We start from the raw sequence: 55877 nt of genomic DNA, 5'->3' as shown, positions 1-55877 counted from the left end.
CGGCGTCGCCGATGATGCCGCCGCCTGTTCGCGTTGGGGGCGCGGGACAGCCACAACCGCAGCGTGACACTTTCGGCCGGCGTTAGAGCCAATCGCCCGGGTAGCGCTTGCCTAGCGTCCGTGCCTCTGGATAGAAGTGGGCATGAGACTTCTCTTCCTCGGCGACATGGTGGGCAGATCGGGACGTACGGCGGTGTGGGAACAGCTGCCCGGCCTGATCTCCGATTTCAAACTCGATTTCGTCATCGTCAATGGTGAGAATGCCGCCGGCGGTTTCGGCATCACCGAAGATATTTTTCGCGACACCATTGCGGCCGGCGCCGATGTCGTCACCACCGGCAACCATGTCTGGGACCAGCGCGATGCGCTGATCTTCGCGCCGCGCGAGGAACGTTTCCTGCGTCCCTCCAATTTTCCCAAGGGCACGCCGGGGCGCGGCTCCGGCGTCTACATCGCCAAAAACGGCGCACGCGTGCTGGTCGCCAACATTATGGGCCGGGTGTTCATGCATCCCGAGCTCGACGATCCGTTCCAGGCCGGCGAGCGCGAGCTGGCCGCCTGTCCGCTGGGCGAGCAGGCCGATGCCGTGGTCATCGATTTTCATGCCGAGGCGACTTCGGAGAAAATGTGCTTCGCGCATTTCGTCGACGGCCGCGCCAGTCTCGTCATCGGCACCCACACGCACCAGCCCACGGCCGACCACCAGATACTCAATGGCGGCACCGGCTACATGTCCGACGCCGGCATGTGCGGCGACTATGATTCCTCGCTCGGCATGGACAAGGAAGAACCGCTCAACCGGTTCCTGTCGAAGGTGCCGAAAGGCCGGTTCGAGGCGGCGACCGGACCGGCGACATTGTGTGGCATCGGCGTCACTATTTCCGACCGCACCGGGCTGACCGAGAAGATCGCGCCGTTTCGTCGCGGGCCTCGGCTTGAAGAAACCGCACCATCCTTCTGGTCGTGACATTGATATGCTGGAATATAGTACCTAACTGGCGACGAAACTGCTCTAGATCGTAGAGGGGACGACCTCCATGCAGCTCGTTGAATTCGTGGCGCCGCATTTTCAATTTGTCTCTGACCCCACCGCCTGGGTCGCGTTGCTGACACTGATTGTGCTCGAGGTCGTGCTCGGCATCGACAATCTGATCTTCATCTCGATCCTGACCAACAAATTGCCGGAAGCGCAGCGCGCCCGCGCCCGCCGTCTCGGCATCTCGGCGGCGCTGGTCATGCGGCTGGTGCTGCTTGCCACCATTTCCATCATCGTCCAGCTGACGACCCCGGTGTTCACCGCTTTCGGCCACGGCTTTTCCTGGCGCGACCTGATCCTGATCGCCGGCGGCCTGTTCCTGGTGTGGAAGGCGACCAAGGAAATCCATCACACGGTCGACCCGGAAGACCACAAGGACACGATGATGGGCGAGACACTGCAGATCTCGCTTGCCGGCGCCATCTTTCAGATCCTGCTGCTCGACCTCGTCTTCTCGATCGATTCCATCATCACCGCCGTCGGCATGACCGACGAAATCGCCATCATGTATATCGCGGTCATTGTGGCGGTGAGCGTGATGATGCTGGCGGCCGGGCCGCTGGCCAATTTCATCGCCAAGAATCCGAGCATCGTCATGCTGGCCTTGGGCTTCCTGCTGATGATCGGCATGACGCTGATCGCCGACGGCATGGGCTACCATGTGCCCAAGGGGTACATCTACGCCGCCATGGGTTTCTCGGCGTTGGTCGAAGGACTCAACATGCTGGCGCGGCGGCGCAGGAAATCCGGCGGTGGGCATTGAAGCTGCTCGCCGGGGCGCTGTGAACGCCGTGTCTGGACGAATTGAGCCGATTTATCTATAAGCCGGCCATTCCGACAGAGAACGCCGTAAGCCTTCGCAGGCATGCGAGAGACGTTCTGAATTTAAATTCGAGCATTTGCGGGAAGGCCGGGTATCGTCGCCTCGCTTCGCGGTGCTCTAGCCGAAGACGACAGGGGTGCCATGGCTGGCCATTCACAGTTCAAGAACATCATGCACCGCAAGGGCCGCCAGGACGCGGTGCGGTCGAAAATGTTTTCCAAGCTGGCGCGCGAAATCACCGTCGCCGCCAAGAGCGGGACGCCGGATCCGTCGATGAACCCGCGCCTGCGCCTGGCCATCCAGAACGCCAAGGCGGTGTCGATGCCGAAGGACAACATCCAGCGCGCCATCAACAAGGCGTCGATGGGCGATGCCGAAAACTACGAAGCGGTGCGCTATGAAGGCTACGGGCCGGGTGGCGTGGCGCTGATCGTCGAGGCGCTGACCGACAACCGCAACCGTTCGGCCTCGAACGTACGCGCCGCCTTCACCAAGGCCGGCGGGGCGCTCGGCGAAACCGGCTCGGTGTCGTTCATGTGGAACCGCGCCGGCGAGATCTACTATCCGGCCTCCGCCGGCAGCGCCGACAAGGTGATGGACGCGGCGATCGAGGCCGGCGCCGATGACGTGGAATCGGACGAGGAAGGCCATACTATCTACTGTGCCTTCGAGAGCATGGGCGAAGTGTCGAAGGCGCTGGAAGCCTCGCTGGGCGAGGCCGAATCGGTGAAGCCGATCTGGCAGCCGCAGAACAATGTTCCGGTCGACGAAGAACGCGCCCAGTCGCTGATGAAGCTGGTCGCGACGCTCGAAGACGACGACGACGTGCAGAGCGTCTACGCCAATTTCGAGGTCGACGACGAGACGATGGCCAAGCTCAGCGCGGCGTGATCGAAACTCGGATATGAGCCAGCTGCCCACCATCCGCATCACCTATTGCACGCAGTGCCAGTGGCTGCTGCGGGCCGGCTGGATGGCGCAGGAGCTGCTCTCGACCTTCGGCACGGATCTGGGCGAAGTGACGCTGGTGCCGGGCACCGGCGGCATCTTCACCATTTCCTGCAACGAGGTGCTGGTCTGGGACCGCAAGCGCGACGGCGGTTTTCCCGATGCTGCCAAGCTCAAGCAGTTGGTGCGCGACGTGATCGATCCCGACCGGGATCTAGGCCACTCCGACCGCAAGGGTCACACGCAAAAAGACCCCGCCTGAGCGAGGTCTTTTGCATTTGCGAAGTGCCATCTTCACAGCAATGCGAAGATGAAGCAGACCATCGACACGATGGCGGTGATGGTGCGGACGTGGTTCCACATCACCCATTGGTTCAGATGGTTCGCCCACACGGCGGCGCCATTGGCGCTGGATGGGTCGACGGCGGCGAGCGCATCGTTGAGCGGCACATTGAAGACCATGGTCACGATCGGGTTGCCGATCAGATAGATCACCGCGCCGGCAAGCAACCAGTACGAGCCGGACTGGCTCCAGCCCATGATGGCGGCGGCGATAAGCACCAGGCAGAGCAGGCCGGTGCCGAACAGCGCCGTCATGAAGGTCGGGGTGATCACCGTGATGTTGATCGAATTCATCGCCGCGATGCCTTGAGGGACGGGCAGCCGGGCAAGCGCCGCCATGACGAAGTTGGAAAAGGCGAAGAACACGCCGCCGACGACGCCCGAACCGATTGCGGCAATGATGGTGAGGGTGGGAAGAAGCTTGATCATCTCAGTTGCTCCAGACGCCGGTTGCGGCGGTTTCATGTGCGTAAGCGGAAAAGTCTTTCGGCGCACGGCCGAGCACACGCTGGACGCCATCGGTCAGCGTCTCGTTGCGGCCGTCGAGCACTTCGGTGAACAGCTCGTTGAGCAGCCAGGCGAATTCGGGCGGCAAGTCATGCGCCGCGACAGAGGCGGTGAACTCGTCATGCGAGACCTTGACATAGCGGATGTCGCGACCGGCCGCCTTGGCGATCTCGGCGACCGCGTCGGCGAAGCTCAGCAGACGCGGCCCGGTCAGCTCATAGAGCTGCCCGACATGGCCCGGCTCTGTCAGTGCGACGAAGGCTGCGTCGGCAATGTCGTCGGCATCGATGAAGGGCTCGCCGACAGTGCCGACCGGCAGTGCAACTTCGCCCTCGAGCAAGGACTCGATGAGAAAGCCTTCGCTGAAGTTCTGCGAAAACCAGGCACAGCGCAGGATCGTCCAGTCGGCGCCCGATGCTTTGACCATCTCTTCGGCGCGCTGGGCTTCCGTCTCGCCGCGCCCGGAGAGCAGCACCAGCCGGATGACGCCATTGGCCACTGCAAGCCTGGCGAAGGCCTCGACGGTCTCGGCCGCGCCCGGCACGGCGATGTCGGGATAGTAGCTGATGTAGACGGCACGCACGCCTTGCAGGGCCGGCTCCCAGGTCGCCGGAACCTCCCAGTCGAAGCGTGGGCTGCCGGAGCGCGAGCCGATGCGCACGGGAACGCCCTGTGCGGCCAGCCGCTCGGCGAGGCGACGGCCGGTCTTGCCGGTGCCGCCGAGGATCAGGATTGGTTTGGTGTCAGTCATTGCGGTTTTTCCTCTGTTTGAAAATATGAGTAATCCTCACATTTGCAAAACGTGATAAACCCTCGTATTTTGCGAGTCAAGCCGTTGTTGGTAATTTCTCAAGACCGGAGACAGTCATGGAAGACACAGCAGCGCCCGCATCTGCCCAGGAGCAGGTCGCATCGCCGCGGCGGGCGCCGACGCAGCAACGCAGCCGCGAGCGGGTCGAACGGATGCTGGCCGCAGCCTCGGCGCTGATTGCCCAACAAGGCAGCGACGCCATGCGCATGGGTGAGGTGGCGGAACGGGCCGGGGTGTCGATCGGTTCGCTCTACCAGTTCTTTCCTGACAAGCGGGCGATCGTCTGGGCGCTGGCCGAGCGTTACACCGCCGAAAGCCAGGCCTGCATCTCCTCGGCACTCAAGAATGTCACCGACGCCGAAGGCCTGCGGCAGGCGTTTTCGGAGCTGGTCGATATCTACTACCGGCTGTTCCTGGCCGAGCCGGTGATGCGTGACATATGGTCGGGCACGCAGGCCGACAAGGCGCTGCGCCAGCTCGAACTCGCCGACAGCCGCGCCAATGCCGAATTCCTGACCGCGGTCCTCAAGCGGCTGCAACCCGGCGCCGATCCGGTCGCACTGGAGACGACGGCGTTTCTGGTCTGGCAGATGGGCGAGGCCGCGGTGCGGCTGGCGATCTCGGTCGACCGGCAGGAGGGCGACAGACTGGTGGCCGCCTACAAGCGCATGGCGCTACGGGAGCTATTGGAAGGGTAGTGACGACCCGAGCTTGGGCTTGTACGGCGGCGCTGGCGATTGGCGAAACCATAGGCGAGAGCGCCGCTCTCCTCGTCACTATACGGGGAGAGGATGCCGGCAGGCAGGTGAGGGGCAGCGCTGACCTATGATTTGACGTCGCTTCGTCGCAAACCGTCACTGAATTTCTCAGGCCGGCTATTTTGCTGATGATCAAACTTGCCAATGCTGGCGCTGCCCCTCATCCGCCTGCCGGCACCTTCTCCCCGTATAGTGACGGGGAGAAGGGAGCTGTCACGGCAACAAAAAAAACCCGCCACAAGGGCGGGTTCTTGATTCTGCGATGCAGATAAAACTTAGAGGCCGAAACCTTCAAAACGCTTCTTGAACTTCGACAGGCGGCCGCCGCGGTCGAGCAGGGTCTGCTGGCCGCCGGTCCAGGCCGGGTGCGTGGTCGGATCGATATCGAGGTTCATCGTATCGCCTTCCTTGCCCCAGGTCGAACGGGTCATGTATTCGGTGCCATCGGTCATGACGACCTTGATGGTGTGGTAGTCGGGATGGATGTCGGCCTTCATTGTCGTGCTTCCTGGCTTGTGGCGCTGCCGACGGGCCCGTGGCCTGCGTCGATGCGCCCCTTTTTAAAACTCGAAGCCGCAGCTATTGAAAGGCCACGGCTTCTAAAACGGTCGGCGAGCCTATACATCAGCCGGAATTGAATCACAAGGCCGCGGCGGGCGCATATTGAAAGCGCTCACCTGGGAGCGGCCAGAGGAAACGGTCATGGCGGACATCAGCGGCGAGCAAGACGGGCGCAGACGCTCGCTCGGACCGCTCAGGCGCCTCTCTCCCTACATCGCCCGCTACCGCAAACTGGTCATCGGCGCCGTCATCTCGCTGGCCATCGCGGCGGCGACGACACTGGCGCTGCCGCTCGCCGTGCGGCGCATGATCGACCACGGTTTCAGCGCGTCCGGCACTTCCTTCATCGCCGAGTATTTCGCCGCTTTGGTGGCGATGGCAGCCATTCTGGCGGCGGCATCGGCCGGCCGCTACTATTTCGTCATCACGCTCGGTGAACGGGTCGTTGCCGACATCCGCAGCGATGTGTTTTCGCATGTCACGACGCTGTCGCCGTCCTTTTTCGACACCGCGCAGTCGGGTGAGATCGTCTCGCGGCTCGCGGCCGATACGACGCAGGTGAAATCCGCCGTCGGCGCCACCGCCTCGGTGGCGCTGCGCAATGTCATCCTCGGCCTCGGCGCGGTGGCGATGATGGTCGTCACCAGCCCGAAACTGTCCGGCCTGGTCATCGCGGCCATTCCAGTGATCGTGCTGCCGCTGGTCGCCTTCGGCCGTTCGGTCCGGCGCCGGTCGCGGCAGGCGCAGGACACGCTGGCGCAAGCCACCGCCTATGCCAGCGAGCAGATCGGCGCGGTGCGCACGCTGCAGGCCTTCACCAACGAGACGCTGGTCACCGGGCGGTTCTCGGCCGCGGTGGAAGCCGCATTCCAGGCGGCGCGCTCGTCGATCTTCGCCCGCTCTTTCCTCACCTTCTTTGCCATCTTCATGATCTTTTCCTCGGTCGTGGCCGTGCTGTGGTTCGGTTCGCGCGACGTACTTGCCGGCACGATGTCACCCGGCACGCTCGGCCAGTTCCTGCTCTATTCGGTGTTTGCCGCCGGCGCGCTCGGCGCGCTGTCGGAAGTGTGGGGCGAGCTCTCCCAGGCGGCGGGTGCGGCCGAACGGCTGACCGAGATCCTGGACGAGACGCCGGCGATCCTGGCGCCTGCCAAGCCATTGCCGCTGCCGGCCAAGGCGAAAGGCGCGATCAGTTTCGACGACGTCTCCTTCTCCTATCCGGCGCGGCCCGACCGCGCCGCCGTCCACGGCTTGAGCTTCCAGGTGAAGCCGGGTGAGACGGTGGCGATCGTCGGCCCCTCGGGCGCCGGAAAAAGCACGGTCTTTTCGCTGATCCTGCGCTTCTACGATCCCGAGACCGGCCGCATCGCCATTGACGGTGTCGACGTGCGCGAGGCCGATCCGGCTGCTGTCCGGGAGCGCATCGCCATCGTGCCGCAGGACGTCACCATTTTTGCGGCGAGCGCGCGCGACAATATCGGCTTCGGTCGGCCGGGCGCCACGAATGCCGAGATCGAGACTGCCGCCAGGGACGCGCTGGCCGACGAATTCATCCTCAAACTCGACAAGGGCTATGATGCCCAAGTCGGCGAGCGCGGCGTGACCTTGTCCGGCGGCCAGCGCCAGCGCGTGGCGATCGCCCGGGCCATCCTGCGCGACGCGCCGATCCTGTTGCTCGACGAGGCGACCTCGGCGCTCGATGCCGAAAGCGAAACACTGGTGCAGACGGCTCTGGAACGGTTGATGCAGGGCCGCACCACCATCGTCATCGCGCACCGTCTGGCAACGGTGCTGAAGGCCGACCGCATCCTGGTCATGGATGGCGGCCGCATCGTCGAGGAAGGCACGCATCAGAGCCTAGTTGCCAAGGGCGGTATCTACGCGCGGCTGGCCAAGCTGCAGTTCGAAACCGGAGCCAGCGCGTTCAGGGGTGCCGCGGAGTAGCAATCTCGCAATCAGGCGACGCCATAGCGCTTGCGCAAGTGGCCGGTGAAATGCGCGGCGTTGAGCTTCTCGCCGGTGGCGCGTTCGAGCAGTTCGGGCGTCGACCAGTGTGAGCCCTGCGACCAGATCTTGTCGCGGCGCCAGCCGTTGATGGCCTCGAAGTTTCCCTTCGCAAGATCGTCGTCGGCGGAAGGATGCTTGCTTGTCAGGGCCGCCCACTGCTGCGCTGCCATCATGGCGCCCAGCGTATAGGACGGGAAATAGCCGAAGGCCGCACCTGGCCAATGCACGTCCTGCATCGGTCCGTCGGCCGGGTTGTCGATGGTCGACAGGCCAAGATACTCCCGCATCTTGGCGTCCCAGGCCTCGGGCAGGTCGGCAGCCTGCAGCCGCCCCGAGACAAGCTCCTGCTCCAACTCGTAGCGCAGGATGACATGCAGCGGGTAGGTGACCTCGTCGGCGTCGACGCGGATCAGGTCGCGCTCGACCCAGTGTACATGGGGCAGGATGTCGTCGAGCGACCAGGCTTCGCCGAGATGCTTTTCGACCACGGGCAGCGCCCAGCGCCAGAATTCGGGGTTGCGGCCGATCTGCTTCTCGACGAACAGGCTCTGGCTTTCATGCACCGCCATGCCGCGCGCCTTGCCCAGCGGCCAGTGCGCCCAGGCCTTCGGCAGGTTCTGTTCGTAGAGCGCGTGGCCGGTCTCGTGCAGCACGCCCATCAATGCCGACAGGAAATCCGAGGTCTTGTAGCGGGTGGTGATGCGCACGTCGCTCGGCACGCCGCCGCAGAAAGGATGATGCGACACCGACAGCGAGCCATGGGTGAGGTCGAAGCCGACCGCCGCCATCATGGCGAGGCCAAGCTCGCGCTGCCGGTCTATCGCATAGCTGCCCGAGAGCGGCTTAAGCGGATGGCTGGCCAGCCGCGCTTCCTGCACGGCCAGCGCCTCAGGCACGAAGCCTTTCAGGAACGTCTTCAACTCAGTGAAGACCGGCGTAATGTCCGCGGCGCGGTTGCCGGGATCGTATTGCTCCATCAGCGCGTCGTAGGGATCAAGGCCGAGCGCATCGGCGCGCAGTGCGGCCTCCTCGCGGACCAGCGCGATGACACCTTCGAGTGCCGGCAGGAAGCCGGCCCAGTCGTTCTTGGCGCGCAGGTCACGCCAGAGCTGCTCGGAGCGCATGCGCGCCACCGTCTGGCGCTCGACGAACTCGACCGGCAGGCAGGTCAGGTTGGTGTATTGCCGGCGCAATTCCCGGACCGCCGCCTGCTGCTCCTCGTTCAGCACCTCCTGTTCGGCGGCAGCGAGCCAGTCGGCGATTTCCGGCGCCGTTGCCCGGGCATGCAGCATGCCCGCCAGGGAAGACATGGCTTCGGCGCGCTTCTCACCGCCACCGACGGCCATGTGGGTCGCCTCGTCGGCGCCGAGGATGGCGAGCGCATGTTCCAGCGCTTCGAGCTTGTGGCCGAGATCATCGAGTTTCTGAAAGGACATGGCAGGTTCCGCGTTTTGGACGGCGGGAAGAGATACCAATGCGCCAGGCTTGGCAACCCTGCGCAAGTGTCGGTTAATGGGGGCAAGGCGGCGCAAGCTTGCACGCCGTTGCGGGCGTGCTCAATATGGCCCGACGGCGTGATGCCGCCTGGGGGGAGAACGACATGATCGCCAACATACTGGTTGGGCTGGTGGCGCTGATCCACTGCTACATCGTCTATCTGGAGATGGTGGCGTGGGACACGCCGCGCGGGCACAAGGCGTTCAACCTCAAGCCGGACTTCGCCAGCGCATCGAAAGTGCTTGCCGCCAATCAGGGGCTCTACAACGGCTTCCTTGCCGCCGGGCTGATCTGGGGCCTTTATCTCGGCGCGGACGGATTCCAGATCAAGGTGTTCTTCCTGCTTTGCGTCGCCACCGCCGGGCTCTATGGGGCGGCGACCGCCAGCAGGAAGATCCTGTATATCCAGACCGTGCCAGCGGTGGTTGCGCTCGTCGCGCTCTTGCTCGGCTGGTAAAAAGACGCCCCCGGACCAGATCCCGCGGGCGTCAGACTGTCCCGTCCTCATTCTTTGGATATCCGAGGATATCGCAGCGGGTTCTCAGCCGTTCGGATAATTGCCGCCGTCGGAACCGTCACCGATCATGAAGCCACTACCGGTATCGGACATCAGAGCTTGATCGACATTGTCGAGCCGGCGCAGCAGGTCGTGATATTGCGCGGCCGGGATCCGGCCATGATCCGAGCCAGCGACCCGTTCGGCGGCCTGGCTGATATGCGCCGCGCGCAGATGCAGCCGATGCGCTTCGGCCGACGTGATCGCGTTGGCCTGCCTGGCATCAGTGATGCCCTGGTCGACGCCCTGTATCTGCTCGATCAGGCCGGTCACGCGCGGGCCGGTCATGTCGGTCGGGTCGCTGGCGTCGAGGGCGCCCTTGTGATGATGTCCGGCGGCATAGGCGCCGGCGAGCGGAACGGCGATCAGAAGTGTCGTAAGGGCTGCAGTCCTGAGAGTCTTCAAAGAACGCATGATGTGCGTCTCCTCCTGCTTTGGAAGGGGTAAGCGCTTTCGCTCCGCCTTCCCGACGCGGGCCGTCGGGTTCCGTCGCGTCGCGATGGGAGGCATCGCCGGCGGTTCTCGGCCCTGCGCGACAAATTAGGAGCCCGGAAACGTGAAGTGTAATTAAAAAAAGATAATGTTTTCAGGCCTTGCCGACGTCGACCTGCGCCCTAGAGTTGAGCCGACAAACAAATTCGCGTGACCAACAATCACCGTTCGGTGAGCTTCAGTTCAATGCGGCGGTTCTTGTTGCGGGCCTCTTCGGTGTCGGCGGGGTCGAGCGGCTGAAATTCGCCGAAGCCGGCGGCGACCAGCCGATTGGCGGGCACGCCGTTCTCGATCAGGAACTTGACCACCGAGGTCGAGCGCGCCGTCGACAACTCCCAATTGTCGCGATAGCGGCCGGTGCCCGACAGCGGCTTGTTGTCGGTGTGGCCGTCGACGCGCAGCACCCAGTTGATCTCCGGCGGAATTTCCTTTTGCAGTTCGATGATGGCGTCGGCGAGCTTCTTCATCTCGACCTTGCCGGCATCGTTGATCACTTCGGAGCCGGTCGGAAACAGCACTTCCGACTGGAAGACGAAGCGGTCACCGACGATGCGGATGTTCTCGCGGTCGGCGAGGATTTCGCGCAACCGGCCGAAGAAGTCGGAGCGGTAGCGGTTCAGTTCCTGCACGCGCTGCGCCAGCGCGACATTCAGCCGACGGCCGAGATCGGCGATCTTGGTGTTGGAATCGCGGTCGCGGGTTTCAGAGACGTTGAGGGCGTCCTCGAGCGCGCCGATCTGCTTGCGCAACGCCGCGATCTGCTGGTTGAGGATCTCGACCTGGCTCAGCGCCTGCTGGCTGATCTGGCGCTGGTTGTCGAGTTCGCCGCCCAGTTGAGCCGCACGCTGGTTGGCGGCGTCGCCCGCTCCCGCACCTTGCGCCAGCAATTGCTCCAGCCGGCTCTTCTCGGCTTCCGCCGCCGACAGCGAGGCCTGCAGGTTGGCCAGCGAATCATCCTTGTCCTGCGCCGTCGAGCGCTCCAGCGCCAGCAACTGCGTCAGTTCGTTGATCTGCGAGTTGAGGCGCGAGAGCACGGTGTCCTTGCCGGAGAGCTCGCGGCCGAGCAGGAACTGCGCCAGCACGAAGACGGTGAGCAGGAACATGATGGCGAGCAGCAGCGTCGACAGTGCGTCGACGAAGCCCGGCCAATAATCGATGCGGCGGTCGGTGCGACGGCCCCTGGCGAGCGCCATGCTAGTGCACCCCTGGCTTCTTCAGGGCGTCGGCGATCTTTTCCAGCGTGTTGCGCATCGCCTTCTGCTCGTCCGACTGGGCTTCGACCCAGTCGCGCATGATCTGCTGCTCGGAGCGCATGTTCTTGACCAGGCCGGAAATGCCATCGGCGAGATTGGCCATGGCGGTGGCGACGCGCGGATTGGAGCCGCCGCCGTTTTCCTGCATGCTGCGCAGCCGCTCCGACAAAAGGCGGATCTCGTCGGAGGGCTCGTTCTTGGCCGGATCGGCAACGACGATGTCGGAGGAGAGATCGGTGACCGAGGACAGCCAGTTTTCAAGCTCGGTGTAGAAGCGGGTCTGGGCGCGGCCGGCCTGCAGGTCGAGGAAGCCGAGCACCAGCGAACCGGAAAGGCCGAACAGCGAGGACGAGAAGGCGGTGCCCATGCCGGCCAGCGGCGCCGACAGGCCCTGTTTCAGCGAATCGAGCACGGCGGCAGCGTCGCCGGTGCCGGGATCGAGCGATTCGATGGTTTCGCGGATCGAGCCGATGGTGTTGAGCAGGCCCCAGAAGGTGCCGAGCAGGCCGAGGAACACCAGCAGGCCGACGAGGTAGCGCGAGGTGTCGCGGCTTTCGTCGAGTCGGGTGGCGATCGAATCCAGCATGGTGCGCATCGAGGAGGTCGAGAAGGCGACCGTCGAGGAACGGCCGATCATCGCCTTCATCGGCGCCAGCAGCACCGGTTCGGTGGTTTCGGAGCCGGCGCGGAAGGAATTGACCCAGCGCACTTCGCGAAACAGCCGTCCGACCTGGGCGAAGGCCAGCAGGATGCCGACCGCCAGCACACCGATGATAAGGCCGTTGAGGCCCGGATTGGTGGTGAAGGCGCTGGAGATCTGGCGGGTGAGGATGGCGGCGATGAAGGCGACGATGAACAGGAAGATGACCATGGTCAGGAGGAAGACCTGTGGGCTCGACAGCTTGTGCGGATCGTACATCAGGACATCAGAGCGCCTGCCCACGCCGAAAGATCTGAGAAAAGCCATCCGTGCCCCGTTTCCGATGCTCTTTATTTGCCTTGACGCAATTCCGAACGGGAAACCGCTCACACTTTCCCGGAATTACTCCAGTGCCGCCGATCACGTAATTCGCGACTCTAAACGGAATTGTGACCAAATTGAATGGCGCTTGGCAATATTGCCCGACAGATCGAGCCGCGCTCCGCCTTTCAGAGGCGGTTGATAACCAGGCAGTCGACCATGGCGGCAAGATGCAGTCCGGCACCGGTGATGACGAAGCCATGCCAGACGGCATTGTGGAAGCGCAGCCCCTTCCAGGCGAAGAAGATGACGCCGCAGGAATAGACGATGCCGCCGGCGACGATCAGCGCGATCGACGTTGTCGGCAATGTCGCGACCAGCGGCTTGACCAGAACGATGCCGCTCCAGCCGATGGCGAGATAGAAGACTATGGCCAGGCGGTCGAAGCGGCCGGGCAGAAATACTTTTATGGCGATACCGGTCACAGCCGCGGTCCAGACTAGGACAATCATCGGCAGCGCCAGCGGCGAGCCATCCAGCTGGGCCAGAAAGGGCGTGTAGGTAGCGGCGATCAGTAGGTAGATCGCTGCATGGTCGAAGCGCCGCAAGATCCATTTTGCCGGCGATGTCACCGGCCACAGATTATAGGTGAGCGATACCGACAGCACGGTCAGCAGCGATACCACATAGAAGGCGACGGCAATGTATTCGCCCGGACCAGCATGGAACGCGGCTAGCGCCAGTAAGGCCGAGCCCGCCGCTATCGCCAGCACGATGCCGACCGCATGGACGATGCCGTCGGCGATCATCTCCCCACGCGAATACTGCCAGCGCCCGACAAAGGGGATATCGATTGGCGATTCTGGCGGGGATAGTGACGGCATGCGCGCAGGTCCTTCGTCCCCCTTTATCTGGGCGGTCGCCGGGCAGTATTTCAAGCTTTGGTTGCGGTTTTGCGACTGCGGCGCTTCAGCGCGCCGAGATCGGCTTCTTCACCGCCTTGAGCAGCGCGCGCTGGATCACTTCGTTGCCGGCAACGACCGAGCCGGCGTTGAGCATGTCCTGGCCGCCATCCATGTCGGAGACGAAGCCGCCGGCTTCGCGGACCAAGAGCAGACCGGCGGCGATGTCCCAGGCCGACAGGCCGGTTTCCCAGAAGCCGTCCATGCGGCCAGCGGCGACATAGGCGAGATCGAGCGCGGCCGAACCCAGGCGGCGCACGCCGGAGACCTCGGCCATCACATTGCGCAGCTCGACCAGGAAATTGCCGTGCTGGCCGTGGCCGAGATGCGGGATGCCGCAGCCGATCACGCAGTCGGTGAGCTTGATACGGCCGGCAACGCGCAGCCGGCGATCGTTCATGTAAGCGCCGCCGCCGCGCTCGGCGGTGTAGAGCTCATCCATCGCCGGATTGTAGATGACGGCGGCGACGAGCTGACCCTGGCGCTCGAGCGCGATCGAGATGGAAAAGATCGGAATGCCATGCAGGAAATTGGTGGTGCCGTCGAGCGGGTCGACGATCCAGCGGTGCTGGTCGTCGTCGCCTTCGACCGCGCCGCGCTCTTCCATCAGGAAGGCATAGCCCGGCCGCGCCTTCGACAGTTCGGCAAACAGGATGTCCTCAGCCTTGCGGTCGGCTTGGCTGACATAGTCGCCCGGCCCCTTCATCGACACCTGCAGGTTCTGCACCTCGCCGAAGTCGCGCGACAGCGAGCGGCCGGCCTTCATGGCGGCCTGGACCATGACGTTGAGAAGTGCTGAGCGTGCCATCGTGTTTCTTCCTGCTGCTGCGCCTTAAGATCAGTCTGCGCGGCGCATGTAGGTGAGCTCGTTGGTGTCGACGACGATGCGTTCGCCGGCGCCGATGAATGGCGGCACCAGCACGCGAATGCCGTTTTCCAGCACCGCCGGCTTGTAGGAAGACGCCGCCGTCTGGCCCTTCACCACCGGGTCGGCTTCGGTGATGGTCAGCGTCACCTGGTCGGGCAGCGAAATGCCGATCGGCCTGTCCTCATAAAGCTGGACTGTCACCATCATGCCGTCCTGCAGGAAAGCGGCGCGATCGCCGACGAAGTCCTTCGCCAGTTCGAGCTGCTCGTAGCTCTGCGTGTCCATGAACACCAGCGCGTCGTCCTGTGCGTAGAGGAAGGAAAAATCCTTCAGGTCGAGCCGGATCTGCTCGACGGTCTCAGCCGAACGGAAGCGCTCGTTGAGCTTGGTGCCGTTGATCAGGTTCTTCAGTTCGACCTGGTTGTAGGCGCCGCCCTTGCCGGGCTTGACGGTGTTGGTCTTGACCGCCACCCAGAGGCCGCCATCGTGCTCGATGACATAGCCGGGACGGATTTCGTTGCCATTGATCTTGGCCATGATGATGTTGATCCGGGAATGAGATGGTCGCTGGACAAGCGATTTCGGGCTCCCAAGACCACAAAACACCCAAAGAGGCAAGGGAGCGGGGGATGCAAGGCACGCTCAGGGCAGGCGGTTGGCCTTCTGCAAGGCCTGCTTGGTCTGGTCGTCGGTCAGCCCTTGCAGGAAATCGTCCATCTCCGGATCGATAAGGCCGGCGCGGCGGGCGACCACGTACCAGGCCCCGGCGAGGATCAGGTCGGGATCGGTGCCGATACCGCCCATGTAAAGCTTTGCCAGACGGTTCTGGGCGGCGACGTTGCCGCCTTCCGCTGCCTGCTTCATCCAGTTGAAGCCAGATTTCAGGTCGCGAACACCACCGCGGCCTTCGATCATCCAGGCGGCAAGATCGATCTGCGCGGTGTCGTAGTTCTGCCTTGCGGCCTGCGCCAGCAGGCGGCGTGCCTGGGCATCGTCGTGCGGCTTGCCGCCGACGCCATTGGCATAGACCTGCGCCATCGCATACTGGGCGTCGGCAAGGCCGGTCGCCGCAGCGCGCTCATAATAGGGCACGGCCCTGGCGATGCCGGCATCGCCCGGATCCTGCTGCACAAGCAGCTGCGCGAAGTTGAACTGCGCCAGGCGATTGCCGGCTTCGGCGGCGGCCTGCATCAGGGCGTAGGCTCCCTTCTCGTCCTTCTTGACGTAGCGGCCGTCGAGCAGCATCAGTGCGTACTGGAACTGCGATTCCGGGATTCCCTGTTCGGCGGCCTGCGCATACCATTTGGCGGCCTCCGCCGGGTTGAGCGGCATACCCAGCCCGCGCGACAGGATCTCGGCAACCAGCGTTTGCGCCGCCGGGTCGCCATTCTGGGCCCGTACCAACGCCAGATTGTAGGCGGTCTTGTAGAGGCCGCGCTGGAAAGCGCCATAGGCCGGGTCCGCCGGCTTGGCGCCGAAACGCTCGGGATTGATGGCGTCGGCCGAGGGCAGCGGCGCGGTCGTCGCGGGCTGCGGCAGCGGGGTGTCGATCGGCTTGTCGACATGAACGCCAGAACCCGTGGTGCCGGTGTTTGGGGCGCCGGCCTTTGCGGCAGCCGCATCGGGGGCCTTCGCGTCCGGCGCGCTGATGTCGGGTGTGCCGGTATCGGGTCCGCTCGTATCGGGCCTGGGCTGCGGCAGCGGAATGGGTTCCGCCGCCATCGCCGCCCCGCTCATCAAGGCCGCAACGAAAACCGCGATAGCAAGTTCTGGCCGGCGCACGTCAGTCCTCGAAGCGCGGCGCGGTTTCGTCGAGCAGCGCATTGGCGGCAGCAATCGCCGCTTTCGGATCCGCGCCGTCGGCGAAGACAGCGCTGGACAATGCCACGAATTCGGCGCCGGTGTCCGCCACCGCCTCAACCGAGGCCAGGTCCGACCCGGCCATGACGATGCAAGGGATCTGGATCATGTCGGCCCACCAGCGGCCGAGTGACAGATTGCGCGGATGCGGCTCCGGCTTGTTGTCGTAGCCGAAGCGGCCGAAGAAGATGTAGTCGGGCCTGGTCTCGCCGAGTTCCAGCGCGTCGTCGCGGGTCTTGGCGCCGCCGGCGCCGACCATCATCTTTCCCTCGAAGTGCTCGATGGTCTCGGCGAGTGCGTCCTTGGAGACCTCGACATGAATGCCGTCGGCCTGGACGCGGCCGGCAATGCGGGTGTCGCCAGCGATGATGACGGCGATACCGGCCGCCTGCGCCACAGGCACGATCTGTTCGGCAAAGGCCTGGAAGGCAGCCTCGTCCATGCCGTTTTCAGGCAGGATCAGCGAAGCGACGTCGCCGCCCTCAAAGGCCGCCGCAATGCGCTCGGCCGGCGCGTCCTTGGGCGCGATCAGCACGATGCGGCAGCGGTTGGGGGGTGTTGCGTCGTTCATTGGCTTTCGATCCGGGATTTCGCCTATGCCGGGCGAAGATGGTTGCAATGCGGCATAGAGCAAAGCGCCCGCCTTGAACAGGCGGGCGAGGATCGATGCGATGGCTTGGTTTACGATCGCCGGCGAGCGGCCGGTCTGCGTCTCATTTGACGGCTTGCGGGCTTTCGACCGGCGGTTTGGCTTTCCACAATGTCCAGCCGAGGTTCATGCCGGCTGCCGCGATCAGGATGGCGGCGGCGCCGACGAGCTGGGCCGGATGCAGCCGGTGGCCGAACGCAATGACATCGACCAGGATCGCCACGACAGGATAGATGAAGGACAGCGATCCCTGCAGGTGTGTCGGCAGTTTCTGGATGGCGCCATACATCAATATGTACACCAGGCCGGTGTGGACGACGCCGAGCGTCACCAGCATGGCCCAGCTCCACGTGTCGGCGGGCAAATGGGAGAGGTTGGCAAAGGGCGCCAGCATGACGACGCCGACGCAGACCTGGATCAGCGCGATCAGATGCGGTGGGGTCCCCTTCAGCTTTTTGGCGACGATGGCCGCGACGGCCCAGAAGAATGCCGCGCCAAGCGCCATGACGATTCCGGTGACATAATCGGTGCCGACGATGCCGGAACCGGCATCGGGCCCTGTCTGCACGATCAACAGCATGCCGGCGAAGGCGATGCCGAGCCAGGTCAGCTTGGTCAGGGTCAGCCGCTCGCCGAAGAACAGCGCCCCGAAGCCGACCAGCATGAAGGGCTGGGTGTTGTAGACTGCCGTGGCGATCGAGATCGACGCGCGGGAAAACGCGCTGAACAGCAACAGCCAATTGATGACGATGGCCGCCCCGCCGATAGCGGCGATGGCAAGAATGCGCAATGTCAGCCTGCCGCGCAGCAACCCAAGTGCTGCACAGGTGATGAGCAGCGCCACCGCACCGAAGGCGCAGCGCCAGAACACCACGTCCATGACGGGCTGGCCCGACATGACGACGAACCAGCCGATCGTGCCGATGATTGTCATCGCCGCCGTCATCTCGATCGTGCCGCGCACCGTGCTGTCCATGACAATACCTCCGATATCTGTTTGGGGCTGGATAATCTCATGCGATCCTGAGGGTTTATATGCCTCATGAAAGGTGATATGCGTGAATGACCTAATTTAATAAGGCGATCTTCGCCTTTTGCGAGAGAATGAAAATGCTGGACGATCTGGACAGAAAGCTTCTCGACATCCTGGTCAAGGATTCCCGGACATCATTGAAGGAACTGGCGCAGCAGATCGGGCTGTCGTCGCCCAGCGTGTCCGAGCGGCTGCGGCGGCTCGAGGAGCGCGGCGTCATCCGCGCCTTCACTGTCGAGATCGACCCGGAGGCGCTGGGCTATCCGCTGCAGGCGATCGTGCGTATCCGGCCATTGCCGGGCAAGTTGCATATCGTGCAGCAGCTGATCGAGGAGATCCCCGAGTTCGGCGAATGCGACAAGGTCACCGGCGACGATTGTTTCGTGGCGCGACTTTATGTGCGTTCGATGAGCGAGCTCGACAAGCTGCTCGACCGCATCGCCGACAAGGCCGAAACCAGCACCGCCATCATCAAGGCGCAGCCGATCCGGCGCCGACCGCCTCCACTCGGGTAAGCTTCGTTTTAGCTAAAGATCCAGCTTGTAGCCGATGTGGCTGGCCTTGAAGCCGAGCCGGTCATAGAAGCGGTGCGCGTCGTGGCGGCTCTTGTTGGTGGTCAGCTGGACAATTTTGCAGCCGCGTGCGCGGCATTGTTCGACCGCCCATTCCAGCAGGCGCTGTCCCAGCCTTTCACCGCGCCGGTCGGCGGCGACGCGGACAGCCTCGATCTGGCCGCGCCAGGCGCCCTGCAGCGACAGGCCGGCAAGATAGCTGATCTGCAGCGTGCCGATGACGCGGCCGCCGTCCGTCATCACGGCCAGAAACTGGTTGGGGTCGGCGTTCACAGCCGCAAAGGCGTCGCGATAGGCTTTGGCCAGCGGTTCGCTTGCGTCTTCGCGGCTGCGGCCGAGCGGATCGTCGGCAAGCATGGCGACGATGGCCGGCAGGTCAATTTCCTCGGCGCGGCGGATCTGGACTTCGCTCATTCTCGAAACCTCATGCGGGGACGGTGCCTTATGCATCGACGGCAATCGTGCCGCAAATCCGACGCCGGGTGCCTTACGCACAATTGATCGCCACAGCCGGCATTTTCATGGTCGCGGTGCACGGGTTTCTGGGCTATTGCAGGGCCAGTCTTCCCTCCAGCCTCCCCCATTTCATGTCAGGTCTGCTCGCCGATCCGTGGTTCTATGCCGCCGCCATTCCGGCGGTGATCCTTGTCGGCCTGTCGAAAGGCGGCTTTGGCGGCGCTGTCGGCTTTGTCGGCGTGCCTTTGATGGCGCTGGCCATGCCGCCGGTGCAGGCGGCCGCTATCCTGCTGCCGATCCTGTGCCTGATGGACATCGTTTCGGTGTGGACGTGGTGGGGTGTCTATGACCGCAAGATGCTGGTCGACATGATGCCGGGCGCGGTGATCGGCATCGGGCTGGGCTGGCTGACGGCAGCCCTGGTTACCGAAGAAATGGTGCGGCTGATCGTCGGTGCCGTCGCGCTCATCTTCGTGCTGCGCTGGCTCTATCTGCAGTTCCGCCACGGTTCCGACCATGCGGCGGCGCCAAACCGCATCGCAGCCGCCTTCTGGGGCACCGTCGCCGGCTTCACCAGCTTCGTCGCCCATGTCGGCGGCCCGCCCTTCCAGGTCTATGCGCTGCCGATCCGGCTCGATCCGAAAGTGCTGTCGGGGACATCGGCGATTTTCTTTGCCGCCACCAACGCGCTGAAACTGATCCCCTATTTCGCGCTCGGCCAGTTCGACACCGCCAATCTGACGGCGTCCGCCGTGCTGATGCCGCTGGCACCGCTGGCCACCATTGCCGGCGCCTGGCTGGTACGGCGCATGCGGCCGGAGATCTTTTATCCCTTCACATACGCGACCGTGGCCGTGGTCGCGGTCAAGCTGCTGTGGGACGGGATCGCCGGCCTGCTGTAAAGCAGCGCGAGGCGGCCGCACGGTCGCCTACATATTCTCGGTGTTAGACAGCGCTCGGCACGAGGGGGCGACTGCCGCCAAAGGCCAGTGCGGCGCCGGCGATGACGACCAAGATCATGCCGGCGAGAATGCCGATGTCGTGCTCGGTCGGTTTGAGCACCATGTCCGCGACCACGACCAGCATCACTGCATAGTCGAAGCGTGCCACGCTCATCATGCGCTGGCCCATAGCAAGGACGGCAGGTGACATTCCCTCCTTGGCGATCATCGCTCCCATGCGCTCGCCGATTGGTTTGAAGACGAACATGCCGATCGAAAAGGTCGTGGCATAGCCGACGAGACCGATGACAATCCACAAATCTGCGAATCCCACCCAGAAGCTGCACATGATCAGGCCGAAGATCAGCGTCAGCATCGACATCGGTGCGAAAAACCTGCCGCCCAGTTGTCCGCTGGCACGGATCGCCTGCAGCTTTTCCTCGATGTTGCCGGCGCGCTCGGCAAGCATGCCGAGCAGGAACAGCACGAACCCACCTCCGACCCACAAAATGGCTGTGGCGACGTGGAGGAATTTGACGATCGAATACCAGTCCATAGGTTGCTCCTGGGCAGTTCCGGTGGGTTGCGGCGGCACGGATTTGTGCGCGACGGTGTGAGGAGCGGGCGTTTAGCGCAACGCGTGTTTCGGAACGATGTCGCGTCGGCGCGCCAGTCTGTTACCGCGGTTTGATGGAGCAAGCTGACGATCCGGTTCTTAGGCCGTTGTGCTGATACGGCACAGAACGGCAGCGGTCGATCAAGAAATATCCGCTGCGTTAAGGGTTCATTAAGCTTTACAGGTGTTTACTATGTCCATCCAGTTATCTGGATTCTTACCGAGTGGTTGGAGCCACTTCGTTTGACGCCTCCCTGTTAAACTCCTGAGAGCCGCCTTATCCGCGGCTCTTTTTTTGTCCGCATTTTGGGCTGCCTCGCGCCCATCCGCCGGCGTTAACCGTTTGTTAAACATGTGCTTGCCTTCAACGGCGGCGAAGCGCATTTTCAAGCTTCAGTCATCTAGGGTGCCGGCGTGACGGCGAAGAAGCCGAATCAGCCGACGGGGTAGTGCAGGGGCGTATCGATGAACGAGCCTTCGAAGGGCATCGCCAAAACCATCAAACTGGCGGAACGCCGGGTTTTCTCCCAATCCTTCAAACCGCTTTACCAGGAAGGTATGGGCCTGGTTGAGCAAGCAGCCGAATATCTCGACGGCAAGGGCCGGGCCGAGGCCAAAAAGTTGTCCAGGCTGGCGGCGACGCTCTATGCGGCCGAATCGATGCGGCTGACCACCAGGCTGATGCAGGTTGCCTCCTGGCTGCTTTTGCAGCGGGCGGCAAACTCCGGCGAGATGACCCGCGACCAGGTTGCTTCGGAAAAATCCAAGGTTCGCCTCGACACCGCGTCGGCGCATGACGAGGCGGCCGGCTGGAACGAACTGCCGAAGGATTTCCTCGATCTCGTCACACGCTCGCTGCGCCTCCAGGCTCTGGTGCGCCGCATGGACGAGGAGATCTATGGCGGCGCGTTTACCGAGACGCCGTCCGCCGTCCGCCGTGTCAATCCGGTTTCCGACCAGATCACGCTGCTCAACACGGCTTTCGCCCGGGGTTAAAACGCCTCCCGTTTCCGGTTTGTTCACATTTCGCTGGCATCGCTGTCCGCCGGAGGTAAACTTGGCGGATGGGGGAAGCGATTCGCATCATCGGTATCGACCCGGGGCTGAGGCGCACCGGCTGGGGCATCGTCGAAAGCCTCGGCAATTCGCTGCGCTTCGTCGGCTCCGGCACCGTGCGATCCGACGACAAGGCGGCGCTTGCGACACGGCTTTGTCAGTTGCATGACGGGCTGGCCGAGATCCTACACGCTGCCATGCCGCAGGAGGCGGCCGTCGAGCAAACCTTCGTCAACAAGGATGCGGTAGCGACGCTGAAGCTCGGTCAGGCGCGCGGCATCGCCATGCTGGTGCCGGCGCGCGCCGGCCTTGTCGTCGCCGAATATGCCCCCAATGCCGTCAAAAAGGCGGTGATCGGCGTTGGCCATGGCGACAAGAAGCAGATCCACATGATGGTCAAGGTGCTGTTGCCGAAAGCCACTTTCGACACCGAACATGCCGCCGACGCACTGGCCATCGCCATTTGCCACGCGCATCACCGGCAAAGCGTCGCCTACAGGATGGCGGCGTTGGCATCATGAAAGGCTATTGAGCATGATAGGCAAGCTCAAGGGCACGCTAGACGAGATCGACGAGGATTTCTGCCTCGTCGACGTGCATGGCGTTGGCTATGTCGCTTATTGCTCTGCGCGCACTCTGGCCTCGCTGCCGTCGCCGGGCGAAGCGGTCGTGCTGTTCATCGAGACCTATGTGCGCGAGGACATGATCCGGCTTTACGGGTTTCAGTCGATACTGGAGCGTGAATGGTTCCGGCTCTTGATGACCAATGTGCAGGGCGTCGGCGCCAAGGTGGCGCTGGCGATCCTGTCGACATTGGCGCCGGCCGACCTCGCCAACGCGATCGCACTGCGCGACATCGCCATGGTCAGCCGCGCGCCCGGCGTTGGCAAGAAGGTGGCCGAGCGCATCGTCACCGAATTGAAGAACAAGGCGCCGGCCTATGCTGGAACCGCCTCCGGCACGATCGGCCTGAAGCAGGAACTCGGCGAGGGTGTCGCGCCGGCGCCGATCACCGACGCCGTCTCGGCGCTGGTCAATCTCGGCTATTCGCGCGACACGGCGGCCAATGCGGTAGCAGCGGCGCTGAAGACGGCGGGCGAGGAGGCGGATGCCTCGAAGCTCATTCGCTTCGGGTTGAAGGAACTGGCGCGGTGAGCGGTTGCTTGCCCCCTCCTTTACCCTGTGCGAGGAAGGCGGCATGAGCCTTTCCCCTCGCCTCATTGCCCCGGAAAAGCGCGGCGAGGATGCCGAGCAGACTTTGCGGCCGCAGACGCTCGCCGATTTCGTCGGCCAGGCGGCGGTCAGGGCCAATCTCAAAGTCTTCATTGAGGCCGCCAAGGGCCGCAGCGAAGCGCTCGACCATGTGCTGTTCGTCGGGCCGCCGGGGCTTGGCAAGACGACGCTGGCGCAGATCATGGCGCGCGAGCTCGGCGTCAATTTCCGTTCGACCTCGGGCCCGGTCATCGCCAAGGCCGGCGATCTCGCCGCGCTGCTCACCAATCTCGAAGACCGTGACGTGCTGTTCATCGACGAGATCCACCGGCTCAATCCGGCGGTGGAGGAAATCCTCTATCCGGCGATGGAGGATTTCCAGCTCGACCTGATCATCGGCGAAGGCCCGGCGGCGCGCTCGGTCAAGATCGATCTCGCCCGCTTCACCCTGGTTGCCGCTACCACCCGGCTCGGCCTTTTGACCAACCCGCTGCGCGACCGTTTCGGCATTCCGGTCAGGCTCAATTTCTATTCGGTCGAGGAGCTGGAGCAGATCGTGCGACGCGGCGCCCGCATACTGCAAATGCCGCTCGGCGACGACGGTGCGCTGGAGATCGCGCGCCGCGCCCGCGGCACGCCGCGCATCGCCGGCCGGCTGCTGCGCCGGGTGCGCGATTTCGCTTCCGTCGCCGGCGACGGTCATGTCGACAGGCAGATTGCCGACGAAGCCCTGACGCGGCTGGAGGTCGACGGGCTCGGCCTCGACGCGCTCGACCGCCGCTATCTCTCGATGATCGCCCGCAATTTCGGCGGCGGGCCGGTCGGCATCGAGACCATCGCCGCCGGCCTGTCCGAGCCGCGCGATGCCATCGAGGACATTATCGAGCCCTATCTGATCCAGCAGGGTTTCATCCAGCGCACGCCGCGCGGCCGCGTGCTGACCGCCAACGCCTGGCGCCATCTCGGCCTCGATGCGCCGAAGGACCTGGCCCAGCAGCAGATCAACCTGTTCCAGGAAGAGTAACGGAGATTTGTCCTCCGGAACGGATTGTCTGCGCAGAATCTCCTCAAGCCCGCCAGCGTGAAGGCGCATTCCTGGATTTTATCGGGCGTCTAATGTCGGCGCGGACCGCTCCGATCAAGCATCGGAGCCAGGAAAGTGATCACCAGACGCGGGTTCCTGAAATTCGTCGGGGGTTCGTTCCTTTCGCTGGCTTCGCTCAGCGCCTATGCGGTTGGCATCGAGCCGATGCTGTTGACGCATGTGAAGCGCTATCAGCTGACGCCGCCGCATTGGCCGACAGGGCTGAAGCTGCGCGCCGTCGTGCTCTCCGACATCCATGCCTGCCACCCCTGGATGACGCCGGAGCGGATCGCTTCGCTTGCGGCTGAGGCGAACGCGCTCAAGCCGGATGTGATCCTCATGCTTGGCGATTATCCGGCCGGCACGCGCATGGTGACGGGCTGGGTGGATGCGTCGGAATGGGCGCCGGCACTTTCCGGTCTCAAGGCGCCGCTCGGCGTCTGGTCGATCCTCGGCAACCATGACTGGTGGGAAGACCGTACTGCCCAAAAGGCTGGCGCCGGGCCGACGATTTCACGCAAGGCGCTGGAGGCCGTCGGCATTCCGGTGCTGGAAAACGATGTCGTACGCCTGGAAAAGGACGGGCACGGCTTCTGGCTCGCCGGTCTTGCCGATCAGTTGGCATTGCTCCCCGGCCAGGCCTGGGGCCGGAGCCGTGGCAAGGGCCTGGACGATCTCGACGGCACGCTGGCCAAAGTGAGCGACCAGGCGCCCATCATCCTGCTTGCCCACGAGCCCGACATTTTTCCGAAAGTGCCGGGCCGGGTTTCGCTGACGCTGTCAGGCCACACCCATGGCGGGCAGGTCCGGCTGTTCGGCTATTCGCCGGTGGTGCCGTCCCGCTTCGGCAACCGTTTCGCCTATGGCCATGTCGTCGAGAATGACCGCAACCTGATTGTGTCGGGTGGACTCGGCTTCAGCATCGCACCGGTGCGGTTCGGCATGCGCCCGGAGATCCTGCAGATCGATCTTGGTTCCGCTTAGGCCTCGCCCCTGACTAGGGCGTGGACTCATTAGCACGCAGCCAAATTCGGATTGATGCGAGTTTGACGAACGCCAGATAGTTAGCTGCGAGTTTGTCATTTCGGGTTGCGACGGAGGACCCAGAAGATGCCATTGAGCACGCGACGGTCGTTTACACGCCGAACCCCACGCGGCTTGTTCGGCAGCATCGGTTCGATAGCGGTCCATTCGTAGTCGCTGAGTTCGTCGCGCATGATTCGGGGCTCCGGTTTCGGAGCTTGAATCACATCTAGGACAGTGCCACCAACCCGCAATGGTTGGTCGCGGTCCTACTAATGCTCTGAATTTACTTCCGCTTCCCTTCAGCATAACGGACATCGCCGGACTTGCTGCTGGTCCGGCCCTGTCGCGTATGACCCAAAGCGGCCCTGGCGCGGATTCCAGACCCCGACCCTTCGTCCGGGTGACGATGGCGGATTGGAGTGCTGCGGCGGTGGTGGATTATTGTCGGGGTTCCAAGTCTCCCGCCGGAGGTTCATCCTGCTATATTCAGTCCAAACTAGCAGGGGGTGGCGGTGGTTACGGCGCGCGTTGAGAGACGGTTAGCGGCGGTGTTGGTAGCGGATGTTGCCGGTTATTCGCGGTTAATGGGCGCTGACGAAGTCGGCACGCTCGAAGCCCTTAAAGCCATCCGCCGCGAAATCGTTGATCCAGCCATTGCGGAGCACAAGGGCAGGATCGTTAAGACAACTGGCGATGGCCTCTTGGTCGAATTCGCTAGCGCTGTCGACGCGGTGACTTGCGCCATGGCTGTTCAAGAGAAGATGGCCGGGCGGGAAGGACAGATTGCCTTTCGCATTGGCATCAACATCGGCGACATTATCAGGGACGAAAACGACATCTTTGGTGACGGCGTGAATGTGGCCGCGCGCGTTGAGAACGAGTGCGCGCCGGGCGGCGTGTGTTTGTCGGGAAGTGCGTTCGAACAAGTCAGGGGAAAAACGAAATTCGAGTTCGATGATCTAGGCGAACGATCGCTGAAGAACATTGATAGAGTGGTTCGACTATATGGCGTCAAACTTGGTAACGCGCCACAGGCAACGACTTCGGATAGCAATCGACCGCTGCCATTACCCGACAAACCTTCAATCGCGGTTCTGCCGTTTCAGAACATGTCCGGTGACCCGGAGCAAGAGTACTTCGCTGATGGCATGGTGGAAGACATCATCACTGCGCTGTGCCGTTTCAAATGGCTGTTCGTGATCGCCCGCAATTCGACCTTCACGTATAAGGGGCGGTCCGTTGACATCAGGCAGGTTGGACGGGAACTAGGTGTTCGTTACGTGTTGGAAGGCAGCGTGCGAAGGGCAACCGACCGAGTACGGATCACAGCCCAGCTCATTGACGCGGAGACCAGGGCCCATATTTGGGCAGATCGCTACGACCGCGCTGTCGACGACATCTTTGCTTTGCAGGATGAAATTACTTTGAGCACTGTCGCCGCGATCGAGCCCAGCCTGCGCCAAGCCGAAATTGAACGGGCGAAGCGCAAACGGCCTGAAAATCTCGACGCCTACGACCTCGTGCTACGTGCGACGCCTCTGGTGGATACTGGGATGCCGGAGGGCGCGTCGCAGGCAGTGCCACTCCTTGAGCGCGCACTTTTACTTGAGCCGAACTACGCGCTCGCGCACGGCCAGACGGCGTTTTGCAATGAAATCCTATATCTCCGAGCGGGAAGGCGTGAAGACAATCGCACAGCTGCGATACAGCACGCACATACTGCAGTGGCGCTTGGCCCCGACGATGCCCCAGCACTTGTCTATGCCGCAATCGCTATCGGTCTTGTCGAACATAACCGTATCTTGGCTCAGGAAACGTTCGAGGCCGCTCTTGCAATCTCCCCATCGGCAGCGTGGGCATATTCGTGGGGCGCGTTGATTTTGGGCTGGGGAGGGGAAGCCGAGCGTGCCATCGAATGGGGCGAGCGGGGTATCCGCCTTAGTCCACTCGATCCGTGGATTACGGCGGCGCTGCATGGCATATGCATGGGTCATTTTCTTCGCGGGCGCTATGAAGATGCTGCGGCGGCAGCGCAACGGGCCATTCGTAGCAAACCAGGTTTCAGCGTCTCGCACATGTTTCTGGCCGCGGCGCTTGCTAAACTCGGACGAATGGAAGATGCGAACGCGGCTGCCGAGCGCGTGATACAACTTCAACCCAACTTCAGCAGCAATGGCCAGTGCTCCGCCATCGGTTGCGTGCCGGTACTCGCAGCACCTCTTATCGAAGCAATGCGCGCTTCAGGTCTTCCCGAATAATCAGGATTCGCCAACCTCGCTGCCGATGTGGCCGGCCATGCCGGCATCCCATCGCATCATTTCGCTGCGATGCCGAATTTGATCGCTACCAAGGTATAGGGGACCCTCGCGAGCCGTCAGCGCGGCCGATTTATGGGTTCACGGCCTAAGGCAGCGACCGGATCGCATCCATCACGGCAGGCTCGGCCTTTTCGCCGTTGAAAGCGTCGACGATACCGAAGGCGCCACCAAAACTCCACACCGACCATGAGAAGCCATGCGCCTCGGCGCGCGCGATCATGTCCTTGACGTAAGCCGCGCGGTATTGCGGCGGCATGACATAGGGGTTGCCATATTCCTGGCGGATCATGCCGAACTCGCCCAGCGTGATGTTTTCCGGCTTGATGCTGTTGGCCTTGGCCCAGGCCTCGACCTTTTCGAACGGCGCATCCATGACGCCGAGCAGCTTTTCGTCCGTGTCTATGCTGGCCACCTGCTCGTCGAGATAGGCGAGCAGGCCGCTTCGCCTGGTCCACGGCGCCTCAGCCTTCATCTTGGCGCGGACCGCGTCCAGTTTTGCATCGAGCTCGGCGCGCGGCACCGCGGTCAGCGGGTAGGGCAGGCCGGTGACATAGGGGATGAAATCGCCGGCCCAGGTCGCGCCCTGATGTGTCAGCAGGAACGGATCGTAGGAGTGGAAGGTCCAGATGATGTTGTCGTCGGGGATCGTCTTCGGGTCGATCCTGACCAGTGACGCCGCATTGGAATAGCAGGCGCCGGTCAGGATCAGCGTCAGCCTGGTGGCGGAGGCGCGCGCGGCCGCGAACAATTTCTGCTGGCGCTCGGGCCACAGGCTGGTGCCGTCGCTGTCGCAATCGACGATCGGCTCGTTCATCGGCTCGAAAGCGACCTGCGTCGGGTCCTCGGTGGCGAGCGTGCGCGCCATTTTGCGGATGACCTCGACATAGGCGTCGAAGGTGGCCGGATCGTCCATCACCTGGCCCATGCCGATCTCGCGGCCGCCTCCGGCGGGGATCAGGTGCATGTCGACGATCACTTTCAGGCCGGCGCGGTTGATCATGCGGGCCGAGTCCCGCACGCTGGCATAAAGGTCGTCGCGCAGCGCCAGCGTCTGGTCCGACATAAACGGCGAGGGGTCGACCGGCATGCGCAGGAAGTCGAAGCCGGCGGCCTTCAGCGCCTTGAGGTCTTCCTCGTTGAGGAACTTGCGCCATTCCGGATACGGCAGGATGGCCTTGGGATCGTTCCATTTGTCTTCCCCGACCCAGGTCGTCCACTGGTCGAGGTTGAGGCCGCGCTTCATCGAAAAGCTCGCGGCGTGGCCGGGCAGCACGGATGTCGCAAGCACCAGCAGCGCCGCCATCAAGGTCTTGATCATCGCCTTCAACAGTGCCATCCGATTTGCTGCGCTGGTGATTTTGGCAGGACAGGTGCCCCGCTTGGGGCAAAAAGGAAAGCGCGATGGACGATCATGGTGAATCGGCGGCACTCACAGCCGGGCTTTCCGGCGCGCTGACGGAGTTCGGCCATCGGCTGATGGCTCGGGTCTATTATGCCGACACCGATTTCTCCGGCGTCGTCTATCATGCGCGCTATCTCGAATTCTTCGAGCGCGGCCGCTCGGACTATCTAAGGCTCGCCGGCGTCCATCACACCGAACTTCACGAAGGCAAGCATGGCGAACGCATCGTCTGGGTGGTGCGGCGCATGGAGATCGATTTTCGTTCGCCCGCCCGCATGGACGATATCCTGACCATCGACACTCGCACCGAAGACATTTCCGGCGCCCGCATCGTCATGGCACAGCAATTGAAGCGCCGCGCCGAGGTGTTAGTCGAGGCGAAGGTCCAGGCGGCGATCATCGGTGAGAACGGCCGGCCGAAACGCTTTCCCAAGGAATGGATCGCGGCCTTCCTACCGAGAGCAAGCTGATATCCAGGGCCTGCCAGCCTGCAACGAGCGGCCTGATTGGCAGCGTTTTCGATCGTTTGTGAACAGCCTGCCTGCGTGCCGGGGCGCGGCAATGCGCCGCGCCATATTTCCTAACCCATCCTTAACCATAACGGTTCATGAAGAGATTGGTGAAGATTGGAAGAATCCGCGCGCCTTCCTTTCACCAATATTTGCCCTGAAAAGGCCGCTAACGGTGCATTTTGGGGTAATCCGCAAGCCTAGCGCGAACGGACCACAAGGGATGCCCATGGGCCAGCCGCCAGCGATGCCCGGAAAATCTTAAGGACTTGAACGATGGAAAATATCGCACTCGCCGACCCGGCAGCGCATTTGTCGATTTGGGCGCTGTTCATGCAGGCCGGCTGGGTGGTCAAGCTGGTCATGATCGGTCTGCTCTGCGCTTCGATCTGGACCTGGGCGATCATCGTCGACAAGCTGGTCAGCTATGCCCGCATGCGGCTGTCGCTCAACCGCTTCGAACAGGTGTTCTGGTCGGGGCAGTCGCTGGAGGAGCTCTACCGCACGCTGGCGGACCGCAAGACCACCGGCATGGGCGCGATCTTCGTCGCAGCCATGCGCGAATGGAAGAAAAGCTTCGAGAAGGGCGCCAAGTCGCCGCTCGGCCTGCAGACCCGCATCGACAAGGCGATGGATTTGGCGCTGACGCGCGAGATGGAGCGGCTGGAAGGACGGCTCGGCTTTCTCGCCACCACCGGTTCGGCCGCACCCTTCATCGGCCTGTTCGGCACCGTCATCGGCATCATGACCTCTTTCCAGGCCATTGCCGCTTCCAAGAACACCAGTCTTTCGGTGGTGGCGCCCGGCATCGCCGAGGCGCTGCTGGCAACGGCCATCGGCCTGCTCGCCGCTATCCCGGCCGTCATCGCCTACAACAAGCTGTCATCGGACGCGAACAAGATCGCGGTGCGCATGGAAGGGTTCTCGGACGAGTTCTCCGCCATACTCTCGCGCCAAATCGATGAAAAAGTCGCACCGAAGGCCTGAGGAGCAGCAAGATGGGTATGTCGGTAGGCATCTCGGGACGCGGCGGGCGCGGTCACAGGCGGCGTGGCCGTCATCACGCGCTGATATCAGAAATCAACGTCACGCCGATGGTCGACGTGATGCTGGTGCTGTTGATCATCTTCATGGTCGCGGCACCCTTGCTGACGGTCGGCGTGCCGATCGACCTGCCGGACACGCAGGCCAAGGCGATGAACGTCGATACCCAGCCGATCACCGTTTCGATCGACGCGGCCGGCAAGATCTTCCTGCAGGAGACTGAAATTTCGATCGACGAACTGGTCGCCAAGCTGCAGGCGATCTCCAAGACCGGCTATGACGAACGCATCTTCATCCGCGGCGACAAGTCGACCGACTATGGCACCGCCATGAAGGTGATGGCCCGCATTTCGGCCGCTGGTTACAAGAACATCGGCCTGGTTTCACTGCAGGAACAGGAACAGTAGCACCAAGATGCGGACCGGCCTCACCACATCGGTGATCTTGCACACGGTAGCGTTAGCCTTCGGGCTGTTCACGCTGTCGTCGCCGCCTGCCATGCCTGCGTCCGATGCTGAATCGGTCTCGGTCGCAATCGTGCCGGTGGAGGCCGTCGCGCAGACGCTGCAGGGCGACAAGAAAGCAGTGATGCGCGAAAAGCCGGCGCCGACCCCGACCAAGCGGCCCGATATCGTGCCAGAGGCACAGAAGATTGGTGAGAACAGCGTCGATACCGACAAACCGGTGACGGACGAGGCCAAGCCGAAGCCGGTGGAGCTGGCGTCGGCCCCGCCGCCGGCGCCGACACCGAAAGAGAAGCCTAAGACCGAGGACGCGCCGAAGCCGAAGGAAGAGCCGAAGCCGACTCCAGCGACGGAAGTGGCGCCGGTGCCGCAGCCGAAGGAAGAGGTCAAGCCCGAGCCGGTCAAGCAGACGGAGCCGAAGCCCACCCCGGCGAAGGCGCCGGCGCCAGCGCCACAACCGGACACGACCGCCGCCATCGAGCCGAAGCCTGAGGTCAAGCCCGACGCGGTCGCCGAGGCCATATCGGAACAGCAGCCTCCGGAGGAGGCGCAGCTGCCGAATTCCGCACCCGCGCCCGAAGCGCGGCCGAAGCCGCAGCCGGCGCAGGCTGAAAGCGCCAAAGCGCCGGATCGCAAGGATGCCGACAAGCCGGTCAAGGAAGCCTCGTCCAAGCCGAAGTCCGAGGACAAGCAGTTCAACGCTGACGAGATTTCAGCTCTCCTCGACAAGCAGAAGCCATCCGGCGGCGGCGCCAAGCGCTCGACGCAGCAGGCGTCGCTCGGCGCCGACAAGACCCAGGGCCAGAAGCTGTCGCAAAGCGAAATGGGCGCTTTGTCGGATCAGCTCGGCGGTTGCTGGACCCTTCCCGTGGGGCTCGAGGGTTCGGAAAACTTCGTCGCCGTGGTCCTGTTCAACCTCGACGCCTCCGGCAAGCTCGATGGCCGGCCGACCGTCGAGAAATCGAGCGGAAACCAGCAGTTCGACGAGAGTGCGGTGCGTGCCGTCCAGAAATGCAACATGGCCGGCCTGCAGGTTCCTGCCGGCAAGCAGGATATCTGGGCCCAGGTTCGGGTCACTTTCGATCCCAGAGAGATGCTTGGGCTTTAAGTCTGGCGTCCACAAAATCAGTTAAGAGAAGCGAGACGACATGAAATCCATCCTCAAGCCGCTCCTGACGATTGCAGCCATGGCGCTGGGCATGACTGCCGTTGCCACCTTGCCGGCGCGAGCACTCGTCGAGATCAACGTCAACAAGGGAAATGTCGAGCCGTTGCCGATCGCGATCACCGATTTTCAAGGTGAGATTGGCGCCCAGATCTCCGATATCGTCAGCGCCGATCTGAAACGCTCCGGCCTGTTCGCACCGATAGACAAGACAGCCTTCATCGAGAAGATCGCCAATCCGGATGCGCAGCCGCGCTTCGACGACTGGAAGGTGATCAACGCGCAGGCGCTGGTAACCGGCAGCGTCGGCAAGGAGGCGGACGGCCGCATCCGCGCCCAGTACCGGTTGTGGGACACTTTTGCCGGCCAGCAGATGTCCGGCGAGCAGTTCTTCGCCAACGATGCCAACACCAGGCGCGTCGCCCACATCATCGCCGACGCGATCTATGAGAGGCTGACCGGAGAGAAAGGCTATTTCGATACCCGCGTCGTCTTCATCGACGAATCCGGCGCCAAGAATGCGCGCAAGAAACGGCTCGCCATCATGGACCAGGACGGGGCCAACGTCCGCTATCTCTCGGACGGCAAATCGATCGTGCTGACGCCGCGTTTCTCGCCGAATCGGCAGGAAATCACTTACATGTCGTACGAAAGCGGTCAGCCGCGGGTCTATTTGCTGCAGATCGAGACCGGGCAGCGCGAACTTGTCGGCAACTTTCCCGGCATGACCTTTGCTCCGCGCTTCTCGCCCGACGGCCAGAAGGTGATCATGAGCCTGCTGCGCGACGACGGCAATTCCAACATCTTCGCCATGGATCTGCGCAGCCGCTCAACGACGCGGCTGACCAACTCGACCGCCATCGACACCTCGCCGTCTTATTCGCCCGACGGCAGCAAGGTTGTGTTCACCTCCGACCGTGGCGGCCGCGCGCAGATTTATGTGATGGGCGCCGACGGTTCGGGCCAGACCCGCATTTCGTTCGGCGACGGCGTCTATTCGACGCCGGTGTGGTCGCCGCGCTTCGACCTCGTCGCCTTCACCAAACAGACGGGCGGCGAATTCCAGATCGGCGTCATGAAGACCGACGGCTCTGGCGAGCGCATCCTGTCGTCCGGCTTCCAGCAGGAAGGGCCGACCTGGGCGCCCAACGGCCGCGTGCTGATGTTCTTCCGCGACTCCGCCGGCGGCCCAAAACTGGTTTCCGTCGATCTCACCGGCCGCAACGAACAGTCGATCCCGACGGCGAATTTTGCGTCTGACCCGGCGTGGTCGCCGTTGCTGGAATAAACCAAGTTTTGGGCGAGCCTCCGCTCGCTTGTTGCAACTTGGCAACAGTGCCTCAAAAGCCCCGTTTCGGGGCTTTTTTCACGCCGAAGTCGCCTTTTGGCCGCATTTCCGCCTACGGTCCGCGACCATTGTGGCATGAGGTTATTCGGCTGCGGACGGGCGGCTGAAACCAAATTTTAACCGTGTTTCTTGAATGCTGGTTAACCCAAACGTGGTTACTGGGTGATCAACGAAATCACTCGAATACGAAGGAGAGGCGGCATGGGCCGTATCGCAGCACTTACCAGAAACCCGGCGATGATTGCGCTGATCGCGATGCTCGCCATCACCGGTTGCGCCTCGAAGAAGACCCCGAACAGCGCCGCCGACCTCGGTCTCAATGGCGCGGGCGCCGCAACGCCTGGTTCGGCGCAGGACTTCACGGTCAACATTGGCGACCGCATCTTCTTCGATACGGATTCGTCTTCGATCCGCGCCGACGCGCAGACGACGCTGTCGCGCCAGGCGCAGTGGCTGAACCAGTACAAGCAGTATGCCATCGTCGTCGAAGGCCACGCCGACGAGCGCGGCACGCGTGAATACAATCTTGCGCTTGGCGCCCGCCGCGCTGCCGCCACCCGCGACTTCCTGGTCGCCAGGGGCGTTTCGGCAAGCCGCCTGAAGACGATTTCCTACGGCAAGGAACGTCCGGTCGCGGTTTGCGACGACATCTCCTGCTGGTCGCAGAATCGCCGCGCGGTCACCACGCTCTCCGGCGCCGGTTCCTGATGGGCAAGACAGCGGCGCGCCTATCCTGACGCAATTCCGGACGGAAAACCGTTTCACACTTTTCCTGGAATTGCTTGTGTCGCAAAATTGCAACACCTCCATGCGAAAGGCGGCCAATGGCCGCCTTTTTCAGTTCCAGTCCCGGAAACAAAATTGGGAAACAAAATTTGGCCGAAGTCTCGCCTCCTGCTAAGAGCCGAGGGCGCCTGGCTGGTTCCACTGTGATTGGAAGGCGCGAACAGACTCACGAATTACACCGCGAGAGGCACATGCATTTCAGATCGATCTTGAGCGGCACGCTTGCGCTGCTGCTCGTATCAGGCTTCGCCGCTGCGGCAAGCGGCACCGGACAACCCGCGGATAGCGGCTTTTCCTTCCATCTGCCGACGCTCGGCATTTTCGGCAAGAAGGAGAAGCCGGAGCAGCAACAGATCGCGCAGCAGCAGGACGGCACCACCGCCGCCAGCCTCGAAGAACAGCTGCGGCAGATGAACGGCAAGATTGAGGAACTCAACTTCCAGGTCCTGCAGATGCAGGAGCAGATGCGCAAGCAGCAGGAAGACAACGAGTTCCGCTTCCAGCAGTTGGAAGGCGGCTCCAGCGGGCAACCGCCGGCGCAGAAGAAATCGGAGGCGGCGCCGCCGGATGGCGATACCGGCAACAGCGTCGCCGAGGCCCCGGGAAGCCAAGCGCCGACCGATTCGGGTGCACAATCGGATGGCGGCCAGAGCGTCGGCGAAGTCATCGTCGAATCGCAGACCGGCGATCCCGGCAAGGTGATCACCGGCACTCCGCCGAAGACGTTCGGCACCATCACTGTCGACAAGAACGGCAATGTGGTCGACGCCGGCGGCAACACGCAGGCGACCGCGCCGGCCGAAGGTGCGGCTCCGCCCGCCGAGGCGCCGGCGACCGGTCCCAAGACCGGCAAATCCGACGGCACGGTGGTGGCGGCGCTGCCTGCCACGAACAACCCGGAAGAGATCTACCGCAACTCCTACCAGTTCATCCTGTCGGGCGATTACAGCACCGCCGAGCAGGGTTTTCGCGACCATATCGCCCGCTTCCCCAAGGACGCCAAGGCAGCAGACGCGCATTACTGGCTGGGCGAATCCCTGCTTGGCCAGCAGAAGTATCATGACGCGGCCGAGGTTTTCCTCGCCGCCAGCAAGGACTATCCGAAGGCCAAGAAGGCGCCCGACATGCTTTTGAAACTCGGCGTGTCGCTGGTCGGCCTCAAGCAGAAGGATGTCGCCTGCGCCACCTTCGGCGAGATCGGCAAGCGCTATCCCGATATTTCGGCCGCGCTCAAGGAACGCGTCAAACAGGAAAGGGCGCTGGCGGCGTGCTAGTCTTCCCCTCGCATGTCGGCGTCCGGGGACCAGTTTTGGGCGACATGCATTGATGCTCGATACCGAGCCTGACCTTTCGAACGTTTCAACGATCGACTTTTCCAAGGGCGCTGTTGCGGCCGTGTCCGGCGGCAGCGACTCGACCGCCCTCCTTCTTCTCCTCAAAGCTCACCTCGACCGCAGTGCCCCGACAGCCAGGCTGCTGGCGGTAACGATCGACCACGGTTTGCGTCCGGAAGCAGCGGCGGAAGCACGCGCCGTTGCCAAGCTCTGTGCCGAGCGCGGTATCGCGCACCGCGTACTTAGCTGGTCCGGCGACAAGCCGTCGACCGGCCTGCCCGCGGCGGCGCGCGAGGCACGCTACCGGCTGCTGGCCGAGGCCGCGCAGGCGCAGGGCATCGGTGTGATCGCGACCGGCCACACCGCCGACGACCAGGCCGAGACCGTGCTGATGCGAGCCGCGCGGAATGATGGCCACGAGCTTGGCGAAACGGCAGGCCGCGGCCTCGCCGGCATGGCGCCAGCCACCCTCTATGATTGGCAGATCTGGATCGCGCGGCCGCTGCTCGGCGTACGGCGCGCGGCATTGCGGGCCTTCCTGCGGCGCGAAAATGTCGGCTGGACGGAGGACCCGACCAACACGGATGCCCATTTCGAACGGCCGCGCATTCGCGCCGTGCTCGACGAAGACAGGGGCGGGCAGCGTTTTGCCGAGGCGATCGGCCTGGCCAGGCGTGCCGCTGCCGAGCGCGAGCAACTCGGCCGCCGCGCCGCCGCGTTGATCGGTGAATTTGCCAGCCAGCCGGCACCGGGTCTCATCCGGCTCGAACCCGGTTTCGCCAACGCAGACGACACGCAAGCCGCGGTCTATGGGCTGCGTGTCCTGCTGGCGGCGACCGGCGGCGTCGCCCTGTTGCCGGACCAGGCGCGTAGTGAAGCGCTGTTTGAGCACATGCAGGCCGGGCCGCTTTGCGCCACATTGTCGCGGACGGTCGTCGATACGAGGCGCACCGGCATCTTCCTGTACCGTGAATCGCGCGACCTGCCTGCTGCCGCACCGTTGGCGGCCGGACTCTGGGACGGTCGCAGGCGGGTCACCGAAGCAGAGGCGATCACATTGGGCGACAGTTCTGGTGCATTGTTGATCGCGCCGCTCGGCGCGGCCGCCGCCGCCGAGCGGACTGCCGGGAATGGCGCGCCAGCAAGCCTTGTCCGTGCCGCTTTGGCTGCGGAACCGGCGCTGTGGCGCGGCGGCGAATGCCTTGGTGTTGCAGGGGATGTAACGACGGCGCCGGCAATCGCCCTCAGCTCGGCCGTCGCGCCTTTTGCACGCTTCCTGCCCAGCTTCGATCTGGCGCTGGCAGGGGCCGTCGCCGAACTGACCGGCGCGCCGGCGGTCCCGACCTTGCCTTCCAGCCGCCACAGTGCCGGTTGATGGTGGCGCGAAAGCTTAACCCAGACGTGCTGTTATGCTTGGCAAGGGGAGGCGCTCTCCCTATGTTAGGCCCAAGTTTCCTCTCATATGCGTGCCCCACAGGGTACCAACGGGACAATTGATGAATCCGAATTATCGCAACCTCGCGCTCTGGGCGATCATAGCGGTCCTGCTCATCGCTCTCTTCAATCTGTTCCAGACGCCGCAGACGCGCGGAGCCTCGCAAGACGTTCCCTACTCGCAGTTCCTGCAAGAGGTTGCGGCCGGCCGGGTCAAGACGGTGACCATCGCCGGCGACCGCATCATGGGCACCTACACCGACAACGCGAATGGCTTTCAGACCTATTCGCCCGGCGATCCGCAGCTGGTCTCGCGGCTTCAGGACAAGAACGTCGTCATCAATGCGCGTCCTGAATCGGACGGTTCCACCTCGCTGTTCAGCTATCTCATCTCCTACCTGCCGATGATCCTGATCCTCGGCGTGTGGATATTCTTCATGCGCCAGATGCAGTCCGGCTCCGGGCGCGCCATGGGCTTCGGCAAGTCGAAGGCCAAGCTTCTGACCGAGGCGCACGGCCGCGTCACCTTCCAGGATGTCGCCGGCGTCGACGAGGCCAAGGAAGATCTGGAAGAGATCGTCGAGTTCCTGCGCGATCCGCAGAAGTTCCAGCGCCTGGGCGGCAAGATTCCGCGCGGCGTGCTGCTCGTCGGTCCTCCCGGCACCGGCAAGACGCTGCTCGCCCGTTCGGTTGCCGGTGAAGCCAATGTGCCCTTCTTCACCATTTCGGGTTCGGACTTCGTCGAGATGTTCGTCGGCGTCGGCGCGTCCCGTGTCCGCGATATGTTCGACCAGGCCAAGAAGAACGCGCCCTGCATCATCTTCATCGACGAAATCGACGCCGTCGGCCGCCATCGCGGCGCCGGCCTCGGCGGCGGCAATGACGAGCGCGAGCAGACGCTGAACCAGCTGCTGGTCGAGATGGACGGTTTCGAGTCCAACGAGAGCATCATCCTGATCGCCGCCACCAACAGGCCCGACGTGCTCGATCCGGCGCTGTTGCGTCCGGGCCGCTTCGACCGCCAGGTGGTGGTGCCGAACCCCGACATCGTCGGCCGCGAGAAGATCCTCAAGGTGCATGTGCGCAACGTGCCGCTGGCGCCCAATGTCGACCTCAAGGTGGTCGCGCGTGGCACGCCGGGCTTTTCCGGCGCCGATCTGATGAACCTGGTCAACGAATCCGCTCTGATGGCGGCGCGTCGCAACAAGCGCCTCGTCACCATGGCCGAATTCGAGGACGCCAAGGACAAGATCATGATGGGCGCCGAGCGCCGCTCGTCGGCCATGACCCAGGCCGAGAAGGAGCTCACCGCTTACCACGAGGCCGGCCACGCCATCCTGGCGCTCAACGTGCCGTCCGCCGACCCGCTGCACAAGGCGACCATCATCCCGCGCGGCCGTGCGCTCGGCATGGTCATGCAGCTGCCGGAAGGCGACCGCTATTCGATGAGCTACAAGTACATGGTCTCGCGGCTTGCCATTATGATGGGTGGCCGCGTCGCCGAGGAGTTCAAGTTCGGCAAGGAGAACATCACTTCGGGCGCTTCCTCCGACATCGAGCAGGCGACCAAGCTGGCGCGCGCCATGGTTACGCGCTGGGGCTTTTCGGACAAGCTCGGCCATGTCGCCTATGGCGACAACCAGGAAGAGGTTTTCCTCGGCCATTCGGTAGCGCGCACGCAGAACATCTCGGAAGAGACCGCGCAGATCATCGACGCCGAAGTGCGCCGGCTGATCGACGAGGCCTATGTCTCGGCCAAGTCCATCCTGACCAAGAAGAAGAAGGAATGGATTGCGCTGGCGCAAGGCCTGCTCGAATACGAGACGCTTTCGGGCGAGGAGATCAAGCAGCTGATCGCCGGGCAGAAGCCCGCACGCGACCTCGGCGACGACACACCGCCAAGCCGTGGTTCAGCGGTGCCGAAGTCCGGCCGCCGCAAGAAGGGCCCAGAGCCCGAAGGCGGCATGGAGCCTCAGCCGTCTAGCTGAGCTGAAATCACTCGATCCAAGAAAACGCCGCGGCTTCAATCCGCGGCGTTTTGCAGGCTGATGCCTATGTCAATCTGATCGACGCCGGCAGGTCGGCTGATGTCAGCGCCGAACTCGTCCTGCCGATGCAAAGCCTGATGAAGCGCGGGGTGGCTGCCGGCCAGGCCAATGCCGATCTTTCAAGCCTAGTCGCGCTCCTGCGGCTCTCGAAACAAGGCGCTTGAGGCTGGCAAGACCTCAACAAAAGCCCGCCAACCATGAGGTTGGCGGGCTTTTCGATCTTCAAACGCTGCTGGCCGATCAGCTCTTCAGCTTGGCGTTGCAGAGGCTGTAATAGCCGCCGCCCTTCTGGATCCAGCGAAGGCCTTTCAATGTACCTGCGTCCTTGTTGCCGTGGTAACCCTGCAGGCAGGTCTTCATCCGCGCCTTCGCGGGCTTTTCGGTCTTGAACTCGGCGGCGAGGGTGGTCGGGAATGTCACGCCCGCCGGCGCTACAGTGGGGGCGACCGCCGCGCTGGTTTCCTTCTTCGGCTGCGGCTCGGTTTTGACCGTATCCGCGCTGGCACTCTCCGCAGCGGACGTCGCGCATTTCTCCGTGCGGAAAGCGGTCCAATCCATGCCGTTCAGAGTGCCGCCTTCCTTGGCTGTGCGATAGGCCTCGCCGCATTCTTTCATCGTCAGCGCGGTTGCAGGGGCCACGCTCCAAGCAACCAATGCCGCCGTCGCAGCCAATCCCACCAATTTCAATCTGGACATAAGACCCTCCTGGTTGACAAAAATCTTGATGTCTTTTTGTATACCGTTTGTTCCGTATATGTTCAATCGGAATCTTTGCGAACCATCGATAACTCTGCTGGCGGGCAGTGTGGGCGAATTGACGATTCCGACAGCTCCCGCGATATGCACATGCGAACAAAGCCAGGCGTCTTCGCGCGCAACAAAAAAGACCCGCGAACCTTTCGGCTCGCGGGTCTGTCGGTTTCGGCAGCTGCCGTCGATCAGCTCTTCAGCTTGGCATTGCAGAGGCTGTAGAAGCCGCCGCCCTTCTGGATCCAGCGCAGGCCATTCAGCGTGTTGGCATCCTTGTTGGCGTAGTAGAGCTCGAGGCAGGTGTGCATGCGGCCCTTGGCCGGGGTCTCGCTGGCGTATTTCTTCGAGATCGCGGTCGGGAACTTCACACCTTTGGGAGCGGCGACCGAGGGCTTCTCGGGCTCGCTGGTATAAGTCGCCTCGCTCGGAGCCGGGACGGTGTCGTCGTCATCGGCGCCGGCGCCGCATTCGGCCTTGCGGAAGTCGTTCCACTTCTTGCCGCCCAGCGTGTTGGCAGACTTGGCCGCCTGATACTTGGCGCTGCAATCGGCCATGCTCAGGCCCTTGCCGCTGCTATCGGCAGCTGCCTTGGTGGTTGCCTTGGCCGGTTGTACCGCCGCGGATGCGCCGGCGGCGCATTCGGTCTTGCGGAAGTCGTTCCATTTCGCACCGTTGAGCGTGCCGGCAGCTTTGGCGGCCTGGTACTTGGCGCTGCATTCCTTGGCCGTCAGGCCCTTGGCGCTATCGTCGGCTGCGGCTGCTGCCTTGGTGGTGGCCTTGGCGGGTTCTGCCGTGGCGCTGGCGCCGGCGGCGCATTCGGTTTTGCGGAAATCGTTCCACTTCACGCCGTTGAGCGTGCCGGCAGCCCTCGCAGCCTGGTATTTGGCGCTGCATTCCTTGGCCGTCAGGCCCGTGGCGCCGTCGTCGGCGGCAGCAGCGGCCTTGGTCGTGTCCGCCTTGGCCGCGGCGGCCTTCTTGGCCGGCTTGGCGGTCTCGGTGGTGGCGGCCGCGTCGGTGCCGCATTCGGCCTTACGGAACTGGTTCCAGGTCTGTCCGTTCAGCGTGCCGCCGTTTTTGGCGGCATTATACTTGGTACTGCACTCGGCCATGGTAAGCGCGTTGGCGGGCGCCGCCATGAACAAGGTTGCGACGGCAAGACCCGTCAAAGTTGCAAGTCGATGGATGAGCATGGCGTTTCTCCCGTTGCTGCGCCGATGGTGTCCCTTTGGTGGATCAATAGCTCTCAACGCTAGGCTGCGCCAGATGCTAACTCGCGCCGATACCCTCGCAAAGCGCGTCCTCCCGACAAGGTGATGAAATCATTGCGATCTGCGGCCTCGAAAAGAAGGGTTACCGGACCAACCTGCGCCGAGCGGCTTAGTGTGACTGCTATATTGCGGCAAGACCGTGTCACCGTTTTAGGCTGTGGAAACACTTGAACAGATCGCTACAATGATTTTCTAAGGATTGGTAACATACGATCATACATTGTGATGATTTGTGCTGCCCAATTTTGTGGCATTACGGGCAGCTGAAAAACCGACGGGGATTCTGGCTAGCATGGCAGGGCACTATTTCGGCACCGACGGAATTCGCGGGCGCGCCAACAAATTTCCGATGACGGCTGAGATCGCGATGCGGGTCGGCATGGCCGCCGGCCTGTCGTTCCAGCGCGGCAGCCACCGCCACCGCGTCGTGCTCGGCAAGGACACGCGGCTGTCCGGCTACATGATCGAGAATGCGATGGTGGCCGGCCTTTGTGCCGCCGGCATGGATGTCTTCCTGCTCGGCCCGATTCCGACGCCGGCGGTGGCCATGCTGGTGCGCTCGCTGCGCGCCGATATCGGCGTCATGATCTCGGCCTCGCACAATCCCTACTTCGATAACGGCATCAAGCTGTTTGGGCCTGATGGCTACAAGCTCTCCGACGAGATCGAGGAGCGGATCGAGAGCATGCTCGACAAGGACATCGAGCTGGCGCTCGCCGATTCCGACGGGCTCGGGCGCGCCAAGCGCGTCGACGGCGTGCATGACCGCTACATCGAATTCGCCAAGCGCACGCTACCGCGCTCGATGTCGCTGTCGGGTCTCAGGATCGTCGTCGACTGCGCCAATGGCGCCGCCTACAAGGTGGCGCCGGCCGCCCTTTGGGAATTGGGCGCCGAGGTCATTGCCATCAATGTCGAGCCGAACGGCTTCAACATCAACAAGGAATGCGGCTCGACCCATCCGGCCGGCCTGCAGAAGAAGGTGCATGAAGTGCGCGCCGATATCGGCATCGCGCTCGACGGCGATGCCGACCGCGTCGTCATCGTCGACGAGAACGGCACGATCGTCGACGGCGACCAGATCATGGCGCTGATCGCCGAATCCTGGCATCAGAACGGGCGGCTCGCCGGCGGCGGCGTCGTCTCGACGGTGATGTCCAATCTCGGCCTCGAACGCTTTCTCGGCGACATGAAGCTGCAGCTGCACCGCACCAAGGTCGGCGACCGCTATGTCGTCGAACATATGCGCGCGCATGGGTTGAATGTCGGCGGCGAGCAATCGGGCCACATCGTGCTGTCCGATTTCTCGACCACCGGCGACGGGCTCGTCTCGGCGCTGCAGGTTCTCGCCTGCATCAAGCGGCAGAACCGCCCGGTGAGCGAATTGTCGAAGAAGTTCGAGCCGGTGCCGCAGCTGTTGAAGAATGTCCGCATCGCCGGCGGCAAGCCGCTAGAGGAAGCCCCGGTCAAGGCGGCGATCGAAGATGCGCGCAACCGTCTCGGCAAGGCCGGGCGACTGGTCATCCGGCCCTCCGGCACCGAGCCGCTGATCCGCGTCATGGCCGAGGGCGATGACCCGCAACTGGTCGAAGCCGTGGTCAACGACATTGTCGACATCATCTCGGAAACGCGCAGCGCCGCCTGATCGCGCCGCCTCCAGCGGCAGGCGCGAACTGCCGCTCAAAGATCTCAAGGCCCGCCTCCAGGCGGGCTTTTTGTTTCGGGCAGGGTGGCCCCACCGTGATGCCGGCAGAGACTGTTTGCTAAAATATCGAGAATTCGTGGTTAATCGACAGGGTTAAACGCGTTTTAACTTTTGCAATTCATTATCCACAACTGAGGTCAATCATATTCGGGCGGGTTGGATTTTCCCGACGGTTCTCAGGGGTGACAAGCATGTTCAATACAGCAAAAATGGCTCTCCTTGCCGCGCTGTTCGCAGGCGTGGCCGGGCCGGTTTTCGCCGCCGATCTGGCGGAAACGCCGGTGGTCGAGGAAGCGCCGCCGCCTGTGGCCTATGAGCCGCCCGCCGATTTCGGCGGCTGGTACATCCGCGGCGACATCGACTATCATAAGTCGGATTTGCGCGGCATCGACTATATCACCTACGGGCCGCCTCCCGGCAGCAATGTTTTCGATTCCGGCGAGCTTAAGGGCGGCTTCTCACTCGGCGCCGGCATTGGCTACAAGATCAACGATCATTTCCGTACCGACCTGACAGCCGACTATTGGTTCGCTTCGGACTTCAACGGATCAACCAACGATGGCGTTACGACATCGGTCGAAGTGTCGAAAATGAGCGCATTGCTGCTCTTGGCCAACGCCTATTACGATATCGGCACCTGGCACGGCATCACGCCTTATGTTGGCGCTGGCATCGGCGGCGCGCACGTCAAATGGGATACCGTCCACGACCCGAACACAACCGAGACCAACCCCGGGTCGAAGAATTGGCGCTTTGCCTACGCGCTCATGGCCGGCGCGTCCTATTGCCTTACCGACAGGGTGATCCTGGATGCCGGCTATCGCTACTCTCACATTGAGGGAGGCCGCATGTTCGACTTCGACGTGAGCAGTTCCGGACCCGGCTTCGACCATGGCATCAACACACATGAGGTACGCGGCGGTCTGCGCTATCAGTTCGGCGGCAATAATGGTTGCACATCGCCGGAACCCTACGTTCCCGAGCCGGAGCCGATCTACACCAAGTAGTCGCTTCGAAATCCTGGAATTTTGCCAACCGCCCGGTTATGCCGGGCGGTTTTCGTTTGGCGATTGCGGTGCATTTCAATCGGTCGCGTGCGCTGAAGAAAGCCTATCGAAATCAATTCGGTAACGCCGCGTTATCCTTAACCCGCACTTAACCACTATGGTTAACAATGCCTGCTGAAACGGCGCTTGCAATCAAATGACGCGCGCCAATTTCAGGAGCCGGGGACCCATGAATTTCAAATCGCTGACAGTGCCGGCGCTCGCCGCACTCGTGCTTGCTCCGCTGACGCCCGCGCAGGCCGCCGACTACGATCCGCCGGTCTATGTCGATCAGGCGCCGGACTATCAACCGGTCGAGGTCGGCTCGGGCTGGTATCTGCGCGGCGACGTCTCCTATCTCGCGCAGAAGAGCTACCAGGATCAGGATTTCACCTTCGCGCCGGCGAGCTTCAGCGAAAAGCAGGATCCGGCCTTTGCCAGCATCGGCTTCGGTTATCATTTCAACGACTATCTGCGCGCCGATATCAATCTCGGCTATCTGCCGGGCAACAAGGTTGGCATCCACTATGACGACACCGCGACCGTGATACCGCCGGCCACGGCAACGGTGGCGGCGGCGTCCCTGGAGAATTATTCCCTATCGGGGATGGTCAATGGCTATGTCGATCTTGGCACTTATGTCGGGATCACGCCCTATTTGGGTGCCGGCATCGGGCTGGTCCGGAGCAAATACAAGCTGTCGGCGAGTTACTTCACCGACAATCTCGACCCTACGGATGATTTCGTCCGGAGCGACAACAAGACCCAGTATGCCTTGGCCTATACGCTGGATGCGGGCCTGGCCTATCAGGTGACCAAGAATGTTTCCGTCGATCTCGGCTATCAGTATTTTTCGGCGCCGGATGCCGAATATGTCACTGCCGCGAGCCTGACCTCGTATCCGATCCGCAAGGGCATCAGCAATCATCAGGTCAAACTCGGGCTGCGCTACGACCTCTGGTAGGCTGGCTGTAGACACGAAGCCTGACGGCGGATCTTTTCGATCCGCCGTTTGCGTTTGGGCTCACGACATCCTGATCGCGGATCGCTTGTATCTTGTCCGCGACAAAAACTTTCCTCTTGACGCCTGATGGCTGAACGCATATCGCCGTCCGTGGGCCACCCCTCCCCAACGAGGGGCCACTATCTGGAAGGATAGACCACGATGACGACGCATACGAAGCCCGGACTCCGTCCGGCAAACCCCAATTTCTCCTCAGGTCCCTGCGCAAAGCGCCCCGGCTGGTCGGTCGAGGCGCTGAAGAACGCTGCGCTCGGCCGTTCCCACCGCGCCAAGATCGGCAAGACCAAGCTCGAACAGGCGATCGAGCTGACGCAGGAAATTCTCCAGGTCCCAGCGGACTACCGCATCGGCATCGTGCCGGCGTCGGACACAGGTGCCGTCGAGATGGCGCTGTGGTCGCTGCTTGGCGAGCGCGGCGTCGACATGGTCGCCTGGGAAAGCTTTGGCTCCGGCTGGGTGACCGATGTCGTCAAGCAGCTGAAGCTCGCCGATACCAGAAAGATCGAAGCGGGTTATGGCGAGCTGCCTGATCTGGCGAAGATCGATTTCGACCGCGACGTGGTCTTCACCTGGAACGGCACGACCTCAGGCGTTCGGGTGCCGAACGGCGATTTCATTCCGGCCGACCGCAAAGGGTTGACCATCTGCGACGCGACCTCGGCCGCCTTCGCCCAGAGGCTCGATTTCCAGAAGCTGGATGTCGTCACCTTCTCCTGGCAGAAAGTGTTGGGCGGCGAGGGCGCGCACGGCATGCTGATCCTCAGCCCGCGCGCCGTCGAGCGGCTGGAAACCTACAAGCCGGCGTGGCCGCTGCCAAAGATCTTCCGCCTGACGTCGGGCGGCAAGCTGATCGAAGGCATCTTCAAAGGCGAGACCATCAACACGCCGTCTATGCTGTGCGTCGAGGATTATCTCGACGCGCTCAATTGGGCGAAGTCGATCGGCGGTCTCGACGCGTTGATTGCCAGAGCGGATGCCAACGCCGCTGTGCTCGACGGCTTTGTCGACAGATCCTCATGGCTCGGCCATCTCGCAGTCGATGCGGCGACAAGGTCCAACACTTCCGTGTGTCTGTCCTTCACCGACGCTCAAGTCGCGGCACTCGATGCCGACGGACAGGCGGCTTTCGCCAAGGGGCTCGTGTCGGTGCTCGACAAGGAAGGCGTTGCCTATGACATCGGCGCCTATCGCGACGCACCGCCCGGCCTGCGCATCTGGTGTGGCGCGACGGTCGAGACAGCCGACCTCGAAGCACTGCTGCCCTGGCTCGACTGGGCCTTTGCCGCGCAGAAGGCGTCGCTGAAAGCGGCGGCCTGAGATTTCTTGCGGCGGCCTTTGGGCCGCCCATTCCCACGGATCAAGTTCCATTTGAAGGAGGTCGCCATGGCGCCCCGCGTTCTCGTCTCAGACAAACTCTCCACCACTGCCGTGCAGATCTTCAAAGACCGCGGCATCGAGGTCGACTACCTGCCCGATCTCGGCAAGGACAAGGAAAAACTGCTTGAAGTCATCGACCAATATGACGGTCTTGCCATCCGCTCGGCGACCAAGGTCACCGAAAAGCTGATCAACGCCGCCACCAGGCTGAAGGTCGTGGGCCGTGCCGGCATCGGCGTCGACAATGTCGACATCCCGGCGGCGAGCCGCAAGGGCATCATCGTGATGAACACGCCGTTCGGCAATTCGATCACCACCGCCGAGCATGCGGTGGCGATGATCTTCGCGCTGGCCCGCCAGATTCCGGAGGCCAACGCCTCCACCCATGCCGGCAAATGGGAAAAGAACCGCTTCATGGGCATCGAGATCACCGGCAAGACGCTGGGTGTCATCGGCTGCGGTAACATCGGGTCGATCGTCGCCACGCGCGGCGTCGGGCTGAAGATGCATGTCATTGCCTTCGACCCGTTCCTGTCGGACAGCCGCGCCGAGGAGCTCGGCGTCGAAAAAGTAGAGCTCGATGAGCTGTTCGCCCGCGCCGACTTCATCACCTTGCATACGCCGCTGACCGACAAGACGCGCAACATTATCGACGCCGCCGCGATCGCCAAGATGAAGACCGGCGTGCGCATCATCAATTGTGCGCGTGGCGGGCTGATCGTCGAGGCCGATCTGGTCGCGGCGCTGAAGAGCGGCAAGGTGGCAGGCGCCGGCATCGACGTGTTCGAGGTCGAACCGGCGGAGAACCACGAATTGTTCGGTATGGAGAATGTCGTGGCAACGCCGCATCTCGGCGCTTCGACCACCGAAGCGCAGGAGAATGTCGCGCTGCATGTCGCCGAGCAGATGTCGGACTACCTGATCAAGGGTGCCATTTCCAACGCCATCAACATGCCGTCGATCACCGCCGAGGAAGCGCCGCGGCTGAAGCCTTTCGTCAAGCTGGCCGAAGTGCTCGGCGCCTTCGTCGGCCAGGTCACCGAGGATCCGATCAAGGAGGTCGAGATCCTGTTCGACGGCTCGACCGCGACGATGAACACACGCGCGCTGATCAGCGCCACGCTTGCCGGCCTGATCCGGCCGCAGGTCTCCGACGTCAACATGGTGTCGGCGCCGATCATGGTGAAGGAGCGCGGCATCATCGTTGCCGAGGTCAAGCGCGACAAGTCGGGCGTGTTCGACGGCTACATCAAGCTGACGGTCAAGACCGAGCACATGACGCGCTCGATCGCCGGCACCTGCTTCTCCGACGGCAAGCCGCGGTTCATCCAGATCAAGGGCATCAATCTCGACGCCGAGGTCGGCCAGCACATGCTCTACACAACCAATGCCGATGCGCCCGGCATTATCGGGCTGCTGGGCACGGTGTGCGGCGAGAACGGCGTCAACATCGCCAATTTCCAGCTGGGACGTAATCGGCCAGGCGGCGACGCGATTGCGCTGCTCTATCTCGATGCGCCGTTCCCGGAGAATGTGCTGGAACAGGTCAAGGCGCACAAGTCGATCGACTCGGCCAAACGGCTGCAGTTCGACGTCAACGCGACGTGATCCTGACGTAGCGACGGAATCGAAGGCGCGGACTTTGTCGGGCGCAATCCCAAGGGAAAGCGCTGCGCGCTTTTCCCGGGAAAAGCGGTTCCCACTTTTGCCGGGATTGCTCTAGTCCGCGCCTTCTTCGTTTAAGACCAGCGGCAGGTCCGCCATCTTGCGCCCGCTATATTCGGCGAGCGAGATGCCGCCCAGCACCAGGACGAGCGCCAGCGCCTGGTAGAGCTGGAATGTCTCGCCGACGATCAGCACCGACAGCAGCGTGCCGAAGATCGGCACCAGGTTGATGAACAGGCCGGCCCGGTTGGCGCCGATCAGTTCGTTGCCCCTGATGTAGAGGATCTGCGAAATGACCGAGGCGCCGACCGCGGTGTAGACAATGATCAGCCAGCCGCTGATATCGGGGACGATGACCTTGCCAGCCGCGGCTTCCCACAGGACAAAAGGCAGCGAGGTGATCAGCGCGGCGATCGACAGCGCCAGCATCAGGCTTTGCCAGCGCATCTCCGGTTTCAGCCGCAGCCCGACCGAGTAGCCGCTGTAGAGGATGACGGCGATCAGCATGATGGCGTCGCCGAAATTGAGTTCCAACGTCAGCAGCCGGCGCGGGTCGCCGTGGCAGGCGGTCAGCACCACGCCCGCAATGGTCAGTACGACGCCGGCGATCTGCGCCGAATTCACCCGCAGGCGGAAAAAGATGAAATTGGCGACGATGATCACAATCGGCATCGCCGCCTGTTCGATCGAGACGTTGATCGCGGTTGTATAGTTGAGCGCCGTGTAGAAGATGGTGTTGAACAAGGTGAAGCCGCAGGCGCCAAGCATGCCGAGCAGCAGCCAGTGTTTGCGCACCACCGGCCAGTCTTCGCGGATCGTGCGCCAGCCGATCGGCAACATGATCGCCACCGCCAGAACCCAGCGCAGGAAGACCAGCATCATCGGCGAGACATGGTCGATCGCCAGCTTGCCGGCGACGGAATTGCCACCCCACAGCAAGGTGGTGACCAGCAGGAACAGGTAGGCGCGTCGATGCATGGCAGGATTCCGGCAGCCGCAGAAGCTGCGGTGTTGCCGGCCTAAGGCCCCCGCCAGCCCAAGTAAATGATGTCAAAGCCGAAAATTGTTGTGCCTCAGGGCATTTTCGGCGGCAAAGAAAGGTCGCACTTGCGAGGTCTTGACGCTATAGAGGCCTGTCGTTTCGAACCATATCCAGGCCGCCAGGGCGGCATCTCAAGGGAAAAGAAACATGGCCAATGTGGTGGTCGTCGGCTCGCAATGGGGCGACGAAGGCAAGGGCAAGATCGTCGACTGGTTGTCGGAGCGCGCCGACGTGGTCGTGCGCTTCCAGGGTGGCCACAATGCCGGCCACACGCTGGTCGTCGACGGCAAGGTCTACAAACTGTCGCTGCTGCCATCCGGCGTGGTGCGGCAGGGCAAGCTGTCGATCATCGGCAATGGCGTCGTCTTCGACCCGCACGCCTTTGTCGCTGAAGTGGCAAAACTCAAGGCGCAAGGCGTCGAGGTGACGCCGGACCGCCTGAAAATAGCCGAAAACACCGCGCTTATCCTGTCGCTGCACCGGGAACTGGACGGATTCCGCGAGGACGCCGCCTCCAATTCCGGCACAAAAATTGGCACGACCCGTCGTGGCATCGGCCCCGCCTACGAGGACAAGGTGGGCCGGCGCGCGGTTCGGGTGATGGATCTGGCGGATTTGGAAACGCTGCCCCTCAAGGTCGACAGGCTGCTGACGCATCACAATGCGCTGCGTCGCGGGCTTGGCCATGCCGAAGTCACCCATGAGGCGATCATGACCGAGCTGACCTCGGTCGCCGATGAGATCCTGCCCTATATGGACCGCGTCTGGAAAATCCTCGACGACAAGCGCCGCGCCGGCGAGCGCATCCTGTTCGAGGGCGCACAAGGCACGCTGCTCGATATCGACCACGGCACTTATCCGTTCGTCACCTCGTCCAACACCGTCGCCGGCCAGGCGGCGGCCGGTTCGGGTGTCGGCCCGGGCGCCATCGGCTATGTGCTGGGCATCACCAAGGCCTATACGACGCGTGTCGGCGAAGGTCCGTTTCCGACCGAGCAGAAGAACGAAATCGGCGAGTTCCTCGGCACGCGCGGCCACGAATTCGGGGTCGTCACCGGCCGCAAGCGCCGCTGCGGCTGGTTCGACGCCGTGCTGGTGCGCCAGGCCGTCGCCGTCAACGGCATCAAGGGCATCGCGCTGACCAAGCTCGACGTGCTCGATGGACTGGACGAGATCAAGGTCTGCACGGGTTACCGGCTCGACGGCGAAATGATCGACTATCTGCCGGCCAGCCAGGGCGCGCAGGCGCGCGTCGAACCGGTCTACGAGACGCTGGAGGGCTGGAAAGGCACCACCGCCGGCGCGCGCAGCTGGAACGACCTTCCGGCGCAGGCCGTCAAATATGTCCGCTACATCGAGGAGCTCATCGGCGCACCGGTCGCGCTCCTTTCCACCAGCCCGGAGCGGGACGACACGATACTTGTGACCGATCCGTTTCAAGACTAGTTTTCTGAAGCCTTTCCGGGCATCGCGGCTGATTTGCGGGGGCCGGCGCGGAAACAAAATACAGGTCGACTGAAGCATGGCAGATTTCGTTGCTATTCTGAAAAGGGCGCTCGACAAGCACGGCGACGAGACGCCCGAAAAGCGTACGCGCATTTATGACAGCGTTCGCACCATGCTGGCGAAGAAGCTTGCGGACTATTCGCCGCCGCTGGCCACCGAAGCCATAACGACGCAGAAACGCTCCCTGGAAGACGCTATTGCAAGCGTCGAGCGCGACTATGCCAAACCGGCGCCGGCATCCGATCCGCTGGCGGAACTGGAGCACATCTTCTCCTCCATCGACCGCAACAAGAACCAATCCAGCCATGTCAAGCCGCTCGCCGCGCCTGCACCTGCCTGGCAGCCGGCGAAACCCGTGCAGCCGGCGCCTGCCACCCGGGCGGAGCCGAGCTGGCAGCGGCCCGCGCCGACACCGCCGCCGCCCGCTTCGCGCGCAGAAACCATCAACGAGCAGGCTGCGGAACTGGACGCCGCCGACGATAGCGCCGATGTGTTTGCCAATGACGAGCAGCCGGCCGCTGACACGTTCCAGCGCCTGCGCCCGGCCGAGCGCAAGCGCAGCTATGGCGGGCTGATCGCCGCTGTCGTCGCGCTGCTGGTGGTCGCCGGCGGCGGCTACGGCATCTGGCTGAACAAGGATGCGTTTGGCTCGATGTTCGGTGTCGGCGACACCAAGACGGTCTCGACCGAACCGCTGGTCAAGCCGGCGCCGGCCAAGCCCGCGGCCGAGGCGCCCGCACCGGCAGCTGCCGGCGAGGGAACGAAATTCACGCAGCGCCTTACGCCCGAAGGCGGTGAGACCGACCCTGGTCCCGCGGCCGGCCAAAGCGGCATTGGCGAGGGCGAATCCGTCGCCGCGCTGACCACGCCACCGCCTCCGGCTCCGGCACCTGCGGCTCCGGCCCCTGCGGCGCCAGCGCCGGCGACCCCAGCGCCCGGCGATACCGCAGCCACGGTGGCGCCCGCAACGCCGGCGCCTGACGCTTCCGCCACGCCACCGGCAACGCCGCCAGCCGATGGCGCCGCGCCGCCGGCCAATGGGGCAGCACCGGCTGATGCCGCGGCCACGCCGCCAGCGCCCGCAACCGGCACGCCGCCCGCGGCACCGACGGCCGCCGCTCCGGAGCCAACCGTTGCGGTCGGCCAGAAGGCGATCTTCTATGAGGAACGCACCTCGACAGCGCAGGGCTCGGCCGAACCCGGCAGCATCGTCTGGTCGCTGGTGCAGGAATCGCCTGGCGGGGACCTGCCGCCGGAACCGGCGATTCGCGCCGAAGCGAGCATTCCCGGCAAGGACATCCAACTGCGCATGACCATCCGCCGCAACACCGACCAGACGCTGCCGGCCAGCCACATCATCGAGATGATCTTCCTGACACCCGAGGGCTTTGACGGCGGCGGCGTCGACAACATCCTGCGCGTTGCCATGAAGAGCTCGGAGCAGGATGCCGGCAGCCCGCTGATCGGCATCCCGGCCAAGATCGCCGACGGCTTCTTCCTGGTGGCGCTCAACGACACCAAGGCCGACGAGGACGCCAATCTGACCTTGCTTCGCGGGCAGGACTGGATCGACGTGCCGGTCGTCTACAAGACCGGACGCCGGGCGCTGCTGACCATGGAAAAGGGCATCCCCGGCGAGAAAGTGTTCGACGAGGCGCTGAAGGCCTGGCAGGCGAAGACGGCGGGCTGATAGGCAGCGTTAAAGCTGCCTGCTCTTTCCCCGAGCGGCGAGCGGGCCAGCTCAAAACGGGCGATGCTTGGCTAGCGGCAGCCCGTTTCGCCTGACGTAGTCGTTCCAGCTTTCGATGGCATCCTTGTTTTCTTCTTGCCATCGGCGTGTCTTTTCCGCAGCGATCACCTTCGCAAGGCCGGTCTCGGCGGCGCGACCGATGTCGATCCCCAAGGCCCTCGCTTCTTCGATCAATCGGAGGTCAATGGAAAGTTTGAGCGATTTTCGCGACGACTGAGCATCAGCCATTTGAACAGCCCTATCCATACCTACGGACAAGAGCATGGCAGCGCGCTTGAAAGACAGCAAGCTCAGCCTTCCATCTCCTCGCGCAGCATTTCCAGTTCCAGCCACTCTTCCTCGAGTGCTGCCAGCGTGGCGCGTTCCTTGTCGAGGGCGGCGATGGTTTTCTGAAACGAGGCGGGGTCGCGCTCGTAATAGGCGGGGTCGGCGATGTTGTTCTCCAGCCGCGAGATCGAGGCCGCCACCGCTTCGATCTTCTTCGGCAGCGATCCCAGCGCGAATTTCTGCTTGAACGACAGTTTCTTCGCCGGGCCTTTCGGTGCTGCCGCCTCGCTTTTGGCTGATGTCGGCGCTTCGCCAACCTCAGCCTTTGGCCTAGCCTTGCGGTCGTCGAGTCTGGTGCCGCCGCGCTGCGCCAGCATGTCGGAATAGCCGCCGGCATATTCGATCCAGCGGCCGCCACCATCCGGCGCGATGATACTGGTGACGGTGCGGTCGAGGAAGTCGCGGTCGTGGCTGACCAGGATGACGGTGCCGGCGAAGCCAGCGACCAGTTCCTGCAACAGTTCCAGCGTCTCCATGTCGAGATCGTTGGTCGGCTCATCAAGCACCAGAAGGTTCGCCGGCCGCGCCAGGACGCGGGCCAAAAGCAGCCGCGCCCGTTCGCCGCCGGACAGCTCGCGCACCGGCGTGCGCGCCTGCTCCGGCTTGAACAGGAAATCCTTCATGTACGAAACGACATGGCGCTGCTCGCCATTGATGACGAGGTTTTCGCCGCGCCCGTCGGTGAGGTATTGCGCCAGCGTCTCGGCTGGGTCTACCGACTCGCGCTTCTGGTCGAGCGTGGCGATTTCCAGATTGGTGCCGAGCCGCACCGAGCCGGAATCGGGCTTCATCTCGCCGGTCAGCATCTTCAGCAGCGTCGTCTTGCCGGCGCCGTTCGGCCCGACCAGGCCGACGCGATCGCCGCGCTGGATGCGGGTCGAGAAGCCCTTGACCACCGTGAGGTCGCCAAAGCTCTTCTCGATGTTCTTGGCCTCGATCACCAGCTTGCCGGATTCGGCGGCGTCGCTGGCCACCATGGTGGCCGAGCCTTCGGCGCCGCGATGGCCGCGAAAGCGCTGACGCATGGTCTGTAATTCGCCGAGCCGGCGCATGTTGCGCTTGCGCCGCGCCGTCACGCCATAGCGCAGCCAGTGCTCCTCGCGCACGATCTGCCGGCCAAGCTTGTGCTGCTCGCGCTCTTCCTCTTCCAGCACCTGGTCGCGCCATTCCTCGAAATGGCCAAAGCCCTTGTCGAGGCGGCGGGTTTGGCCGCGGTCGAGCCAGACGGTGGCGCGCGAGACGCGTTCGAGGAAGCGGCGGTCGTGCGAGATGACGATCAGCGCCGACGACGTGCGGACAAGCTCCTCCTCCAGCCATTCGATCACCGACAGATCGAGATGGTTGGTCGGCTCATCAAGCAGCAGAATATCGGGCTCCGGCGCCATCACACGAGCAAGTGCGGCGCGGCGCGCCTCGCCGCCGGAGAGGTCGTTGGGGCTTTCCGTGCCGGTGAGGCCTAGATGCTCCATCAGATAGGTGGCGCGGTAGGGATCGTCGGCCGGCCCGAGCCCGGCCTCGACATAGGCGCGCACATTGGCAAAGCCATCCATGTCGGGCATTTGCGGGAGATAGCGCACCGTTGCCGAGGGCTGGCGGAAGACTTCGCCGTCCTGCGGCTCGATCAACCCGGCGGCGATCTTCAGCAGCGTCGACTTGCCGGAGCCGTTGCGGCCGACGAGCGCAATCTTGTCGCCGGCGGATGCCGTGAGTTCGGCGCCGTCGAGCAGCGGCGTGCCGCCGAAGGTCAGTCTTATCCCGTCGAGGTTGAGAAGGGGCGGGGCCATGTCAGCTTTCAGGCAAGGGATAGGGATGAGCGAGCAGCAGCGCGCGGCCATGGCCAAGTGCGATTTCGAGGCCGCCCCCGGTGTTGTCGGACTTGACCTCGTTGGAGATGGTCAGCGACGAGCCGAAGGCGACCTCGACATGGTCGAGCGGCCATTTGGCGCCGGAAACGGTCAGGCCCGAGAGATCGGAAAAGCCGAGCACGGAAAACAACGTGCCGTCGGCGTAGTCGAAGCCGGCCTTGCCCGGCTGCAAGGGCACCCCCTCCTGCGCGCCGCTGGTCAACAGCACTTTCGTGCCGGTCTCGGCCAGCCGCAGGCTGAGCGCCAGATGAAGGTACGCATGGTCGGCGCGCTTGCCACCGAAAGCGCCGACCAGCACCAGGCTGGTGGCGCCGCGCTCCAGTGCGGCGGCGATGGCCAGCTCCCCATCGGTCTTGTCCTTTTCGGGCGGAAATACCTGGCGCGGCACGGCGGCGAGATCGGCGGGAAGGTCCGCGGGCACGGAATCGAAGTCGCCCACCCAAAGCTCCGGCATCAAGCCGAGCATCCGGGCATGGCCGATGCCGGCGTCGGCGGCGATGACGCGCGTGCCTTCGACCTGGCAGTCGAGCCGCGGCGTGCGGATGAGATCGCCGCCAAGCAGGATGGTGAATGTGCTCATATCCGGTGGCCCTTACCAGCCCCGCCGGCGAAACGGAAGGCCGAGCCTTGGCTAGCTTTTTGTTGGAGCATGATCTCCGGACAAAACGGTTCCCGTTTGTCCGAGAAAACCGGTTCCCACTTTTCGGATCATGCTCTGGCAAAGTTCCGCTTGCGTGGCACCTTGGCCGGCCCTATGTGTCGAAACGCTCTAACGGGGTGCCGAACGCGATGTTTTCGCGGGTCGGCTGAGAGGCAGTCTCGCCAACCCGCTGAACCTGATCCGGTTTGTACCGGCGGAGGGATTAGACGCTTCGGACAGACCGACGCCTCAATTCCTTTCAAACACGAATGAAGGAGGTGCCGATGCGCATGTTTTTGTCCCGTCTTGTCCCAGCCCTGGGTCTTGCTTTTTCGCTTCTCGCCGTGCCTGCGTCCGCGCAGGAAAAACTCACCGTCTACACCTATGAGAGTTTCACTGCCGATTGGGGCCCGGGTCCGCAGGTGAAGAAGGAATTCGAAGCCGAATGCGGCTGCAGCGTCGACTTCGTCTCGGTCGCCGATGGCGTCGCGCTGCTCAATCGCGTCAAGCTCGAGGGGGCCTCGACCAAGGCCGATATCGTGCTTGGCCTCGACACCAATTTGACTGCCGAGGCCAAGGCCTCCGGCCTGTTTGTCCCGCATGGCGCGGTGGCTGAAAACAGCGTGCCGGGCGGCTGGAGCGACGATACTTTCGTCCCTTATGACTATGGCTATTTCGCTGTCGTCTATGACACCGAGAAGCTGAAGAACCCGCCCAAGAGCCTGAAGGAACTGGTCGAAGGCGATGCCGCCGACAAGATCGTCATCCAGGATCCGCGCACCTCGACGCCGGGCCTCGGCCTGCTGCTGTGGGTCAAGTCGGTCTATGGCGACAAGGCGCCGGAGGCATGGGCGAAGCTCAAGCCGAAGGTGTTGACGGTGACGCCGGGCTGGAGCGAAGCCTATGGCCTGTTCACCAAGGGCGAGGCGCCGATGGTGCTGTCCTATACGACGTCGCCGGCCTATCACATGGTCGCCGAAAACACCGAACGCTACCAGGCGGCGTCTTTCGAGGAAGGCGAGTATCTGCAGATCGAGGTCGCCGGCATCACCACCACCGGTGCGAAGAACCCGCTGGCGGCAAAGTTTCTCGCCTTCATGACCGGGCCGAAATTCCAGAATGTCATTCCGGAGACCAACTGGATGTTCCCGGCGGGGAAAACCGACAAGCCGC

55 protein-coding genes, 1 pseudogene and 1 riboswitch (1 of these 57 running past the window's edge) are annotated in these 55877 nt (G+C 63.2%); of the genes and pseudogenes, 33 read left to right on the top strand and 23 right to left on the bottom strand.

Annotation, left to right across the window (positions count from 1 at the left end; translation table 11 throughout):
• The 5 genes from AC04SG_RS24060 to AC04SG_RS24040 form a co-directional block, all read left to right on the top strand.
• Positions 1 to 86 carry the final stretch of a hypothetical protein gene (locus AC04SG_RS24060; protein WP_488553070.1) on the top strand. 409 nt of this gene lie to the left of the window's left edge, so only the last 86 of its 495 coding nucleotides appear in the window; the start codon falls outside the window, past its left edge; it ends in the stop codon at positions 84 to 86.
• Positions 87 to 142: 56 nt separating this feature from the next.
• On the top strand, positions 143 to 967 hold the full coding sequence (locus AC04SG_RS24055) for a TIGR00282 family metallophosphoesterase (RefSeq protein ID WP_488553069.1): 825 nt from the start codon (positions 143 to 145) through the stop codon (positions 965 to 967).
• 70 nt (positions 968 to 1037) lie between these two features.
• Positions 1038 to 1799, top strand: coding sequence for a TerC family protein (locus tag AC04SG_RS24050; RefSeq protein WP_488553068.1), 762 nt, complete (start codon positions 1038 to 1040; stop codon positions 1797 to 1799).
• 201 nt (positions 1800 to 2000) lie between these two features.
• Entirely contained in the window at positions 2001 to 2750 is a 750-nt protein-coding gene (locus AC04SG_RS24045) for a YebC/PmpR family DNA-binding transcriptional regulator (protein ID WP_023668740.1), read from the top strand.
• A 13-nt stretch (positions 2751 to 2763) separates the two neighbouring features.
• Entirely contained in the window at positions 2764 to 3069 is a 306-nt protein-coding gene (locus AC04SG_RS24040) for an Rdx family protein (protein ID WP_488553067.1), read from the top strand.
• Positions 3070 to 3101: 32 nt separating this feature from the next.
• On the opposite strand, the gene AC04SG_RS24035 is transcribed toward AC04SG_RS24040, so the two are convergent.
• A complete protein-coding gene (locus AC04SG_RS24035) occupies positions 3102 to 3578 on the bottom strand; it encodes an anthrone oxygenase family protein (RefSeq protein ID WP_488553066.1) in 477 nt (158 codons plus the stop codon).
• 1 nt (position 3579) lies between these two features.
• Positions 3580 to 4407, bottom strand: coding sequence for an NAD(P)H-binding protein (locus tag AC04SG_RS24030; protein WP_488553065.1), 828 nt, complete (start codon positions 4405 to 4407; stop codon positions 3580 to 3582).
• Between the two features lie 116 nt (positions 4408 to 4523).
• Between AC04SG_RS24030 and AC04SG_RS24025 the strand changes: the two genes are divergently transcribed.
• Positions 4524 to 5165 (top strand): TetR/AcrR family transcriptional regulator, encoded by a 642-nt coding sequence (locus tag AC04SG_RS24025; RefSeq protein ID WP_488553064.1) that lies wholly within the window; start codon positions 4524 to 4526, stop codon positions 5163 to 5165.
• A gap of 335 nt (positions 5166 to 5500) precedes the next feature.
• On the opposite strand, the gene rpmE is transcribed toward AC04SG_RS24025, so the two are convergent.
• Positions 5501 to 5722 carry a 50S ribosomal protein L31 gene (gene rpmE, locus AC04SG_RS24020; protein ID WP_112559687.1) on the bottom strand — a complete coding sequence of 74 codons (222 nt, stop codon included), beginning with the start codon at positions 5720 to 5722 and terminating at the stop codon, positions 5501 to 5503.
• Between the two features lie 205 nt (positions 5723 to 5927).
• Between rpmE and AC04SG_RS24015 the strand changes: the two genes are divergently transcribed.
• Entirely contained in the window at positions 5928 to 7730 is a 1803-nt protein-coding gene (locus tag AC04SG_RS24015; protein ID WP_488553063.1) for an ABC transporter transmembrane domain-containing protein, read from the top strand.
• Positions 7731 to 7741: 11 nt separating this feature from the next.
• On the opposite strand, the gene AC04SG_RS24010 is transcribed toward AC04SG_RS24015, so the two are convergent.
• Positions 7742 to 9229 (bottom strand): carboxypeptidase M32, encoded by a 1488-nt coding sequence (locus AC04SG_RS24010; RefSeq protein ID WP_488553062.1) that lies wholly within the window; start codon positions 9227 to 9229, stop codon positions 7742 to 7744.
• A 164-nt stretch (positions 9230 to 9393) separates the two neighbouring features.
• Between AC04SG_RS24010 and AC04SG_RS24005 the strand changes: the two genes are divergently transcribed.
• A complete protein-coding gene (locus tag AC04SG_RS24005; RefSeq protein WP_352590090.1) occupies positions 9394 to 9747 on the top strand; it encodes a DUF1304 domain-containing protein in 354 nt (117 codons plus the stop codon).
• An 84-nt stretch (positions 9748 to 9831) separates the two neighbouring features.
• On the opposite strand, the gene AC04SG_RS24000 is transcribed toward AC04SG_RS24005, so the two are convergent.
• The 9 genes from AC04SG_RS24000 to AC04SG_RS23960 form a co-directional block, all read right to left on the bottom strand.
• Positions 9832 to 10260: a hypothetical protein gene (locus AC04SG_RS24000; RefSeq protein WP_477341011.1), complete on the bottom strand. Its 429-nt coding sequence runs from the start codon at positions 10258 to 10260 to the stop codon at positions 9832 to 9834.
• A 239-nt stretch (positions 10261 to 10499) separates the two neighbouring features.
• The gene (locus AC04SG_RS23995; protein WP_112559682.1) at positions 10500 to 11531 is read right to left on the bottom strand and encodes a peptidoglycan -binding protein; all 1032 of its coding nucleotides are present in this window, start codon (positions 11529 to 11531) and stop codon (positions 10500 to 10502) included.
• 1 nt (position 11532) lies between these two features.
• Positions 11533 to 12558 carry a MotA/TolQ/ExbB proton channel family protein gene (locus AC04SG_RS23990; RefSeq protein ID WP_192258723.1) on the bottom strand — a complete coding sequence of 342 codons (1026 nt, stop codon included), beginning with the start codon at positions 12556 to 12558 and terminating at the stop codon, positions 11533 to 11535.
• A gap of 182 nt (positions 12559 to 12740) precedes the next feature.
• Entirely contained in the window at positions 12741 to 13436 is a 696-nt protein-coding gene (trhA, locus tag AC04SG_RS23985) for a PAQR family membrane homeostasis protein TrhA (RefSeq protein WP_488553061.1), read from the bottom strand.
• Between the two features lie 85 nt (positions 13437 to 13521).
• Positions 13522 to 14322 carry an inositol monophosphatase family protein gene (locus AC04SG_RS23980; RefSeq protein WP_488553060.1) on the bottom strand — a complete coding sequence of 267 codons (801 nt, stop codon included), beginning with the start codon at positions 14320 to 14322 and terminating at the stop codon, positions 13522 to 13524.
• Between the two features lie 30 nt (positions 14323 to 14352).
• On the bottom strand, positions 14353 to 14919 hold the full coding sequence (efp, locus tag AC04SG_RS23975; RefSeq protein ID WP_112559678.1) for an elongation factor P: 567 nt from the start codon (positions 14917 to 14919) through the stop codon (positions 14353 to 14355).
• Positions 14920 to 15024: 105 nt separating this feature from the next.
• Positions 15025 to 16104: a tetratricopeptide repeat protein gene (locus tag AC04SG_RS23970; RefSeq protein ID WP_488553059.1), complete on the bottom strand. Its 1080-nt coding sequence runs from the start codon at positions 16102 to 16104 to the stop codon at positions 15025 to 15027.
• 61 nt (positions 16105 to 16165) lie between these two features.
• The gene (locus AC04SG_RS23965) at positions 16166 to 16813 is read right to left on the bottom strand and encodes a thiamine phosphate synthase (RefSeq protein WP_192258719.1); all 648 of its coding nucleotides are present in this window, start codon (positions 16811 to 16813) and stop codon (positions 16166 to 16168) included.
• 142 nt (positions 16814 to 16955) lie between these two features.
• A complete protein-coding gene (locus AC04SG_RS23960; protein WP_488553058.1) occupies positions 16956 to 17867 on the bottom strand; it encodes a DMT family transporter in 912 nt (303 codons plus the stop codon).
• A gap of 134 nt (positions 17868 to 18001) precedes the next feature.
• Here AC04SG_RS23960 and AC04SG_RS23955 point away from each other — a divergent pair, with 134 nt between their 5' ends.
• Positions 18002 to 18439 (top strand): Lrp/AsnC family transcriptional regulator, encoded by a 438-nt coding sequence (locus tag AC04SG_RS23955; RefSeq protein ID WP_488553057.1) that lies wholly within the window; start codon positions 18002 to 18004, stop codon positions 18437 to 18439.
• Positions 18440 to 18451: 12 nt separating this feature from the next.
• On the opposite strand, the gene AC04SG_RS23950 is transcribed toward AC04SG_RS23955, so the two are convergent.
• Entirely contained in the window at positions 18452 to 18910 is a 459-nt protein-coding gene (locus AC04SG_RS23950; protein ID WP_488553056.1) for a GNAT family N-acetyltransferase, read from the bottom strand.
• Positions 18911 to 19083: 173 nt separating this feature from the next.
• Between AC04SG_RS23950 and AC04SG_RS23945 the strand changes: the two genes are divergently transcribed.
• On the top strand, positions 19084 to 19854 hold the full coding sequence (locus AC04SG_RS23945) for a sulfite exporter TauE/SafE family protein (RefSeq protein WP_023668765.1): 771 nt from the start codon (positions 19084 to 19086) through the stop codon (positions 19852 to 19854).
• Positions 19855 to 19897: 43 nt separating this feature from the next.
• Here the strand turns inward: AC04SG_RS23945 and AC04SG_RS23940 are convergent, their stop codons facing one another.
• Positions 19898 to 20449 (bottom strand): DUF2269 family protein, encoded by a 552-nt coding sequence (locus AC04SG_RS23940; RefSeq protein ID WP_488553055.1) that lies wholly within the window; start codon positions 20447 to 20449, stop codon positions 19898 to 19900.
• 525 nt (positions 20450 to 20974) lie between these two features.
• Here AC04SG_RS23940 and rcdA point away from each other — a divergent pair.
• From rcdA to AC04SG_RS23915, 5 genes are all read left to right on the top strand, one after another.
• Positions 20975 to 21505: a protease adaptor protein RcdA gene (gene rcdA / locus AC04SG_RS23935; RefSeq protein ID WP_192258715.1), complete on the top strand. Its 531-nt coding sequence runs from the start codon at positions 20975 to 20977 to the stop codon at positions 21503 to 21505.
• A 68-nt stretch (positions 21506 to 21573) separates the two neighbouring features.
• A complete protein-coding gene (gene ruvC / locus AC04SG_RS23930; RefSeq protein WP_112559670.1) occupies positions 21574 to 22086 on the top strand; it encodes a crossover junction endodeoxyribonuclease RuvC in 513 nt (170 codons plus the stop codon).
• 13 nt (positions 22087 to 22099) lie between these two features.
• A complete protein-coding gene (ruvA, locus tag AC04SG_RS23925) occupies positions 22100 to 22720 on the top strand; it encodes a Holliday junction branch migration protein RuvA (RefSeq protein ID WP_488553054.1) in 621 nt (206 codons plus the stop codon).
• A gap of 43 nt (positions 22721 to 22763) precedes the next feature.
• On the top strand, positions 22764 to 23801 hold the full coding sequence (gene ruvB / locus AC04SG_RS23920; protein ID WP_477409577.1) for a Holliday junction branch migration DNA helicase RuvB: 1038 nt from the start codon (positions 22764 to 22766) through the stop codon (positions 23799 to 23801).
• Between the two features lie 135 nt (positions 23802 to 23936).
• Positions 23937 to 24845, top strand: a complete 909-nt coding sequence (locus tag AC04SG_RS23915) for a metallophosphoesterase (protein WP_488553053.1) — start codon at positions 23937 to 23939, stop codon at positions 24843 to 24845.
• Between the two features lie 110 nt (positions 24846 to 24955).
• On the opposite strand, the pseudogene AC04SG_RS23910 reads toward AC04SG_RS23915, so the two are convergent.
• Positions 24956 to 25078 (bottom strand): annotated as a pseudogene (locus tag AC04SG_RS23910) (transposase); the annotation flags it as partial.
• A 321-nt stretch (positions 25079 to 25399) separates the two neighbouring features.
• Between AC04SG_RS23910 and AC04SG_RS23905 the strand changes: the two are divergent.
• Complete coding sequence (locus AC04SG_RS23905) at positions 25400 to 27145, top strand: adenylate/guanylate cyclase domain-containing protein (RefSeq protein WP_488553052.1); 1746 nt, start codon at positions 25400 to 25402, stop codon at positions 27143 to 27145.
• Positions 27146 to 27290: 145 nt separating this feature from the next.
• Here the strand turns inward: AC04SG_RS23905 and AC04SG_RS23900 are convergent, their stop codons facing one another.
• Positions 27291 to 28541, bottom strand: coding sequence for a glycoside hydrolase family 5 protein (locus tag AC04SG_RS23900; protein ID WP_488553051.1), 1251 nt, complete (start codon positions 28539 to 28541; stop codon positions 27291 to 27293).
• Between the two features lie 65 nt (positions 28542 to 28606).
• Between AC04SG_RS23900 and ybgC the strand changes: the two genes are divergently transcribed.
• From ybgC to ftsH, 9 genes are all read left to right on the top strand, one after another.
• Complete coding sequence (ybgC, locus tag AC04SG_RS23895) at positions 28607 to 29077, top strand: tol-pal system-associated acyl-CoA thioesterase (protein ID WP_488553050.1); 471 nt, start codon at positions 28607 to 28609, stop codon at positions 29075 to 29077.
• Positions 29078 to 29392: 315 nt separating this feature from the next.
• Positions 29393 to 30103 (top strand): protein TolQ, encoded by a 711-nt coding sequence (gene tolQ / locus AC04SG_RS23890; RefSeq protein ID WP_142869706.1) that lies wholly within the window; start codon positions 29393 to 29395, stop codon positions 30101 to 30103.
• Positions 30104 to 30114: 11 nt separating this feature from the next.
• Complete coding sequence (gene tolR / locus AC04SG_RS23885) at positions 30115 to 30567, top strand: protein TolR (protein WP_488553049.1); 453 nt, start codon at positions 30115 to 30117, stop codon at positions 30565 to 30567.
• Between the two features lie 7 nt (positions 30568 to 30574).
• Positions 30575 to 31732 carry an energy transducer TonB family protein gene (locus tag AC04SG_RS23880; protein ID WP_488553048.1) on the top strand — a complete coding sequence of 386 codons (1158 nt, stop codon included), beginning with the start codon at positions 30575 to 30577 and terminating at the stop codon, positions 31730 to 31732.
• A 40-nt stretch (positions 31733 to 31772) separates the two neighbouring features.
• On the top strand, positions 31773 to 33077 hold the full coding sequence (tolB, locus tag AC04SG_RS23875; protein ID WP_488553047.1) for a Tol-Pal system beta propeller repeat protein TolB: 1305 nt from the start codon (positions 31773 to 31775) through the stop codon (positions 33075 to 33077).
• A gap of 261 nt (positions 33078 to 33338) precedes the next feature.
• Positions 33339 to 33845, top strand: coding sequence for a peptidoglycan-associated lipoprotein Pal (pal, locus tag AC04SG_RS23870; RefSeq protein WP_112559660.1), 507 nt, complete (start codon positions 33339 to 33341; stop codon positions 33843 to 33845).
• Positions 33846 to 34114: 269 nt separating this feature from the next.
• The gene (ybgF, locus tag AC04SG_RS23865) at positions 34115 to 35197 is read left to right on the top strand and encodes a tol-pal system protein YbgF (RefSeq protein WP_488553046.1); all 1083 of its coding nucleotides are present in this window, start codon (positions 34115 to 34117) and stop codon (positions 35195 to 35197) included.
• 52 nt (positions 35198 to 35249) lie between these two features.
• Positions 35250 to 36632 carry a tRNA lysidine(34) synthetase TilS gene (gene tilS, locus AC04SG_RS23860; protein WP_488553045.1) on the top strand — a complete coding sequence of 461 codons (1383 nt, stop codon included), beginning with the start codon at positions 35250 to 35252 and terminating at the stop codon, positions 36630 to 36632.
• 121 nt (positions 36633 to 36753) lie between these two features.
• Complete coding sequence (gene ftsH / locus AC04SG_RS23855) at positions 36754 to 38679, top strand: ATP-dependent zinc metalloprotease FtsH (RefSeq protein WP_112559657.1); 1926 nt, start codon at positions 36754 to 36756, stop codon at positions 38677 to 38679.
• A gap of 300 nt (positions 38680 to 38979) precedes the next feature.
• Here ftsH and AC04SG_RS23850 read toward each other — a convergent pair whose 3' ends face one another.
• Positions 38980 to 39435 (bottom strand): hypothetical protein, encoded by a 456-nt coding sequence (locus tag AC04SG_RS23850; protein ID WP_192258556.1) that lies wholly within the window; start codon positions 39433 to 39435, stop codon positions 38980 to 38982.
• Positions 39436 to 39677: 242 nt separating this feature from the next.
• Positions 39678 to 40334, bottom strand: a complete 657-nt coding sequence (locus tag AC04SG_RS23845) for a hypothetical protein (protein WP_434221191.1) — start codon at positions 40332 to 40334, stop codon at positions 39678 to 39680.
• A 715-nt stretch (positions 40335 to 41049) separates the two neighbouring features.
• On the opposite strand from AC04SG_RS23845, the gene glmM reads away from it, so the two are divergent.
• The 5 genes from glmM to serA all read left to right on the top strand — a co-directional run bounded on the left by glmM (position 41050) and on the right by serA (position 47517).
• Positions 41050 to 42402: a phosphoglucosamine mutase gene (gene glmM / locus AC04SG_RS23840; RefSeq protein ID WP_203280169.1), complete on the top strand. Its 1353-nt coding sequence runs from the start codon at positions 41050 to 41052 to the stop codon at positions 42400 to 42402.
• Between the two features lie 251 nt (positions 42403 to 42653).
• Positions 42654 to 43469 (top strand): outer membrane protein, encoded by an 816-nt coding sequence (locus tag AC04SG_RS23835; protein WP_488553044.1) that lies wholly within the window; start codon positions 42654 to 42656, stop codon positions 43467 to 43469.
• A gap of 229 nt (positions 43470 to 43698) precedes the next feature.
• Complete coding sequence (locus AC04SG_RS23830) at positions 43699 to 44472, top strand: outer membrane protein (RefSeq protein WP_203280171.1); 774 nt, start codon at positions 43699 to 43701, stop codon at positions 44470 to 44472.
• 201 nt (positions 44473 to 44673) lie between these two features.
• Positions 44674 to 45849 carry a phosphoserine transaminase gene (locus tag AC04SG_RS23825; protein ID WP_488553043.1) on the top strand — a complete coding sequence of 392 codons (1176 nt, stop codon included), beginning with the start codon at positions 44674 to 44676 and terminating at the stop codon, positions 45847 to 45849.
• Between the two features lie 66 nt (positions 45850 to 45915).
• Complete coding sequence (serA, locus tag AC04SG_RS23820) at positions 45916 to 47517, top strand: phosphoglycerate dehydrogenase (protein WP_488553042.1); 1602 nt, start codon at positions 45916 to 45918, stop codon at positions 47515 to 47517.
• Positions 47518 to 47628: 111 nt separating this feature from the next.
• Here serA and AC04SG_RS23815 read toward each other — a convergent pair whose 3' ends face one another.
• Positions 47629 to 48552 (bottom strand): DMT family transporter, encoded by a 924-nt coding sequence (locus tag AC04SG_RS23815; RefSeq protein WP_488553041.1) that lies wholly within the window; start codon positions 48550 to 48552, stop codon positions 47629 to 47631.
• 211 nt (positions 48553 to 48763) lie between these two features.
• Here AC04SG_RS23815 and AC04SG_RS23810 point away from each other — a divergent pair, with 211 nt between their 5' ends.
• Together AC04SG_RS23810 and AC04SG_RS23805 are read left to right on the top strand one after the other, a co-directional pair.
• Positions 48764 to 50062: an adenylosuccinate synthase gene (locus AC04SG_RS23810; RefSeq protein ID WP_203280175.1), complete on the top strand. Its 1299-nt coding sequence runs from the start codon at positions 48764 to 48766 to the stop codon at positions 50060 to 50062.
• Between the two features lie 76 nt (positions 50063 to 50138).
• On the top strand, positions 50139 to 51812 hold the full coding sequence (locus tag AC04SG_RS23805; protein ID WP_488553040.1) for a hypothetical protein: 1674 nt from the start codon (positions 50139 to 50141) through the stop codon (positions 51810 to 51812).
• A gap of 51 nt (positions 51813 to 51863) precedes the next feature.
• Here the strand turns inward: AC04SG_RS23805 and AC04SG_RS23800 are convergent, their stop codons facing one another.
• The 3 genes from AC04SG_RS23800 to AC04SG_RS23790 all read right to left on the bottom strand — a co-directional run bounded on the left by AC04SG_RS23800 (position 51864) and on the right by AC04SG_RS23790 (position 54644).
• A complete protein-coding gene (locus AC04SG_RS23800) occupies positions 51864 to 52100 on the bottom strand; it encodes a type II toxin-antitoxin system CcdA family antitoxin (protein WP_352556679.1) in 237 nt (78 codons plus the stop codon).
• A gap of 62 nt (positions 52101 to 52162) precedes the next feature.
• Positions 52163 to 53983 (bottom strand): ABC-F family ATP-binding cassette domain-containing protein, encoded by a 1821-nt coding sequence (locus AC04SG_RS23795; RefSeq protein ID WP_488553039.1) that lies wholly within the window; start codon positions 53981 to 53983, stop codon positions 52163 to 52165.
• A gap of 1 nt (position 53984) precedes the next feature.
• Positions 53985 to 54644: a thiamine diphosphokinase gene (locus AC04SG_RS23790; protein ID WP_488553038.1), complete on the bottom strand. Its 660-nt coding sequence runs from the start codon at positions 54642 to 54644 to the stop codon at positions 53985 to 53987.
• A 183-nt stretch (positions 54645 to 54827) separates the two neighbouring features.
• A riboswitch (TPP riboswitch) is annotated at positions 54828 to 54944 on the top strand.
• Positions 54945 to 54988: 44 nt separating this feature from the next.
• Here AC04SG_RS23790 and thiB point away from each other — a divergent pair.
• Positions 54989 to 55877 (top strand): thiamine ABC transporter substrate binding subunit (thiB, locus tag AC04SG_RS23785; RefSeq protein WP_488553037.1); only part of this gene is annotated, 889 nt, incomplete at its 3' end.

Source organism: Mesorhizobium sp. CNPSo 4684, from assembly GCF_057784315.1.
This window is presented reverse-complemented; position numbering and strand designations above follow the sequence as displayed.

Excerpts from the sequence above, each read along its gene's own strand:
- AC04SG_RS23850 (WP_192258556.1), bottom strand. The coding sequence starts at position 39,435 with ATGTCCAGATTGAAATTGGTGGGATTGGCTGCGACGGCGGCATTGGTT.
- AC04SG_RS23965 (WP_192258719.1), bottom strand. The coding sequence starts at position 16,813 with ATGAACGACGCAACACCCCCCAACCGCTGCCGCATCGTGCTGATCGCG.
- AC04SG_RS23945 (WP_023668765.1), top strand. The coding sequence starts at position 19,084 with ATGTCAGGTCTGCTCGCCGATCCGTGGTTCTATGCCGCCGCCATTCCG.
- AC04SG_RS23810 (WP_203280175.1), top strand. The coding sequence starts at position 48,764 with ATGGCCAATGTGGTGGTCGTCGGCTCGCAATGGGGCGACGAAGGCAAG.
- AC04SG_RS23800 (WP_352556679.1), bottom strand. The coding sequence starts at position 52,100 with ATGGCTGATGCTCAGTCGTCGCGAAAATCGCTCAAACTTTCCATTGAC.
- AC04SG_RS23900 (WP_488553051.1), bottom strand. The coding sequence starts at position 28,541 with ATGGCACTGTTGAAGGCGATGATCAAGACCTTGATGGCGGCGCTGCTG.
- AC04SG_RS23830 (WP_203280171.1), top strand. The coding sequence starts at position 43,699 with ATGAATTTCAAATCGCTGACAGTGCCGGCGCTCGCCGCACTCGTGCTT.
- tolR (WP_488553049.1), top strand. The coding sequence starts at position 30,115 with ATGGGTATGTCGGTAGGCATCTCGGGACGCGGCGGGCGCGGTCACAGG.
- AC04SG_RS23995 (WP_112559682.1), bottom strand. The coding sequence starts at position 11,531 with ATGGCGCTCGCCAGGGGCCGTCGCACCGACCGCCGCATCGATTATTGG.
- AC04SG_RS24000 (WP_477341011.1), bottom strand. The coding sequence starts at position 10,260 with ATGCGTTCTTTGAAGACTCTCAGGACTGCAGCCCTTACGACACTTCTG.
- ruvB (WP_477409577.1), top strand. The coding sequence starts at position 22,764 with ATGAGCCTTTCCCCTCGCCTCATTGCCCCGGAAAAGCGCGGCGAGGAT.
- pal (WP_112559660.1), top strand. The coding sequence starts at position 33,339 with ATGGGCCGTATCGCAGCACTTACCAGAAACCCGGCGATGATTGCGCTG.
- ruvA (WP_488553054.1), top strand. The coding sequence starts at position 22,100 with ATGATAGGCAAGCTCAAGGGCACGCTAGACGAGATCGACGAGGATTTC.
- AC04SG_RS24005 (WP_352590090.1), top strand. The coding sequence starts at position 9,394 with ATGATCGCCAACATACTGGTTGGGCTGGTGGCGCTGATCCACTGCTAC.
- AC04SG_RS23805 (WP_488553040.1), top strand. The coding sequence starts at position 50,139 with ATGGCAGATTTCGTTGCTATTCTGAAAAGGGCGCTCGACAAGCACGGC.
- tolQ (WP_142869706.1), top strand. The coding sequence starts at position 29,393 with ATGGAAAATATCGCACTCGCCGACCCGGCAGCGCATTTGTCGATTTGG.
- AC04SG_RS24050 (WP_488553068.1), top strand. The coding sequence starts at position 1,038 with ATGCAGCTCGTTGAATTCGTGGCGCCGCATTTTCAATTTGTCTCTGAC.
- AC04SG_RS23970 (WP_488553059.1), bottom strand. The coding sequence starts at position 16,104 with ATGGCGGCGGAACCCATTCCGCTGCCGCAGCCCAGGCCCGATACGAGC.
- AC04SG_RS23790 (WP_488553038.1), bottom strand. The coding sequence starts at position 54,644 with ATGAGCACATTCACCATCCTGCTTGGCGGCGATCTCATCCGCACGCCG.
- AC04SG_RS23880 (WP_488553048.1), top strand. The coding sequence starts at position 30,575 with ATGCGGACCGGCCTCACCACATCGGTGATCTTGCACACGGTAGCGTTA.
- serA (WP_488553042.1), top strand. The coding sequence starts at position 45,916 with ATGGCGCCCCGCGTTCTCGTCTCAGACAAACTCTCCACCACTGCCGTG.
- trhA (WP_488553061.1), bottom strand. The coding sequence starts at position 13,436 with ATGCCGTCACTATCCCCGCCAGAATCGCCAATCGATATCCCCTTTGTC.
- AC04SG_RS23825 (WP_488553043.1), top strand. The coding sequence starts at position 44,674 with ATGACGACGCATACGAAGCCCGGACTCCGTCCGGCAAACCCCAATTTC.
- ftsH (WP_112559657.1), top strand. The coding sequence starts at position 36,754 with ATGAATCCGAATTATCGCAACCTCGCGCTCTGGGCGATCATAGCGGTC.
- AC04SG_RS24040 (WP_488553067.1), top strand. The coding sequence starts at position 2,764 with ATGAGCCAGCTGCCCACCATCCGCATCACCTATTGCACGCAGTGCCAG.
- ybgF (WP_488553046.1), top strand. The coding sequence starts at position 34,115 with ATGCATTTCAGATCGATCTTGAGCGGCACGCTTGCGCTGCTGCTCGTA.
- glmM (WP_203280169.1), top strand. The coding sequence starts at position 41,050 with ATGGCAGGGCACTATTTCGGCACCGACGGAATTCGCGGGCGCGCCAAC.
- AC04SG_RS24015 (WP_488553063.1), top strand. The coding sequence starts at position 5,928 with ATGGCGGACATCAGCGGCGAGCAAGACGGGCGCAGACGCTCGCTCGGA.
- AC04SG_RS24030 (WP_488553065.1), bottom strand. The coding sequence starts at position 4,407 with ATGACTGACACCAAACCAATCCTGATCCTCGGCGGCACCGGCAAGACC.
- AC04SG_RS24045 (WP_023668740.1), top strand. The coding sequence starts at position 2,001 with ATGGCTGGCCATTCACAGTTCAAGAACATCATGCACCGCAAGGGCCGC.
- AC04SG_RS23950 (WP_488553056.1), bottom strand. The coding sequence starts at position 18,910 with ATGAGCGAAGTCCAGATCCGCCGCGCCGAGGAAATTGACCTGCCGGCC.
- ruvC (WP_112559670.1), top strand. The coding sequence starts at position 21,574 with ATGGGGGAAGCGATTCGCATCATCGGTATCGACCCGGGGCTGAGGCGC.
- AC04SG_RS24055 (WP_488553069.1), top strand. The coding sequence starts at position 143 with ATGAGACTTCTCTTCCTCGGCGACATGGTGGGCAGATCGGGACGTACG.
- AC04SG_RS23940 (WP_488553055.1), bottom strand. The coding sequence starts at position 20,449 with ATGGACTGGTATTCGATCGTCAAATTCCTCCACGTCGCCACAGCCATT.
- rpmE (WP_112559687.1), bottom strand. The coding sequence starts at position 5,722 with ATGAAGGCCGACATCCATCCCGACTACCACACCATCAAGGTCGTCATG.
- AC04SG_RS23955 (WP_488553057.1), top strand. The coding sequence starts at position 18,002 with ATGCTGGACGATCTGGACAGAAAGCTTCTCGACATCCTGGTCAAGGAT.
- AC04SG_RS24035 (WP_488553066.1), bottom strand. The coding sequence starts at position 3,578 with ATGATCAAGCTTCTTCCCACCCTCACCATCATTGCCGCAATCGGTTCG.
- ybgC (WP_488553050.1), top strand. The coding sequence starts at position 28,607 with ATGGACGATCATGGTGAATCGGCGGCACTCACAGCCGGGCTTTCCGGC.
- AC04SG_RS23815 (WP_488553041.1), bottom strand. The coding sequence starts at position 48,552 with ATGCATCGACGCGCCTACCTGTTCCTGCTGGTCACCACCTTGCTGTGG.
- AC04SG_RS24010 (WP_488553062.1), bottom strand. The coding sequence starts at position 9,229 with ATGTCCTTTCAGAAACTCGATGATCTCGGCCACAAGCTCGAAGCGCTG.
- AC04SG_RS23960 (WP_488553058.1), bottom strand. The coding sequence starts at position 17,867 with ATGGACAGCACGGTGCGCGGCACGATCGAGATGACGGCGGCGATGACA.
- efp (WP_112559678.1), bottom strand. The coding sequence starts at position 14,919 with ATGGCCAAGATCAATGGCAACGAAATCCGTCCCGGCTATGTCATCGAG.
- AC04SG_RS23990 (WP_192258723.1), bottom strand. The coding sequence starts at position 12,558 with ATGGCTTTTCTCAGATCTTTCGGCGTGGGCAGGCGCTCTGATGTCCTG.
- AC04SG_RS23835 (WP_488553044.1), top strand. The coding sequence starts at position 42,654 with ATGTTCAATACAGCAAAAATGGCTCTCCTTGCCGCGCTGTTCGCAGGC.
- tilS (WP_488553045.1), top strand. The coding sequence starts at position 35,250 with ATGCTCGATACCGAGCCTGACCTTTCGAACGTTTCAACGATCGACTTT.
- AC04SG_RS23795 (WP_488553039.1), bottom strand. The coding sequence starts at position 53,983 with ATGGCCCCGCCCCTTCTCAACCTCGACGGGATAAGACTGACCTTCGGC.
- AC04SG_RS24025 (WP_488553064.1), top strand. The coding sequence starts at position 4,524 with ATGGAAGACACAGCAGCGCCCGCATCTGCCCAGGAGCAGGTCGCATCG.
- tolB (WP_488553047.1), top strand. The coding sequence starts at position 31,773 with ATGAAATCCATCCTCAAGCCGCTCCTGACGATTGCAGCCATGGCGCTG.
- AC04SG_RS23980 (WP_488553060.1), bottom strand. The coding sequence starts at position 14,322 with ATGGCACGCTCAGCACTTCTCAACGTCATGGTCCAGGCCGCCATGAAG.
- rcdA (WP_192258715.1), top strand. The coding sequence starts at position 20,975 with ATGAACGAGCCTTCGAAGGGCATCGCCAAAACCATCAAACTGGCGGAA.